The following is a 57,671-nucleotide window of genomic DNA, read 5'->3' on the forward strand; positions in this document are numbered from 1 at the left end:
CTTCAGCATGGCAAACTGGATAGTGCAGCTATCTTTACCCTTAATAATGTAGCCATTGTAATGCTTACCACACTTTTGGGCATTATTTTATTTAAGGAAAGAATGAGTCCAAAGAACTGGGGTGGAATAGCCCTAGCAGTTGTAAGCATCGTTCTTGTAGCTTTGTTTTAATGGAGGAAGATAGCTACAGAACCATAAAGGCACCTTCCGCAGAAATTCTATATAAGGATAGAAAAAGTAAATTCTACGGCTATGCTTTTCCCATTTCCTCGGAAGATGAAGTGAAACCCATTGTGGAAATATTGCGAAAGAAATACCATACCGCCAATCATGTATGCTATGCATGGCAATTGGGTGAAAAAAAATACACATACCGCGCCAATGATGATGGCGAGCCCAACAATTCGGCCGGCATGCCAATTTACGGGCAAATTCAATCTTTTAACGTTACCAATGTATTAGTGGCGGTTGTTCGAATCTTTGGAGGAACCAAGCTTGGCGTTGGAGGATTGATTCAAGCCTACAAAACAACGGCCCAAATGGCTCTGGAAAATTCAAACATTGTTGAAAGAATCATTGAGTCCCAGTTTCAATTATATTTTGGTTATCCAGAAATGGACAAGGTCATGAGAATCATCAAACAAAAAGGAATTTCCATAGTTTCACAGAAAATGGAGTTAAACTGTGAGCTGGTAATTTCGGTTCGTGAAAGTGAAGCAGAAAAAATTCTACAGCTGTTTAAAGAAATGCACGGGATTTCTATTCGGGAGCTTAACTAAAATCCAACCGCTCCAAAATACTATTGGGACATTTAATAGGCTTGTTGGTTTTCTTATCCATAAAAGCCAAAACTGTATTGGCCTCGACCAACAGTTCCTTTTCTTGGTTATAAATTTTGTAGTCAAACTCAATCTTTACCAGCGGAGGTTTTTTTATTTTGGTTTCAACTGTAAGTAGGTCATCGTACAAGGCGGATTTTTTATAATTTATCTGTAAGGAAATTACAGGGAGTATGATTCCATTTTCTTCCATGCTCTTATAGGTAATCCCCAAAGCCCTTAACCACTCTACTCTTCCCATCTCTAAGTATTGTGCGTAGTTGCCATGGTACACAATACCCATTTGGTCAGTTTCTCCATATCTGACCCTAAAAGAAAATGAATTTAATCGCATATATTAACTGAAAAATTATATATTTAAAGGCTTGGTTAACGTTAAGGAAACATGCGAAAAAAAAACAGAATATTCAACCACAAAATCATTTTTTTTTTCAAAGATTTGTTCACATATTTGTCGCATCCAATAGATGTCTAATTCCCCTTAGATATCTAGACCAAAAGCTTTAAAGCTAACCAACAAAAACTAAGGAGATTCTTTTATGAGTGTTACTGCAAATTCCGTATGGAACAACTGTTTGGCTTTTATCAAGGATAATATCCAACCGCAGGCATTCAAAACTTGGTTTGAACCTATTAAACCTATCAAGTTAACAGACAAAGCACTTAGCATTCAGGTTCCAAGTAAATTCTTTTACGAATGGTTGGAAGAGCATTATGTAAAGCTGTTAAAAGTAGCCCTCACCAAAGAATTGGGAACCAACGCAAAACTTATTTACATTATTAAGATGGAAAATAAGTATGGTAACAAGGAACCGTTTACGGAACAGATTCCAAGTGCTAATCGCACAGCGGTTGGACCACAGGAACTGGATGTACCTATTACCTCAAAAAGCCCGGAACTCAAGAATCCATTTGTGATTCCAGGCATTAGAAACATCAAGATTGAGTCACAACTCAATCCTAACTATAATTTTGAGAATTTCTTGGAAGGTGATTCCAACAGGTTGGCAAGGTCGGCGGGTATGGCCGTAGCCAATAAACCTGGTGGTACATCATTTAACCCATTATTGGTTTTTGGAGGTGTGGGTCTTGGTAAAACACATTTGGCTCATGCCATTGGTGTTGAGATCAAGGACAAGTACCCGGAAAAAACTGTGCTTTATATTTCAGCAGAGAAATTCACCCAACAGTATATTGAATCGGTTAAAAAGAATACGAGAAACGATTTCATTCATTTTTACCAATTAATTGATGTACTTATCATTGATGATGTACAATTTTTATCTGGTAAATCTGGAACGCAGGATGTATTCTTCCACATATTCAATCATTTGCACCAAAATGGAAAGCAAGTGATTCTCACATCGGACAAAGCGCCTGTAGATATGCAGGATATTGAACAACGTCTGCTGTCCCGTTTTAAATGGGGACTTTCCGCCGAGTTACAGAGTCCAGATTACGAGACCAGGGTTTCCATCCTAAAAAACAAATTGTACAGGGATGGGGTTGAAATGCCCGAGGACATTATTGACCACGTGGCCAAAAATATAAAAACCAACATCCGTGAGCTTGAGGGCGCTATAATATCATTGATTGCACAGTCCTCATTCAATAAACGTGAGGTGACTTTGGAATTGGCTCAACAGGTAGTTGAAAAGTTTGTAAAGAACACAAAACGAGAAGTTTCCATAGATTACATCCAAAAGGTTGTCTCCGACTATTTTGAAATGGATGTGGCCACCTTACAATCCAAAACCAGGAAAAGACACATTGTTCAGGCTAGGCAATTAGCTATGTTCTTTGCCAAAAAATTCACTAAAGCTTCACTTGCAAGCATTGGTTCGCAAATTGGCAAACGGGACCATGCTACGGTTTTACATGCCTGCAAAACTGTTGACAATCTTGCAGAAACGGATAAACAGTTCAGAAAATATATTGAGGACCTGAACAAAAAATTCTCCTAATTTCACCTCATGAAAACCAAAGTCTTGATGGTCTGCTTGGGCAACATTTGCAGATCACCTTTGGCCGAAGGTATTCTAACATCCAAAGTTGACCCCGCAAAAGTTTTTGTAGATTCAGCAGGGACAGCTGGTTATCATGTAGGTAATCCTCCGGATGAAAGGTCAATTGCCGTAGCCAAAAAATATGGCCTAGATATTAGCCATCAAAAATGCAGACGGTTTTCCGAGATTGACTTTGAAGCGTTTGATTATATCTATGCAATGGACGCCAGCAACTTTTCCAATATTATAAAACTTGCCAGAAGCAAGGAACAGGAACGGAAAGTAAAGCTTCTTTTGGATGAGGTAGATGTTGGTTTGAATGAAGTGCCCGATCCCTATTATGGTGGAGAAGATGGATTTGAAAAAGTATTTCAAATGGTCGATATTGCATGCGAAGCCATTGCTAAAAAATTGATGTGATTTAATGGAAGAAGCAAAACCAAGTCTAGTTTCAGGGAAAGTTTACCTCATTCCGACCACATTAGGAGATAATGCCCCTTTGGAAGTACTTCCCATTTCCATCAAAAGGGCCATTGAGAATATCGACCACTACATTGTGGAAAATGAAAAAACCGCACGGCGCTTTATCAAAAAAATAAGTCCAAGTAAGTCACAGCCTAATTTGCAGATTGAAACCTTGAACAAATTTACCGATTCAGCAGTTATTCCCTCCTATTTGGATCCTTGCATCTCTGGACATGATGTTGGAGTGCTTTCAGAAGCTGGCTGCCCCGGTATTGCCGATCCGGGTGCTGCTGTGGTCAAAGTTGCCCATGAAAAAAGAATTCAGGTGGTTCCATTGATAGGTCCCTCCTCCATTTTAATGGCAATGATGTCCAGTGGAATGAACGGGCAGAATTTTGCTTTCAATGGTTACTTACCTATTGATACTGCCGAAAGAAAGGCAATGATCAAAAGTTTGGAAAGACTTTCTAAAGAAAAGGGGCAATCCCAAATATTTATGGAAACCCCATATAGAAACGACAAACTTTTAAAGGAACTCACCAAAACCCTGCATAAAAGTACTCGGCTATGTATTGCTACGGATATTACACTGCCAACAGAGTTTATTCAAACAAAGAGTGTGCATGAGTGGAAGGAAATTGAAATAGACCTGAACAAACGGCCCACTATATTTATTCTGCAAGCATAAAAAAAGCCCAGAAAATATTCTGGGCCTCACAATCCAAATCGCGTAAATACTTATTTATACTTTTGCGTTTCTTTTCTGTTCAATTATGGAAATATCGAATCCGGCAAATTTTCGCATATAGTACGAGATATTGCTCCCATAAGCATCTGCCACATCATTCTTTCCATAAGAACGAAGATATTTTTTCACATTTCCGGCCCCTGCCAAATGCGCGGCGGCCAATATTCCTGATTCAGTAATCACAACTCCTCTAATCCGTTTTCCATTAAAACGTTTGATGTCTCTACGCAATATCCACTTGTTACGTGCAATATTGGTCTCAAAGGTTCTTTCTTGTAGAGCGGCATCATTCAGAAAATCTTTGGCATTATATACACCCATTAAATTCAAGGTGCCCAATCCAAACTGATACTTTCCAAGGTATCCCAAAGTATTCACTACATCATACCTTCCTTGCGACTCTTTAAAAGCCAAAGCCTCTTTAAAGCCGTTGTACGCATTCCCTAAAAAGGGAGGGTCAATTAACACATCTTTCAAGACATCAGCAGAGTCTTGTTTAACCAAAGCTTCAAAATTCAAATTTACCTTTAACGAATCAGGAACTTTAGAATCCACTTTTTTCGTCATGGTATATGAACCAAAACTTGTCAAAATTACAATCATGGCAAGATGTAAAATAAAACCTATCCATCTTTTCATAACTCTCATATTTAAGGTTCCAATACCTGATGGCATTGAAATTAAATTTGGCCGGCAAATATAGGGGGAGACTTTTTCTTTACAAGTATAAAGCTCATAAGATTTTCTTAAATGAGCCTTAAATTGCGTTAAACAGCTGAAAATTAACGGTAAAGTGTATTATCTGAGCACTTTTTTAGAATTAAGCCATCGGATATATTGCACCTTATTTCGGTTATGTTGTGCTAAGGTTTTGGCAAACATATGGTACCCAAAATTAGAAACATCGGCTACAAAATAGAGGTAATCGTGTTTTTCCGCATTCAAAACAGCTTCTATCGATGAAATATCTGGCATAGTAATCGGTCCAGGTGGAACACCCCTATATTTATAGGTATTATAAGGTGAATCCATTTCCAAATCCCTATACAATACTCGTTTAATTATAGTATCATAATTGCCTGTTTCCTTTTTGATGGCATAAATAACTGTAGGATCTGCCTGCAACAATATACCTTTTCTAATTCTATTTAAATAGACTCCAGCCACCCTAGGTTTCTCCTCTGCTTTTACCGTTTCTTTTTGTACTACAGCAGCCAAGGCTATGGTTTGAGCTGGTGAGAGGTTTAATTTTTTTGCTTTTTGCAAACGGTCTTCGTTCCAATATCTACTGTACTCCTTGAGCATGCGATCTCTAAAGCCTTGTGCACTGGTATTCCAAAAGAATTCATAGGTGTTGGGAAGATACATTCCCAGTTTTGTGTCGTCATCGAAGCCAGATTCCTTGAGAAATGCCGCATCATTGAACGTGCTTAATAGCGATACACTATCAGCTTCAATCTGTTGGGCTATTCTACCTGCCAACAGCGGCAAGGATTCTTGGTTATTGAATGAAACTTTGACCGGAATGTTATTGCTTCGTAGGGAATTAATGATCTCATTATTGTTCATCCCCTTCTTTATCCCAAATTTTCCTCCCTTTATATTGGTTATATAACCTTTCCGCTCAGCAACAGATTCAAAGGTGGACAAATTCTTTACCAAAGGCTCCAAACTGTTCTTTACATCAGAAAAAGTGGCATCCGAAGCTATATAAACAAATGCTTCATCATTGTTGAATTTTGTATTGGGACTAAAAATGGCACCATAAATTTGATAAGCAACAAAACCACAAATCAAAAGTCCTAAAACCGCGGTCGCCCAAAGTACTTTCTTAAGATGCATTGGAATTTATTTTTTGAAACATCAATTCATTTTTGAAACCACTATTGGTTCTTATCCATTCTTTTTTGACTCCTATTTTCTCAAAGCCCAATTTTTCGAACAAATGGATACTGGCCTTGTTCTCCTCCAAAATATTTGCGTACAATTGATGAAGATCCAAGGTAGAAAAAGCATAATCACATACTAGCGAAATAGCCTCTGCCCCTATTCCTTTATTCCTATCGTTGGTTTTGGCAACAACAATACCCATTCCAGCTCTTCTATGTTTAGGGTCAAAGTCAAAAAGGTCAATCAAACCTATGCAATTATCGTCTTTATTGCAGATACAAAGTCGTAACTGTTTTACATCATAAATATCGCGGTGCGCATTCTCTAGGTAAAGTCTGAGCACCTTTTTTGAGTAAGGTCTTAGGGTACCACTGATTTCCCAAATGGAAGTGTCATTCTCCAATTGGTACAAAAAATCCAAATCCTCCGGCTCCAGAGCTCGCAAATAAACTTGTTTCCCTTTTAAGTTCAGCATTCAATCTCTCCTTTATATACTTGTTTAGCAGGACCTTTTAAAAAAATGTTGGTGTATGTCCCATTTTGCTGTTCAAAACTGATGGTCAAATCACCTCCCACAGCATTGATTTTTACATTTTTGGATGTGGTCTTCCCTTCTTTGTGCATTGCAATGGCAACGGCCGTAACCCCGGTTCCACAGGATAATGTCTCATCTTCAACCCCTCGTTCATAGGTACGAACATTGAACGTATCACCATGAGATTGTTCTACAAAGTTGATGTTGCTCCCCGATTTTCCATAGAGCCCATACCTCAGTTTGGCACCTTCCGTCTTTACATCCAACCCGCCCAGATTTCCCACAAGCTGCACATGGTGGGGAGATCCTGTGTCCAAGAAACTATAGGCCGATTTTTCTTTGATTTCACTTACATCGCTCATTTTCAAATTCACTATGTCGCCTTCCAAAGTTGCATAATGCAATCCGTCAATCGCATTAAAGGTGGTTTCTCCATCAATTATACCCAAGTAATTCGCAAAAGCTACAGCGCATCTTCCTCCATTGCCACACATGCTCTGGCTTCCATCAGAATTAAAATACTCCATCTTAAAATCTGAAGCAAGGTCATTTTCCAAAAGAATAAGCCCATCGCCACCAATGCCAAAGCGTCTATCACAGAGTTTTGTAATCAACGTAATATCACTTTTTGGAAAAAACCCTTGGCGATTGTCAATCATCACAAAATCATTTCCCGTACCTTGATATTTATAAAATTGTAGTACCATAATTGCCTGCAAAGAAACAAAGATAGCGTATTCTTTAAGGATTTTTTTGTAGTTAAAAACGAGTTAAACCGACATAGGGAAAAATGAATTCATCTAATTTTGTTGAAGCTTAATGTTAAATTATTATTGAATTATGAAAAGAATAGCCAGTTTATTCCTAGTATCCTTGTTTACAGGAGCTATTACTTTGGGAGCTTATAAATTATTTTTTGAAAAAGACACTTATAAATTGGTTACTGCCAATCAAGAAACTCCATTCTTGAGCACTAGTGCGTTAACCACCTCTGCCAAAGGGGCCGGAATCAATGAGGTTGATTTCACCATAGCCGCCGAAAAAACAGTTAATGCCGTTGTGCACGTTAAAAACCTTACCATTAGTAAGGGTCCATCGAGTCTTTCAGATTTCTTTTATGGTTTTGAGCGTAAACAAGCCCCGCAGGTCGGGACTGGATCTGGAGTGATTATTTCACCAGATGGATTTATTGTCACCAATAACCATGTAATTTCCAATGCAAGTCAATTGGAGGTTACATTAAATAATAAAAAGACCTATAAGGCCGAGGTCATTGGAGCCGATAAAAGCTCAGACATTGCCCTTTTGAAAATAGATGTAGACAAACCCCTTCCTTATTTGGCTTTTGGAGACTCTGATAATTCCAAAATTGGAGAATGGGTGCTGGCAGTTGGCAATCCGTTTAGTTTAACTTCGACCGTAACGGCAGGTATTGTCAGTGCAAAGGCAAGATCTTTGGGAAGGAATCAATCCTTTATACAAACTGATGCCGCCGTAAACCCTGGAAACAGTGGTGGCGCCCTAGTCAACACCAATGGTGACCTCATTGGAATTAACACGGCAATTACTTCACAAACAGGTTCCTATGTTGGATATTCCTTTGCGGTACCCAGCAATATTGCGAAGAAAGTAGTGGAGGACATTATGGAATACGGGAACGTTCAGCGAGGTCTGTTAGGTATTAGAACGGCCAATATCAATACCAAGGAAGCCATAGAGCTTGGTCTGGATGAGATTGAAGGAGTTTATGTTTCGCAAGTCACTGAAGATTCGGGAGCGGAAGAAGCCGGTCTAAAAGAAGGGGATATCATAAAACAAGTAGATAATGTTTTGGTACGCAAGTTTTCAGAGCTTACGGGGTACCTTTCCTCAAAACGCCCTGGAGATGTTGTCGAGTTGGCCATAGAGCGTGACAGTAAAAAAATTATTAAAAATGTGACTTTGAAAAAGGAACAAACTGTTATCCTGCCAGCCACCGGTTTTATGGTAAAGAATCTATCCGATAAGGACAAGAAAACATTTGGGGTCAAGAAAGGAGTTAAAATAATAGATGTTCCTGAAGGTTATGGTAGATATGACTTAAAAAACAAAGTCATTGTTGAAGTTGATGATAAAGAAATTGAGAATATAGATGACGCCAAAGAATTTTTTGGCGAGATATCACGATATGGAAGAACAAGTTTCACCATGATCAACGAAAAAGGTGAAAAAGAACGACTGATACTTCAATAAAAACACCAAAGCGAAGAGCAAAAATGGCACCTAGGGTTAGGTGCCATTTTTTTATAACATTCTTTTACGAAAACGTTTGAAATATATACTTTTGCCGAAAACTTAGAACTACAACTCAACTAAACATCATGGGAGACAATAAGTCTTACGAAAAAGAACTTGCCTTTCAGGCAGACAGAAGGAAAGCTACCACAGAATTTATTAAGATCATAAGTGATCTTTGGTACGACAAAGCCATTGAAGTGGTCCTTTTCAAGAATCAAATTATAGATAAAAATGTCAGTGACATTATCAACTTGCATGAATATGCTGGTGAATTTGTCCAGAAACCTATTTCAATTTTTGATTCCGTAGAGATTCTTAGAGCCATTAACGACATCAGTTTACCGCCCGCAAAATTGGACATTGGCAAACTCACTTATGAGTATCACTCAGATGATAATAATCATCTAAACGTAAAGGCCTTTGTTTTGGAAAAACTCAAGGATGCCCATACGTCCAAGGAAATAAAACCAAAAGATGTTGTACTCTATGGTTTTGGTAGAATTGGGAGGTTGGTTGCTCGAGAGCTTATGGCCAAAACCGGTAGAGGTAGTCAACTAAGGCTTAGAGCCATCGTTGTTCGTGGGGAAACCAATCAAGAAATCCTGGAAAAAAGAGCCGCACTTTTAAAAACCGACTCGGTCCATGGCCAGTTTTTAGGAACCGTGGATGTAGATACCGAAAATCAAGCACTTATCATAAACGGTACAACGGTAAAGTTTATAAACGCAGATAAGCCAGAGTCCATTGATTATACCAAATATGGCATATATAATGCTTTGATCATTGATAATACCGGTGCTTTTAGGGATAAAAAAGAACTCTCCAGACATTTGGAAGCCAAAGGAGCCAGTAAAGTACTGTTGACCGCGCCAGGTAAGGAAGTCCCTAACATAGTCCATGGGGTCAATCAAACGGAATTTGATCCGGATAAAACCAAAATTTACTCAGCTGCTTCCTGCACCACCAATGCCATTACCCCTATTTTAAAGGTTATAGAGGATTCCCTCGGTGTGAAAAAAGGGCATTTGGAAACAATCCATGCTTACACCAATGATCAGAATTTGGTGGACAATATGCACAAGAAATATCGTAGAGGTCGTGCTGCAGCCTTAAACATGGTAATTACGGAGACTGGCGCTGGTGCAGCCGTTGCCAAGGCTTTACCTTCATTAAAAGGAAAGTTAACTTCCAATGCCATTCGCGTTCCTGTGCCCAATGGTTCCCTTGCCATCTTAAACCTTGAGGTAAAGAACAAAACTTCTAAAGAAAGCATCAATACCATTTTAAAGAAGTATGCCCTGGAAGGCGATTTGGTAGAGCAAATCAAATATTCACTTAGTAATGAACTGGTTTCTTCTGATATTGTTGGAGCTTCTGCCCCATCCATATATGATAGTAAGGCAACTTTGGTTTCCACAGATGGAAAAAGTATAGTGCTATACATTTGGTACGATAACGAATATGGTTATTCGCATCAAGTGATTAGGCTGGCCAAATACATTGCCAAAGTTAGGCGCTATACCTATTATTAGAATTAAATACGGTTTCTTGCCGGAGTAAGAAGGTTTTTCTTTTGATTTTTAGTTTATTGGTGTAATTTCGCCCTACCCTTAATCTAAATTTAATACGAATATTGACCATGAAATGTTTACGAGTTTTTTTCGCCCTGACCTTGCTCACCTCTTTTTCACCACTTTTTGCCCAAGAGCAAAACCCAGCACCCACCAATGATGAAACATTGGTTGGACAGTTTAGGGAACTGGAAAGGAAATCTGGTAATTATAGGGCCAATGGTATTCGTTATGAAGTGATAAAACTGGTAGAGCTGAACCGAATCAAAAGCAACATCTTTGATTCCATTAATACTGCCAATACATCCATCAAGGAATTATCTGCGACCATAGCCAGCAACAAGGCACAGATTGATGACTTGAATGCCAAACTTCAAGAGACCACCAACAACTTAAAAAATGTCACCTCAGAAAAGGACAGTATGTCCTTTTTCGGTGCCATGGTCAGCAAAGGAACCTATAAACTTATATTATGGTCAATAATCCTTGGTCTGCTGCTGTTCCTGTTGTTTTTCATTTACAAGTTTAGAAACAGCAATTTTCTTACCCATCAAGCCAAAACTGCTCTGGCTGATGTAGAAAAGGAATTTGAAGAACACCGAAGACGAGCCTTGGAGCGTGAGCAAAAAATTAGCCGTCAATTGCAAGATGAGCTGAACAAGCAAAAAAATAAATAGCCCCACAGAGCACTTCGTTGAACCTAAAATCTACTTTGGCATCATCAATTAAGGTGAACCAAATCACATAACCAATGGAAATACGAAATGCCACTTTATCCGATTTGGAACTTGTAGTACCATTATTTGATGCCTACAGGGTATTTTATGGGCAGACCTCTGATTTTAAAGCCGCTCGCTCCTTTCTGGAAGAACGTTTCAACAATGGTGAGACAGTCATTTTTCTTGCAGTGGAGAATGATAAACCCATTGGGTTTACCCAATTGTACACTACATTCTCATCCGTATCCATGAAACCCTTTTATATATTGAATGATTTGTTTGTGGTGCCTGAATTCAGAAAAAAGGGAATTGGAGAAACCCTATTGAATTATGCAAAAAAACATTGCCAGGAGTTCAATTATAAGGGATTGGCCTTAGAGACCGCCATAGACAATCCGGCTCAGAAATTATACGAGCGATTGGGGTGGGAAAAGGACAAAGAGTACTTTCATTACTTTTGGAAGAACCCCTCAGTAAATTAACCCTTATTTTTGTCCAATATCTTATAAGTTAATGAGGATAGATATTATCACCGTTTTGCCTGAATTGTTGTCAAGCCCTTTTGAGGCATCCATTTTGAAGCGGGCTATTGAAAAGGGACTGGTCGAAGTTCATTTTCATAATCTAAGGGATTACTCCATTGGCAACTACAAACAGGTTGACGACTATCAATTTGGTGGTGGAGCTGGAATGGTGTTGATGATAGAGCCTATCGACAAGTGTATTTCCAAGCTCAAAAGTGAGCGGGAGTATGACGAAGTAATTTATATGACCCCAGACGGAAATACACTAAATCAAGGAGTGGCCAACGAAATCTCCCTTAAAAAGAACATCATTATTCTTTGTGGTCATTACAAAGGCGTAGATCAAAGGGTAAGAGATCTGTTCATTACCCGTGAAATTTCTATTGGGGATTATGTACTTTCAGGAGGGGAACTAGCAGCGGCTGTCCTCTGTGATTCCATAATTCGTCTGCTTCCGGGTGTATTGAATGATGAAACCTCGGCTTTAACGGATACTTTTCAAGACAACTTATTGGCTCCACCCGTTTACACTAGGCCTTCAAACTATAAAGGAATGGAGGTTCCCCAAGTTTTATTGAGCGGCGATTTTCCAAAAATTGAAAAATGGCGAGAGGAAAAGGCTATGGAACGTACAACAGAAAGAAGACCCGATTTATTAAAATAACATGGGAAATATTGAACTTGTTCATTTGTTGGGAGGCATCTTGGGTTACATAGCCCAATTGGTCATAATTGTTGCTTGTATATTTTTGGTGTCAAAACAACGGAATTCAGGGACCGTTTTAATGCTTGTTGGTGCCATCCTTAACATTGTTTTTGCTGTCTCAGGCTTTATTTGGACAATGATTTCTGCTCGGGAAAGCGCTGAATCACTTGTTAGAGCTACGGGAATCATAAATGTTTTGACACACCTTCCAACGCTCCTATTTGGTTTGGGACTACTACTCTATGGGATTAAATACCTAAAAAAAAGCAATAGCATCTAAAAATCCTTTCAAAAAACAAGAAACATCTTGTCAATTCTAAATATTGCATTACTTTTGCAATCGCAAAATTAACCTCTGACGAAACTCGTGAAAGTTGATTCTGTTAAACATTAAAAAAACATAAAATGGAATCCTTAATAAAATTTGTTGAAGACGAATTTGTTCCAAAAAAAGATTTTCCAAAAATTTTCATCTGGTGATACCATTACAGTATACTATGAAATTAAGGAAGGTGAAAAAACACGTACACAGTTCTTTAAAGGAGTTGTAATCCAACGTAGGGGAACTGGAGCTACCGAAACTTTTACCATCAGAAAAATGTCAGGTACCGTTGGGGTGGAAAGAATTTTCCCAATCAACATGCCCGCACTTCAAAGAATTGAAGTTAACAAAAAAGGTAAAGTACGTAGATCAAGAATCTTCTACTTTAGGGAACTTACAGGTAAAAAGGCCCGTATTAAGGAGATTAGAGGATAATCCCCGTTCCATAACAATATTGAAAAGCACCTATCAAGGTGCTTTTTTTATGAACAATTGTTAATAACCATGGTTCATACATTGTTGATTTTTAATCCGTTACAAAATTTGGATATCTAAGACTTTATTATAATTTAGTCAAAGAAATCAAAAGGAGATTATATCAAGGTTTGATTTTTAAATTTAAAGTTGACGTTCTTTAAATACTGATGTTTCCCTTTTTAATTGGTAACACTACTGATCACAAAAGGAATTTCAAATTTTGGAAAGCTTTGGCCAACCTTAAAGAGAAAGTCATGAATCTTATGTGCGGACGGGAGAGCAATTTCTCGTTTTGATAGGATTTTAGGAAACTTTAGGACACTTTGCAGTATGCGGTTTAGTTGAAAAATTAAAAGCGTAATGTTGAGTAAACGTCAAAGGGGCAACAGATGCAATCAATGGTTGCGATTTTGTGGCAACACAAAATGATGTCTTTTAGCCCTTTTCAGAAAGCCATATCAATGTTTATACATAGATATGGCTTTTGTTTTTCATATTCCTTCAAAAAACCACCCCTTTTTTTAGCAATATCGCTTGGTATAGCAACAGCCATAAATTGTATATTTGCTCCGCCTTAATAAATACACTTAGATGGCTAAGATTTTTTACACAAAAACGGACGAAGCACCAGCCTTGGCAACACTATCTTTTTTGCCAATTGTAAAAGCATTTACAAACACAGCAAATGTCGAAATAGAGACCAAAGATATTTCTTTGGCAGGTAGAATTGCCGCTGTCTTTCCCGAGTTTTTGAACAAGGACCAACAAATCTCCGATGATTTGACCCTTTTGGGGGATTTGGCCAAAACTCCTGAAGCCAATATCATTAAACTTCCCAATATAAGCGCCTCTATTCCACAGTTAAAGGAAGCCATTGAGGAACTGCAACAAAAGGGCTATAATCTTCCAGATTATCCGGATGAGCCACAAAACGATGAGGAAAAAGCCATTAAGGCCAGATACGATAAGATAAAAGGTAGTGCTGTAAATCCGGTACTACGTGAAGGAAACTCGGACAGAAGAGCCCCAAAGGCCATAAAAAATTACGCCAAGAAAAATCCACATACCATGGGTAAATGGTCTTCGGACTCCAAAACCCATGTAGCCACTATGTCGGAAGGCGATTTTAGAAGCAATGAAAAATCCTTGACCCTTAAAAATGCAGACGATGTCCGTATTGAATTGGTGGATGAAGATGGAAAAGTGACTGTACTAAAGGAAAAAGTTGCTTTACAAAAAAATGAGATCATCGATGCTACGGTGATGAGCAAAAATGCTTTGGTCGATTTTCTGGCCAAAGAGATTGCCGAGGCTAAAAAAGATAATTTGTTGCTTTCCCTTCATTTTAAGGCAACCATGATGAAGGTTTCGGACCCTATCATTTTTGGCCATGCCTTGGAAACTTATTTTTCAGAGCTTTTTGAAAAATACGGAGATACTTTTGAAGAACTCGGGATTAATGCCAACAATGGTCTGGAAACACTTTACGACAAATTACAAGAGCTTCCGGAAAGCAAGCGCAATGAAATTGAAAGTGCCATTGCCAACAGCATAGAAAATGGCCCTGATTTGGCCATGGTGAATTCAGACAAAGGCATTACCAACTTACACGTACCAAGCGATGTAATCATTGATGCATCCATGCCGGCCATGATTAGAAACTCAGGTAAAATGTGGGACAAAAATGGCGCATTGCAAGATACAAAGGCCATAATCCCTGATAGCAGCTATGCTGGAATATATCAGGCCACTATAGATTTCTGTAAACAACATGGAGCATTTGACCCAACCACTATGGGAACTGTACCCAATGTAGGTCTTATGGCCCAAAAAGCTGAGGAATATGGTTCGCACGACAAAACCTTTGAAATTCCAGAAGCTGGAACTGTGCGTGTTGTGAGCACCTCAAATAATGAAACCTTGATTCAGCATGAGGTAGGTCAGGGAGATATTTGGAGAATGTGCCAGGTAAAAGATGCTCCCATCCAAGATTGGGTAAAACTTGCGGTTTCAAGAGCAAGAGCTACAGATACTCCAGCCGTTTTCTGGTTGAACGAAGAGCGTGCACATGACAGAGAATTGATTACAAAAGTCAAAGAATATCTTAAAGACCACAACACGGAAGGATTGGATATTCGTATCCTCTCCCCTATTGAAGCCACCAAATTCACTCTGGAACGCATTAAAGAAGGGAAAGATACTATTTCCGTTTCCGGAAATGTGTTGCGTGACTACCTAACCGATCTATTCCCTATTCTTGAAGTTGGGACCAGTGCAAAAATGCTTTCCATTGTTCCCTTGATGAACGGTGGAGGACTTTTTGAAACAGGAGCAGGAGGTTCCGCACCAAAACACGTGGAACAATTCTTGGAAGAAGGCCACTTACGATGGGATTCTTTGGGCGAGTTTTTGGCACTTGGTGTTTCCTTGGAACATTTTGGTGATAAAAACCAAAATAAAAAAGCATCTGTACTAGCAGAAGCTTTGGACAACGCAACAGAAAAATTCTTGGACGAGGATAAATCCCCTTCCAGAAAGGTTAATGAGCTGGATACAAGAGGAAGCCATTTCTATTTAGCCTTGTATTGGGCCGAGCAATTGGCAAATCAAACCGAGGATACCGAATTACAATCCACCTTCAAGCAAGTTTATGATGCCTTGTCCTCCAACGAGGATAAGATTGCCAACGAACTCATTGAAGCACAAGGTGCCACTGTGAATATTGGAGGCTATTATTTACCAGATGCAGATTTGGCCTCAAAAGCAATGCGTCCAAGTGAGACCTTAAATAATATCCTGAGTTCCATCACCTAGCAAAAGGGATAAAGAGTTTAAAGAAACTGTTAAATTTTGTGCTTTTTGAAATGATGATTGTCTATTTTAGACTATCATAGTTCAATTGTAACAGCTTGAGATACGGTCTACTTTTAATTCTTTCCCTATGGTTATCCGTTGGTTGCGAAGATGCAATTAATGTAGATTTACCAACCTCTGAGCCCAAATTGGTAATTGATGCCTTGCTCGGTTTTAATGAAAATAATGGTAATCCCATTACCGTTGGCCAAGTAAAATTGACGCTGACAGCTCCCTTTTTCCAGGAAGAAACTCCTCCTGCGGAAAATGCCTCTGTAACCATAACCGATAATCAAACCGGACAATCTTTTGGGTTGTTGGAAAGTGAGCCCGGTGTTTTCAACTTGGGTTTGCCAGATTTGCAATTTAACAGGGATTACACTTTAGAAATCAATTATAATAACGAAACCTATACGGCCACTCAGCAGTTAAAAGGTTCCACACTAATTGATAACCTTGAGCAAGGCGATAGTTTTCTGTTTGATGAAGATGAAGAAACCGAGGTCAAAGTTACTTTCACCGACATAGCTGGTGTACGTAATCATTATTTGTTTTCTTTTGGGTTTGGCAATTTTTTGGTAATAGAGGACGAATTTTTTGAAGGTAGTCAGTTGACATTTTCCTATTTCTATGAAGATGTTGAGCCAGGGGATTTGCTTGTGGTTACCCTCTTTGGCATTGACCAGGATTTTGCCAATTACGTCAATCTCACCCTGATACAATCTGGTGAAGATGGGGGTGGGCCATTTGCTACACCGCCGGCAACTGTAAGAGGGAATATAGTAAATACGACCAATCCCGATAATTTTCCATTTGGATATTTTGCCTTAGGTGAGTTTGATACCAAAACTATAACGATTGAGTAGAAAAAAGAGCTGGATTTGATTTTTTTGGTCATCAAGATTCTATAACTTTAAGAAAATCAATCAAATGCACAGAAAACATATTGCGCTCTCTTTTGCGTTGATTCTAAGCAGTTTTTTCGTTCAGGCTCAGAATAAATACACCCTTAGCGGTACCATTTCTGAAGCCAGTAGTAATGAGACATTGATTGGTGTTACGGTTGCCTTTCCGGACCTAAAAACTGGAGTGACCACAAATGAATATGGATTTTATTCCATTACACTTCCCGAAGGAGAATATGATATCACAGTGAGCTATTTGGGGTTTCAAGATATAAGGGAAACTGTAACCTTGAACACAAATATCAAAAAGGACTTTAGTCTTTCGGAAGAAACTGAACAGTTGGAAGAAGTCGTGGTCACGGATGATGCGGAGCGTCTGGACATCAGAAAACCTCAAATGAGTGTAAATACGCTTGCAGTTCAGACCATAAAACAGATTCCTGTTGTGCTCGGGGAGGCTGATGTCATAAAATCCCTCTTGTTATTGCCAGGGGTCACCAATGCGGGAGAGGCTTCCTCAGGTTTTAATGTAAGAGGGGGGGCAGCGGACCAAAACCTGATATTATTGGACGAAGCCACAGTATTCAACTCCTCCCATTTGTTTGGTTTTTTCTCCGTTTTTAACCCAGATGCCATTAAGGATGTGAAGCTTTTCAAAGGTGGTATTCCCGCCAGATATGGCGGAAGGGTTTCTTCCGTTCTCGAAATATTCCAAAAAGAAGGGAACAGTAAAGAACTCAAAGTAAATGGAGGTATTGGAGCGGCGGCTAGCAGATTATTGGTTGAAGGGCCTATAACAAAGGACAGGACTGCTTTTTTAGTTGGAGGCAGGGCATCATACGCCCACCTGTTCCTACCACTTTTTGATGTGGACAACAAAGCCTATTTCTTTGACTTGAATACCAAATTCAACCATAAGATCAATGAACGCAACAATATCTATCTCTCCGGATATTTTGGTCGCGATCTCTTCAGCATCAATGATAGTTTTGTGAACACCTATGGTAATGCTGTTGGCAATTTTAGGTGGAACCATTTGTTCTCGGACAAACTATTTTCAAACCTTTCACTTATCTATTCCGATTATTTCTATGGTTTAGAACTTGATTTTGTGGGATTTGAGTGGGATTCCGGAATTCAAAACTTCAACCTTAAATACGACCTCAAGAATTATGTGAGCGACAAACTTCAACTGAACTTTGGCATGCACAACATCTATTACGTATTCAATCCGGGAAAAATTAAACCCAATAGTCCTGACTCTGGAATTGTTGAAGATCAGCTTACTAAAAAATACGCCAACGAAAATGCGGTCTACATGGATGTGGAGCATAAGCTAACCGAAAATTTAAGCGTTAATTACGGTTTAAGGGTAAGTCAATTCAATAGATTTGGTCAAGACGAGTTCTTCGTATACGAAAATGATAATCCTGTGTTATTTGACCCGTTTACACTTGTATACAGAGAAGCGGAACCTATCGATACCATTAATCCGGGAAGAAGTGGAACCCTGAAAAAATTCGTTAACCTAGAACCAAGGGTTTCGCTTTCATACAATTTCAAAGGAAAAAGTTCCATAAAGGCAAGCTACACCCGATTGGCACAATATCTCCATCTTTTATCAAATACCAGCTCCCCCACCCCATTGGATGTTTGGACTCCCAGCGGACCTTTTATAGAACCCCAATTACTCAATCAATATGCAATTGGGTACTTTAAGAATATCCAAGGTGGTAAATTTTCTTTTGAAACCGAGGCTTTTTACAAGGATATTGAAAATAGAATAGATTATATTGATGGTGCCAACCTTATAGCAAACAATGCCATTGAGCAAGTCATTTTAAATGGTGAGGCAAGAGCCTACGGTATTGAGCTTCTACTCCGTAAAAATGAGGGACGTTTAAAAGGTTGGTTGGCTTATACATTGTCCAAATCGGAACAGAGAACTCCAGGTAGAACCCCAACTTTTGATAATGGTCGGTCAAATTTGGAAACAGGTATAAACCTTGGGGAGTGGTACAATACACCTTTTGACAAGACACACGATTTGGCCCTTTACGGAAGTTATGACCTCAACGAGCGTTGGAATTTTAATGCCAACTTTATCTTTCAGACCGGGCAGCCCACAAACTATCCTGTAGGGCAATTTGAATTTCAAGGGCTCGTAGTACCTTTTTATGGATTGCGGAACAAAGAGAGACTCCCTGATTATCACAGATTGGATATTTCTGCAACTTTAAAACCAAAAAGGAAGATCAGTAAAACATTCCAATCGGAATGGGTGTTCAGTATCTATAATGTCTACAACAGGAAAAATGCAGCTTCCATAAACTTTAGGCAAAATCAGGATACTGGCCGGAACGAAGCCATACGGACTTCCATATTTGGCATTATTCCGGCGATAACGTACAACTTTAAATTTTAATGGCGGTATGAAAAAGTTTTTGTCCACTTCATTTCTTCTTCTTATCCTATTTTCATGTGAAGATGTGGTCCAAGTTGATACTCCTGAAGAAGAACCCCGATTGATTGTAGAAGCTTTGATTCGACTTGACCCAGCTCAAGAACTGTACCGGCCAACCGTAAAGGTATCCCTCACAAGTTCATTTTTCGGGGCCATTCCCGTTACCGGCCTAAGAAATATTACCATAACAAATCTCGGACTTTCGGCCGTTGGTGGGGCCAATGCCATAATCCTTGAGGAAACCTCGGAAGGTTCTGGCCTGTATCAAGACCGTGATCCAGTAGGTCTTCGCTTTTTTGTAGGAGGTGAACTTTTACTGCAATTGGAACATGAAGGTCGTTTGTATTTTGCAAGAACCCGTTATGTGCCTACGGTTCCAATAGACGATTTGCGCCAAGGAGATGAAACCTTGTTTGATGAAGATGATATTGAGCTGGAAATTACCATTACGGACAATGGCGACAACAATGATTTTTACGTTATAGATTTTGGAGAAGGTGAGTTTCTGGCCATTGAAGATGAGTTTTTCAACGGACAGCGGTTTGATTTTTCATTTTTCCCAGAAAGAACCCTAAATCCAGGTGACGAAGTAACCGTAAGCCTAATGGGCGCTGATCGGGATTTTTTCAATTATATTGATTTATTGGTTGAGCAAACCTTGGATAATGCCGGTGTTTTTGAAACCCCCGTGGCCACAGTACGAGGTAATATTTTTGATGTTACCGATTTGGACAATATCGATTTGTTTGATAATGTGGAGCAACCCGATGTCTTTCCTTTGGGGTATTTTGCTGTGGTTCAGGAATACAAACAAACCGTTACTATTCAATAGTAGCCTGGCTAAGCAATCTGGTACAATAACAAAATCATTGTTATTCCAACAATTCCCTGCAAGAGAGTCCCCAAAGTATGTCCTCGTAAAGCAGTTTTTACATTGATGTTTGAAAACTGTGAAACCACCCAAAAATAACTATCATTGATATGGGAGACTGTCATTGCCCCCGCGCCAATGGCCAATACGGCAAATGCTTTGTCAGCAATCGATACCAATCCAAAAACATCCAGTAAAGGGGCTATTATGGCCGAGGTGGTTATAATCGCCACTGTTGAAGATCCCTGGGCCGTTTTTAAAACTGCCGCAATGGTAAAAGCAATCAACAGTCCCCCTATTCCTGAGGTTGATTGAAGGTCCAGAATCGAAGCGACGTCTATGGTTCGTAAAATGGCCCCAAATGCTCCACCCGATCCTGTTATCAAAACTATGGAACCTGCCTGCTTAAAAGCATCGGCTATCCAACCCTCTTTTTGTTTTGAAGGTGACTTTCTTCCTAAGAAAAAAGCAAAAAACACTCCAATCAACAAGGCAATAACCGGGTTCCCAACAAAATCAAAAATCGTGAACAAAAATTCCTGTCCCAAAGGAAGCGTTGGATAATTTGCAACGGATTTCATTGCAATCAAACAGATGGGAACCAAAAGCGGAAGAAAAGCATGAATGGGTTTTATACCGTTATCCACTTCTTTTTCTTCGGACGACATTTGTTGCTGCTCTTTTTTCTCCTTAAGGGATTTTCCAATGAATCTTGCCCAAAAGTAACCCGTTAAGGACACTGGAATGGATACCAAAAGTCCAAACACCAAGACCATTCCCAAATCTGCTTCTAAAATAGCAGCGGCGGCCAGGGGTCCAGGAGTTGGAGGCACAAATACATGTGCTGCATAAAGTCCGGTCGCCAAAGCAATGGCAAAAACCAAAACTGGGATTCCAGTTTTTTTGCTCAAGGCCTTGTTCAACGATGAAAGAATGATAAATCCAGAATCACAAAAAACAGGGATGGAAATAATGTATCCAGCAAGATTGATGGCCAAAGGAGAGCGTTTCAACCCCACAACCTTTAGCACCGAATTGGCCAAAACCTTGGTTGCTCCGGTCTTTTCCAAATAAATTCCAATTACGGTTCCAAATGCTATTACCAATCCGATACTCGACAACGTTTTTCCAAACCCTTCCCCTATCGTATTCATGACATCCTTGGGAGAAAGTCCTAAAAGAAACCCGGAAGCCACCGCGGCAATTGTCAAAGAAAAAATAGGGTGCATCTTAAATTGAACAGTGGCAAGAATTATAAATAAGACCACTAGAATCAATACCAGTATTTCCATGTTCAATTTTTAGGGAATAGCATTTAAATATAAGCTAATATTCCTACTTTTACCCTTGTATGCACACAGATAAGGAACTTTTGGTAAAAGGATTCAAATTCATCGGTTACACCGTTGCTTTGATGTTCTTGGCACCTTTTACAATCTATCAAGCTTTTAAGAATCAGGAGCATCCAGCTTACATTCCGGTACTCATCATTGGAATTATTTTGGCGATTGCTGCCATTGGTCTTGGGTTTTACACCATAAAAATATTTATGGATTCCCTGTTTGGGAAGAAATCGAAGTCTTAATTCTTTTTATCAGTATCCTTCTTCCATTTATTGCTCAACTGCGCATAGTCATAATCCAAAACAGATTTTTGCCGCTGTAACTTATTGGAAGCAAATGCCCGCTGTAAAATATCCTCAATCAAATAATCTTCGTGGATTCTTTCTGGATGAAACTCTTCCTTGATACTAATTTTAAATGCTTTTGCGGTGGTGTTGTACCAAAAGGCCCGCCATCCATTGCGAAGTTCCTTAACCAGATTGAATGCGGTTTTCCCAGTCTGTCTGTAAATCAATTTTATCAGAATCTGACCTTCTGTTCGGGTCAATTTCTTCAGTTCAGATGAAAACTCACCTTCGACATACTTCTGTACCGTTTTGGTGTATTTTTTTCGATGTCGTCTCTTCTTGATTTTTGCAAGACTGTCGTTCATCTCTTCCAACCGTTCCGCAGCCAACTTGGCGTACGGATAAACCTTTAGTGTCTTTCTTCTTAAAATATAGTATCTCAGTTTCTCCTTTCTATCGGCAAACTCCAATCTACCAAAAAGATACACTTCATCCAGAGCTATGGAACTATGTAGGATGGAATCCCCTTCAAACCGTACATAATAATCCTGAACGGAATCCTTTTCCGTTTCTTGCGAAAGTCCAAGGGCACCCATCAGCATAAAAAACAGCACGGTACAATATCTAAACATTCGGGACAGTCTAAAATTTAGCCAAAATTAAGGATAAACCCCTAATCCAGCTATTAAATAAAAGTGAATATTGTTATGTTTGTGGACTAAATTATATACATGGCAGCATCAAAAATCATTACCGCTAAGTCGCTCAAATTCTTTGAAAAATATCTAAACAATGCTTCTCCAACAGGTTACGAATGGGAAGGGCAAAAAATTTGGATGGACTATCTAAAACCGTATGTGGACGATTTTATCACGGACACCTATGGCACTGCAGTGGCGGTTGTAAACCCTGATGCTCCCTACAAAGTAGTTATTGAAGGACACTCCGATGAAATTTCATGGTACGTGAACTACATTACGGACAACGGATTACTTTATGTGATTAGAAATGGAGGTAGTGATCACCAGATTGCGCCATCAAAATGGGTGAATATTCATACCAAAAAAGGTGTTGTAAAGGGTGTTTTTGGATGGCCTGCCATCCATACCAGAAACAGAGCCAAGGAGGAACCACCAAAATTGGACAATATTTTTATTGATATAGGTGCAAAAGATAAAAAGGAAGTTGAAAAAATGGGTGTACATGTTGGATGTGTAATAACCTATCCAGATGAATTTCAGGTATTGAACAAAAATAAATTTGTTTGCCGTGCCTTGGACAACCGCGCCGGTGGATTTATGATTGCAGAGGTTGCCCGTTTGCTGCATGAGAATAAAAAGAAATTGCCGTTTGGATTGTACATTACCAACTCGGTTCAGGAAGAAATTGGGTTGCGCGGCGCCGAAATGATCACACAGACCATAAAACCCAATGTAGCCATTGTTACCGATGTGTGCCATGACACCACCACTCCAATGATCGATAAAAAGAAAGAAGGGGAAACATCCATTGGTTCCGGACCCGTTATTTCTTACGCACCGGCAGTACAGAACAAGCTTAGGGAACGTATTATTGAAACTGCGGAGGCTCAAAAAATACCGTTCCAGCGGTTGGCCTCATCCCGATACACTGGAACAGACACTGATGCCTTTGCCTATAGCAATGGCGGGGTCGCCTCAGCCTTGATTTCTTTACCACTCCGCTATATGCACACCACGGTGGAAACTGTGCATAAAGATGATGTGGAAAATGTAATCCGATTGATTTATGAGACGCTACTCACTATAAAAGCAGGTGAGACGTTTAGTTATTTTGACTGATATGTCATTCCTGCGTAGACAGGAATCCATTTTTTAGGTTTATTGATTCTCGCTTTCGGGTGAATGACAATGTAAATAATTCTGATGGACGAGTTAATCGACATTTTAGATGAAAACGGCAACCGTACCGGGCAGACCTGCCTAAAATCGGAAGCGCATTTAAAAGGTCTTTTCCACCCTACCATTCATGTTTGGTTGTATACTTTGGAAGGACAGGTGCTGTTTCAAAAAAGAGCCAAGGGCAAGGATACCTTTCCATCGCTCTGGGATGTTTCCGTGGCTGGACATATTGGTGCCGGTGAGGACATAAAAATAGCAGCGACCAGAGAAGTTGAAGAAGAAATAGGATTGACCATTACAACTTCAGATTTGGAAGCAAGCGGAATGTTCAAATCCATGCACAAACACTCAGAAATTCTTATCGACAACGAATTTCACCATAATTTTCTGTGTGCGTTGAAGGTTCCTTTATCGGAACTAAAAAGACAAGAAAGTGAAGTGGATGATCTAAAATTGTTTGCCTTGGAAGATTTCAAGAAAAAAGTGGAGCAAAACCAATTGGAGGGATTTGTTCCGCATGAAAAAACGTATTATTTGGAAATTTTAGATGCTATTTCCAAAAAGTTAAAGGCTTGACAAAAACGCTTCCGGCTTATCCAAAGTATAAGTCCGCTGTTCCCCGTTCACCATGTTCTTTACCACAAATTCTCCTTTGGAAAGCTCCTGGTCACCAATCATGACCACATAAGGGACATTTCGGTTATTGGCATACTTCATCTGCTTTTGCATTTTGGTCGCCGTTGGATAAACTTCTGCCTTAATACCGTGGCCACGTAATTGCCCGACCAATTTTAAGGAAGCCAAACTTTCTGCCTTGCCAAAATTAATGCACAGCACATCTATGGATTTATCCAAGGTCTCCGGGAAGAGTCCAAGCTCTTCCAGAACCAGGTAAATACGGTCCAATCCAAAGGAGATGCCCACGCCGCTCACACCTTTTAATCCAAAAATACCGGTGAGGTCATCATAGCGGCCACCGCCACCAATAGATCCCATTTTTACACCTTCCGGGGCGCTTACCTCATAAATAGCTCCGGTATAGTAGTTGAGACCACGTGCCAAGGTCACGTCCAATTGAAGCGTTGCAGATTGTAATCCAATCGCTTCCACCATATTTACAATTTCCTCTAGTTCAGAAACACCTTGCATGCCTATTTCGGATGTTGCCAACAGGGATTTCAATTGATTCAATTGTTCAGTAGCAGAACCCGACATGGCAAATAAAGGCGAAGCTTTTTCTACGGCCCCTTCAGAGATACCTTTGGCCATCATTTCTTCTTTCACCTTCTCCTCGCCAATCTTGTCCAGTTTGTCCAAAGCTACCGTAAAGTCGATAAGCAAGTGTTTGGCACCAATTACCTCTGCTATACCTGAAAGTACCTTTCTGTTGTTGAGTTTAATGGTGGTCCCCGTCAATCCCAACTCGGTAAAAACGGCATCGTACAGTTGCACAAACTCTACTTCCTGTAACAGGGAATTTGCCCCAACCACATCGGCATCGCACTGGTAAAACTCACGAAAACGACCTTTTTGGGGCCTATCTGCCCGCCAAACGGGCTGTACTTGGTATCGCTTAAATGGAAAGTCTATTTCATTTTGATGCATGACTACATAACGTGCAAAAGGTACGGTAAGATCGTAGCGCAATGCCTTTTCTGAAATCTTGGGTGTCAGCGAAGTGGAATTCTTGGAACTATACGTAACATCGTCCACTTTGGAGATAAAATCCCCTGAATTCAAAATCTTAAAAATCAAGCGGTCGCCTTCATCCCCATATTTTCCCATCAAGGTATCCGAATTTTCAAAAGATGGGGTTTCTATAGGCTGAAAACCATAGACCTCAAAGTGTTTTTTAATGGTGTTGATGATGTAATTGCGCTTGGCAACTTCATTGGGTGAAAAATCACGGGTCCCTTTAGGTATGGATGGTTTTTGTGGCATGCATTAAAATTCTGCTGCAAATATAAGTTGTTATCCCATTCTTTATGATTGAGGTTGATACGAATTTCATGGATTTTCTCTTATCAGACATCGGCCATCTAAAATTCCAATAATCCAAAAATCCAGTTATCCAATAACCCAAACTACCATCCATCAACCCAAAAGGGGCATTGGTCAATTGATAAGGAGTGGGGATGTCCTATGCCTTTACCTTTCGGCTTTAACTATAAAAATAAAGAGTATGAAAACAAGAAAACTTATACTATTGGGCTGTATGGCCATAATCGTTACCTCAAGCTTTATATCCTGCTCCGCAGAGGATGGCTCGGACGGAGAACAAGGAATACAGGGAATACAGGGAATACAAGGTGAACAAGGCATCCAAGGGGAGCAAGGCATTCAGGGCATCCAAGGAGAACAGGGAGAACAAGGAACACAGGGAGAACAGGGAGACGATGGCGCGGATGGCAATGCCAACGTAATACGTTATGATAAAGATATTTCAGATTTTGGGGGAGGTATTAGTTCATTTAATTTTGGATTAGCAGATGAGTTGGGTATTGAAGTTGAAAATCTTCCTAACTATGTTTATTTATTTTATGTTGTAAAAACATCAAACAGCTCCGAATATCCTGCACCAGGACATTTTACCATTGGTAACGCTTGGAAAATCATAAATGTGCATTATAATCCTATCACCGATAGTGGACGTTGTCTTTTCCTTAACTCTGATTACACCTTATTTGTCCCAGTAGAAGGATTTTTTTCAACGTTTAAAATTGTGGCCATTGAAGCTTCGTTAATCAACAAAAATGGTGCTGGCGATCCTATAAAAGCTTTAAAAGCCGCTGGGGTGAATACCAACGACTACAGTGCAGTAATGGAGTATTTTGGCATAGATGATTAGTTTTTTCATACCATTTTTAGGAGGAGAGCCCTTAAGGGCTCTTTTTTTTGCTATTGTCATGCTGAGCATCTCAAAACAGCTAAAACTTGGTTACGTGGGATTCTTCATTCGCTCTGCTCATTCAGAATGACATAAAAAAGGTTCGGAGATTTTTACAACTATTGCATTCCTTCCCTCAAACATCAGACATCGGACATCGGACATCAGACATCAGACATCAGACATCAGACATCAGACATCAGACATCAGACATCTAAAATTCCAACAATCCAAAAATCCAGTTATCCAATAACCCAAACTACCATCCATCAACCCAAAAGGGGCATTGGTCAATTAACAGATGGAGGCCATACCTCGGCTCGCTAACTTAGCGGTATTCACTTTTTTACTAAATACCATGAAACAGGCGATAGTTGCGCCATCGAGCGCCATCGAGCGCCATCGAGCGCCATCGAGCGCCATCGAGCGCCATCGAGCGCCATCGAGCGCCATCGAGCGTAAAATCCTAAACTTTATGGTTCTGTTCCTAATTGTTGGCTTTACTGCATGTTCTGGTAAGAGTGGCGTTCATGGTGTAAACGATCTTCCTTGTTGGAATTTAAATGCCAATCTGCAACGGTATGACATAGATATTTCAGGTTTCAACGGTTCTTTGTTACGGTACAATCTAATCGATGATACCCATTTGAACATAGCCAAGCCAGAATTGTCCAATTATAGTTTTTTCTTTTATCTAAGAAATGATCCAACCAATAATATTTCCCAAGTCCCCGGTAAAATAACTATCAACAATACTCAGATTTATACCAACTTCCTATACAGTGAAGATTCTGGGAATCTAGTAATATGTTTTTATAAAATTTCTGATGATTCCTTATTTCAAGTACCAGCTGGATTCTTTGAAACTCTTAGAATAGTCGCTATAGAAAGTACAACTAAAGTTTACAATATTAGCACTATTAGGGCCTTAGAGACTACCGGTGCAGATACCGACGACTACCAGCCGTAATGGAGTATTTTGGCATGGAAGATTAGTTTTTCAAACCATTTTTAGGAGGAGAGCCCTTAAGGGCTCTTTTTTTTGCTATTGTCATGCTGAGCATCTCAAAACAGCTAAAACTTGGTTATGCGGGATTCTTCATTCGCTTTGCTCATTCAGAATGACATAAAAAAGATTCAGACATCAGACATCAGACATCAGACATCAGACATCTAAAATTCCGATAATCAAAATATCCAAAAATCTAACCTCTACCTATTCCATGATCTTATCAAACCATTGGTAGAGTTCTCCTTTGGTAATGACCGCCCCTTGTTGAATCAAATCAAATTTGTCTTTGTTTTTATCTTCAGAATATGCCTTGGAAGCGGTAAGGTACTCCACAAAATCGGATTGAAAGTTGCGTTTAAACCAACCAAAGCCTTCCTGGGTGCGTAAATCAATCTCTGGGTTCATCACTTTTACCGAAAACAGCTTCATCTCCTTTTCCGTTAAATGGAACAAGTGCATTTGTAGTTCGGAAATGTTCTCCAAGTATTCCACCTTGGAAAGTACCCCTTCCCAAACCAAGTCACTGAACACGTCTATCTCTTCTTCGGCAACATGAGGTTTTTCTGCCTTAATACTAGCCCATTCATCTGCCGTAATGGACTGGGTGGCCAAAAAATTAATGAACTCCGGGTGCAATTCCTCCAATTGCTGCTGTGTCAATCGTGCATATTTCATCTAGCATCCATTTAATTCGGCAAAAATAAAAAAAGGCCACGCTTATGCGCAGCCTTTTCCACTATAAATTATATTCTTCTAATTGAATATATACCTCACTCCAAATTGGGCTTGCCATCTAGACAATAAGCTTGTATCTGAACTAAAGGTTTCGGTCAAGCTCTCATCAAAACTATAGGTTGGGTTATTGTTATCGTCAATGGTAACCCCCAATACCTGTTGGTTGGTCGGAATCTCAACAATTCCCCAATCAGAACTGATCAGATTACCCACATTCAATACATCCAAACTTAGTTGAATGGTATTTTTATTGGCAATTTTGATGTCTTGCAACACTTTCAAGTCCCAACGACCTCTCCATGGTGCCAAAGCGCCGTAGCGCTCTGCGTAGGAACCTCGGTTCTCACTTAAATAATCATCTTGTTGGATAAAAGCCTCAAAAGCAGCAGCATCACCGGCCTCAGCAAAATTCATTTGATTGACTTCCGCAGCGGTCGGAATATACAATAGGTCATTGATGCTAGACCCATCTCTATTGATATCTCCTCCGTAGATATAGTTGAATCGTCCCCCTTGAGCATACTCAAAGAAGGTAGAAACTGTTGTACCTGTTTTAAAAACTTTGGAAATCACACCAACAAATCGATGGGTATCGCCATATCTTGAATAAGATAATACATCAGCATTAGCGTCATTTACAATTGCATTGTTAGCGAAGGCATCACTGGTAATTTCCGCTTCAATAGAGTTTACATCCTTAGAGTTCAAATAGCTATAGGCCAAACTTGCATACAATCCGTTATCCCATGTTTTTTGCCCTTTAAGTACTGCATTCCAAATTCTTCCTTCATCAGAGTTCGAAAACATATAGGCATTGTTGATCAAGTCGCTAGCGGCATATACAGGTCTGTTATCAACCCCTTGTAAGGTTTGAGAAGGAGGTAACAAGCCCCAGTTTTGTACATGAGGCCCATTAATATCTTTGGAATAGGACAGGTCAGCGGTCAAAATCCAACCGTTTTCCAATCGCTTATCAGCTCCCAAGCTAGTTCTCCATACCTGCGGCCATTGGAAATCTGGATCTACCGCAGTAAGGAAAAACACGTTGGGGTTGGCTATTTGGTTACCTAACCAAACAAAAGGAAAACGACCGGTAAAAATACCCGAACCTCCACGAATTTGGAGATTATTTGAATTTTCCACATCCCAATTAAACCCAACTCGTGGTGAAATCAACCAATCATTCGTTGGTAACTGGGTGTTATCAATGAACACAGTTTCACCATTATTTGGATTGACATATGGGATATCGGCTACTACGGCTGGCGATCTTTCAATCACTTCTTGGGCTTTAGCCGCCGAATCGAAATATAACGGACGATCCACTCGAATTCCATAAGTCAATTTGAAGTTTTCGCTTGCATTCCATTCGTCCTGGGCATAAAACGCCATTTGACCTACATTGGTTTCAGCAAGGGCCCAGCCTCCGGCATTACCTTCGCCAGCTGCGTTCAGGGCATTGTTGGCCGCTATGGCCGCGTTAAACTGACCTTGATAAACTCCCACCAGAGCTGCTTCGCCAGCAGCATCCAAATTTCTGAAGTCGGCAATGGACCCAGATGGGAAAAATACTCCCTGCGCACCATAAACACCAAGATTAAAGGAATTATCGAATTGGAATTTCTCAAAAGAGAATCCAACTGTAAAGGTATGGTCTCCTTTAAAGAAATTGAGGTTGTTGGTCAACTGAAACACTTTTTGATCCAAACGGTTGTTGATGGAAAACGGCTCATGACCTGCAATGATGTAGTTTGATGCACCATTTTCATCCAACAAGGTAATGGTAGGTGCTGGTGTAGACAAAGGATTTCTAAAATCGTCAAAATGCGTGTATCCCACTTGCAATTTGTTGGTAGCTTCATCGGAAAGGGTCGAGTTCAATTCAATTTGTACCGACCGAATCTGATTGTTGATCTCGTATCCCGCATTCTCAAACTGCAAAGTGGACAAATTAGGTCCTCTAAAGCCCAAAGCCGTAGGGTGAGCTGGCAGTTCCTTGGAAGCATTCAAGAAATTATAAATAATGGCCAATCTGTTATTATCGTTGATGTTCCAGTCCAGTTTAAAAATACCCTTAGTGGATTCTTGATCATAATTAAATCCTTCGAACCTTCCAGGGTTATAAAACTCTCCATTCCCTATGGAAACTTGACTTAATATGTCAGACACCAATTGAAAATCCGAGGCCAATACCCGGGATTCATTTGCGGCCCCAGTATTTCTATTGGGTACGAAGCCAGAACCTAAATCGGTCCTGTCATCCTTTTCAAAATTGGCAAAGAAGAAAAGTTTATTCTTGATAATGGGACCGCCAATACTAATTCCATATTGGGATTGACTTAGGTCGGCCTTGAATACATCATCACCTTTAACTTTACCTCCGGTAAGGCTTTCATTTCTGAAAAACCCATAAACTGAAGCATAAAACTCGTTGGTACCACTTTTGGTAACGGCATTTACAGAAGCTCCAGTAAATCCAGATTGGGTAACATCATATGGAGCTGTGGTTACTTGAATCTGATCAATTGCATCGATTGAAATCGGATTTGAATTGGTCTGTCCTCCTGGTTGGGCAGCATCCAATCCAAAGGGGTTGTTAAAAATGGCCCCATCCAAGGAAAAGTTGTTGAACTGGTCGTTTCTACCTCCAAAAGATCCAGCGCTGGCGGTTGGTTCCAAACGGGTAAAATCGTTGGTTGACCTTGAAATTGTAGGAAGTCTTGTCAATTCGCGTCTTCCAACACTGGTCTCAGCTCCAGTCCGGTCACTACCGAAAGTTCCTGTTTGATCCGAAACAACAACAACTTCATCCAAAGCTTGGCTATCCGATAATAAGCTGACATTATGATTGAAGGTCTTACCCAATGAAAGGAAAATGTCGCTTTTGACATTACTTTTAAAACCTACAAAGGAAATAGTGACCTCATAGGGCCCACCAACCCTAAGGTTAAGCAGGTTAAACCTACCTTCTTCATTGGTAATTGCTCCATAACGAGTACCTGTAGGTGTATGTACAGCTACTACATTGGCTCCTAAAAGCGGTTCTTGTTGGTCATCGGCCACAGTTCCCCTAATATTAGAGGTGGTTACCTGGGAAAACGCCGAAGTAGATACTACTAAAAATAGTACCACAAATGGTAAAATTTTCTTCATAATATGTGAGTTAGTTTTTTGAGTATCTACAAACATAGACAAAAAAAAGAGCTATGCACGCATAGCTCTTTACAAGTTATTAACCGAAATTTAAACCCGTGGTTATTTCGTCTCGGCAATTACTTCAAAAGGGAAATCAACAATCACTTCTCTGTGAAGTCTGATTTGGGCATTGTACGGCCCAACTCTTTTAATTGATCCTCCTTTAATGCTAATAAATTTTCTGTCTATTTGATGACCAGCTTTGTCCAAAGCGGCAGCCAAATCGATATTGTTTACCGAACCGAACAATTTATCACCTGCTCCAACTTTTGCTGGAATACGGATTTCCAATTGTTTTAATGCTTCGGCCTTTTTATTGGCTTCATCAATAACCTTCTTTTCTTTATGGGCACGTTGCTTTAGGTTTTCTGCCAACACTTTCTTTGCGGAAGGGGTTGCTAAAGCTGCCAATCCTTTAGGAATAAGGTAGTTTCTTCCATAACCGTTCTTAACCGTTACGACATCGTCCTTAAAACCTAAATCCTGTATATCTTCTTTTAGAATAAGTTCCATTCTTCAGTGTTTTTTATTTCAACATATCGCCAACATACGGCATTAAGGCTAGGTGACGTGCACGTTTTACGGCTTGGGCCACTTTTCTCTGATACTTTAAAGAGGTACCTGTAAGTCTTCTGGGAAGCAATTTACCTTGCTCGTTTACCAACTTCATCAAAAAGTCTGGGTCTTTATAATCAATGTACTTGATTCCAGATTTCTTGAACCTACAATACTTCTTTTGCTTATTGGTCTCAATGTTCAATGGGGTCAAATACCTAATTTCCCCATCTTTTTTTGATTTTGCTTGTTGTTCTATAGATGCCATAACCCTATGCCTTTGCTTTTAATTTGGTTCTTCTTCTTTCTGCCCAAGAAATAGCGTGCTTGTCCAACTTAACAGTTAGAAAACGCATAATGCGCTCATCTCTTCTAAATTCCAGCTCGTAAGGTGCAATTACTTCACCGGGAACGGTGAATTCAAATAAGTGGTAAAAACCACTTTTCTTGTGTTGAATGGGATAGGCCAATTTCTTAAGTCCCCAGTTTTCTTTGGAGACCATTTTGCCACCATTCTTAATTAAGAAATCTTCAAATTTCTTAACTGTTTCCTCTATCTGCGTTTCAGACAGAACGGGATTCAAAATGAAAACAGTTTCGTAATGGTTCATATATTATATTTTTAAAGGAGCGCAAAATTAGTGATAATTACTTCTTTGCGCAAGAAAAGCTAAAAATCTTCGTTTAAAGCACAAGAGTTATTAACATTCATGAACCAATTAAACCTACGTAACGTATATGGTAATGTACACAACAAAATAGACCATGTTTACATCTTTTGTTGCAGTTAAACGTCATTTTTGTGTAATTTGCCGATGATTTAAAACCCTACAAATCACCCCATTCTATGAAATTAAAAAGTATAATTGTAGACGACTCCTCAATGCAACGGATGGCTGTTGCAAAATTGGTCAACAATCACCCTCATCTTGCCCTTGTAGCCGAATATAGTAATGCTATTGAAGCCAAGAACGGGCTTAAGAACCACGACATTGATCTTATCTTTTTAGATGTTGAAATGCCAATCATTAGTGGTTTTGACCTTTTAGAGGCCTTGGAGAACCCTCCACAAGTAATTTTAATCACTGGAAAGCCTGATTACGCGCTCAAGGCCTTTGATTATGATGTAACCGACTACCTTCACAAACCTATTACATTAGCACGTTTTGAATCCTCTGTAAAAAGAGCGGTTGCCAAATACGAGCAAATGAACAGGGTTGATGAAGATGAGGAGCATATTTTTGTAAAGAGCAACCTTAAAAAGCGTAAGGTTATCTTAAATGATATTAAATGGATAGAAGCCTTGGGAGATTACATTAAATTGGTGACCGACGAAGCCAATATTGTAATTCTTTCCACTATGAAAGCTTTTGAGAAGCAATTACCTGCTGAAAAGTTTTTGAGAATCCATAAATCTTATATTGTGAATCTGGAGAAGATAGAAAAGTTCAACAGTAAAAATGTTGAAGTAGGGGGAAGACAGATTCCATTAAGTAGAAATAAAAAGACAGAGTTGGCAGAAGCACTTGCCAATGTATAGTTATATGTGGTCCACGTTGTAGACCAGTCTTATACTCTTATACTTAGAAATAGCATTAAAAGATTTTTCTATTCTTTTAATGCTATTTTTTGTTTGGGCCATTGACTGACCTCTTGGAATTTTAATCAAGATATTTTTAAGGTATTCTCTCCGGATTCTAGCCACTGGCGGATATTCCGGACCAAGGATTTGCTGTCCCAATACATTTCGTAATGAACTCGCAAACCAGTCAGACGCATCATTAAGTTTATTGTAATCCCTATCTTTTAAGGTAAGCTTAATGATACGCACCAAAGGTGGATACTTAAACTGCTCGCGTTCATAGTATTGCTCTGCAAACATTTTGTCATAATTGTTGGTGGTCACTTGCTGCAGAATTTGATGGTATGGATTATAGGTTTGAATTAAGACCTTGCCCCTCTTCTTGGTTCTCCCCGCTCTACCCGCTACTTGGGTCAGCATTTGAAAACTTCGTTCATGGGCGCGATAATCCGGAAAATTCAATAGAGAATCAGCATTCATGATACCAACTAGGCTCACATTTCTAAAATCCAAGCCCTTTGTGACCATTTGAGTGCCCACAAGTACATCCATTTCTTGCTGTTCAAACGCGGTGATTATTTTTTCATAAGCGTACTTCCCCCTAGTAGTATCTAAATCCATCCTACCCACATTGATGTCTGGGAAAAGTTGCTGTAACTCCTGCTGAATCTGTTCGGTTCCAAATCCTTTTTTATCCAACGTATGACTCCCACATGCCAAACAACTCAATTGCGATGCAATATGATGGCCGCAATAATGGCATCGCAGTTGGTCTCTATGTTGATGATAGGTCAAACTAACATCACAATTGGGACATTGGGCCACATGTCCGCAAGTTGTACATTCTATTATGGGTGAAAAACCTCTTCGATTTTGGAAAAGTATAATCTGTTCTCCTTCTTCCAAGGTTTCCGTAATGGCATTGAACAAGGTTTCTGAAAAATGCCCTTTCATCCGCTTTTTACGGGTCGCCTCTTTAATATCGATTAAATTAATATCCGGCATTAATACATCGCCAAAACGATATTTAATGGATGCATAACCATATTTTCCTTTTTTGGCGTTGTCCATGCTCTCTATGCTAGGGGTGGCAGAGCCCAAAACACAACAAGACTTATGAAGCGATGCCAGAACAACCGCAGCATCCCTGGCATGATAACGAGGAGCAGGGTCAAATTGTTTAAAGGAACTCTCATGTTCTTCGTCCACAACCACTAATCCCAAATTTGAAAATGGTAAAAACAGGGACGACCTAGCACCTATTACAATTTGAGCTTTGTTCGCATTGGCAAGCACATTGTTCCATACCTCAACACGTTCATGGATGCTATATTTTGAATGATAAATCGCTACTTTATTTCCAAAGTACTGACGGAGCCTATTGATCAATTGCGAGGTCAACGCAATTTCAGGTAGTAAATAGAGGGCTTGTTTTCCTTGCTCCAAGCACTTTTCTATCAATTTGATATAAACTTCGGTTTTCCCCGAAGAGGTTACGCCGTGTAATAAAGCCGTTTTATTCAGCTCAAAACTTTTGTTGATAGCCTTAAACGCTTCTTGCTGATAAGAGTTTAAGGTAATTCCCTCTACATTATCGGTATCTTCATCATACTGAACCCTGTCGGTCTGAATATGGTATTCTTCAAGAATGGACTTATCAATAAGTGCTTTGATAACTGCTCTGGAACTTCCACTTTCCTTTTCCAAATCTGCAACGGGAATTGGTTTTTTGGTCTTGGCCTGAAGCTGAAAAAGGGACAACACCACCTGACTCTGTTTGGGAGCTCTGGTAAGGTTTTGCAGTAATTCTTCCAGTTTGGCTTCACTTTGATATGCTTCTCCAAGTTTTACATACCGAACCAATTTGGGTTTATATTGTTCGTAAAGCTCTTCTTTTTGAAGCACCACTCCCTTCTGCACCAATCTGTTTACCAAGGGCAGTACATTCTTTTTGTCCACAATGCCACTTATCTCGCCAATCTTTAGAGCGGTTTGGTGCTGTAGGGCTTCGTAGACCAAAAACTCATCGTCCCTAAGCTCCATTTCATCAACCACTGCCTCTTTGTTGGGCAAAACCAAAGTCTCACTTTCCAATAAAAATGCGCTGGGCAATGCACTGCGCAAGACCTCTCCCAAAGTACACATGTAATATTGAGCGATCCATTGCCAATGTTTTAATTGAAATTCATTCACCAAGGGAGCCTCATCCAGAATCTGGTAGATTTCCTTTGCTTCGTAAGCTTCCGGCTTATTTTGATGAATGTTATAAGCAAGCGCGGTATAAATTTTTGATTTTCCAAAGGGAACCGCAACCCGCATCCCAACTTTTAAAAAATGAGCTTCCTGCTCCGAAATTTTATAGGTAAAGAGCCTTTCCAGAGGAATAGGAAGTACAACATCTAAAAAAAAGTCCATATACTATTCCTCAATTACCCTGTGCCAGGTTTGGGTTCGGTATAAAAATGCCAAATACCCCCTAACCTTGAGCTTGTTCTTATTATCTGGATCCAACCATACTTTGCCCCTAAAAACCATGGCTTGTTCTGGGTCAAAAAGTCGTTTCCCTTTGTATTCCCCTTTACTGTTTCTTTCAAAATCATCCATGATTTTCATCCCAGTAATGGGTTTATCCTTCAACTCTCCCTTGCATTTAATACACACGGCATTTTCTTTTCCTTTTTCGAGTATCTTAAGGATTCTGGCCTGCAAAAGACCATTTTCTTTGTAAACCTCCACAATGGCCTTGGCGACTCCGTTACGGTCATCCACCGTTTTCCATTTTCCAAATACCGTTTGGGAGTATGTACATTGAAGCATAAAAAAGCAAACAATGGCTATAATTCTATGTGGTATCCTGTTGTTGCTTTTCATGCTTTTTCTTTAACGAATTAAGTGTTGCATTCAATTCAAACCCCAACAAAAGGATATTGGAGTTCAACCAAATGAACACCATTAAAATCAATAATCCCCCTAAAGCTCCGTACAACTCGTTGTAGCGAGCAAATTTTTCCACATACACCCCGAATAAATACGAAGTAAGCACAAACAGCAACGTGGTCATCAGTGCTCCGGCAGAAAAGAACCTAGCTTTTCTACCTTCAGCAGTTCCGAAATAATATAAAATGGCCGTAGTCAGGTATGACAACAGCATAAAGAACAAAATCTTGGTTACCTGAATCCCAATGGTATCCCCCTTTTGGACATCATAGCCCAAGGTCTTGCCCAAATATTCGCTGGTGTACTCCACAATGTAGAATTCAAAATAAACGAAAGCCACCGCGCCCAAAATCAACAGAATGGATAAAATGAGCCCTACCATTAAAGCATAAGCATATTGCCTGAAAAAATTCCGAGTCAATTCCACATGGTAGGAGTTTTCAAATCCGCCAAATATGGCATTTACCCCATTGGCAACAAGAAATATGGAAACCAAAAATGCAGATGATAGGATACCTCCGCTTCTTTGATCCTTAATTTGCTGGTAAATGTCTCCAAAATACTCCCCTGTTGCCGTAGGAAGGAACGATTCCAAAAAAAGCAAAAACTGCGCATCAAAATTTTCGTTGCCCACGCTTGCGTAAGGTATTATCCAAGGTACAAGTGTCACCAAAAATATCATTAATGGGAACAACGCCATAAAAAGGCTAAAGGCAATGGAGCTGGCCCTTGTTGATAGGGTACCCTTTACAATGCCAAGCACATACATCTCTATCAAATCATAAAAAGAAAGGCCTTCAAATGCTCTCAATTTAATGTTCTTGAGCAGACGTACCACCCAGTTGATCACCGGGATTTTCTCTAGCTGTTCTTCTATGGCAACAGACATCGTTATACGGCTTTTAAACTAAGGTCCATATTATGGACAGAATGTGTCAATGCCCCAGAGGAAATATAATTGACCCCGCATAGTGCATACTCACGAATAGTACTTTCATTTATCCCTCCGGAAGATTCTGTTAGACATTGATTTCCAATCAAGGCAACGGCCTTTTTGGTTTCCTCATAATCAAAGTTATCCAGCAAAATCCTGTATACCCCTTTAGTCTCCAATATTTCTTCTACTTCATTCAAATTTCTGGCTTCAACAATGATTTTTAAATCCCTTTTGGTATCCGAAAGGTATTGTTGTGTCTTAAGTATTGCCTTGGTAATACCTCCTGCAAAGTCAATATGGTTATCCTTTAGCATAATCATGTCATACAATGCAAACCTATGGTTTTCTCCTCCCCCAATTTTCACGGCCCATTTTTCCAAAGCTCGAATTCCAGGCGTGGTTTTACGGGTATCCAATATCTTAGTCTGCGTACCTTCCAACAATGTTACATATTGCTTGGTTTTTGTAGCTATGGCACTCATACGCTGCATGGCATTCAGTACTAGGCGTTCAGCTTTCAAGATGCTCTGGGAGCTTCCCTCTACATAAAAGGCAATATCGCCATGCTTCACTTCTTCCCCATCCAAAATGAGTGTCTCAATGGTTAAGTCCGAATCCACATATTCAAAAACCTGTTTGGCAAATGCAATACCAGCTATTACGCCTTCATCTTTTACCAATAATTTGGCTTTTCCTGTTGCGGTTTCAGGGATACAGGCCAAAGAACTATGGTCACCATCGCCAACATCTTCACGGATGGCATTGGCAATAATTAAATCGAGTTCTTTTTGAAATTGATCTTTGGTAATCATTTATAAATGGGGTTTTGACGAAAATAATAAAAACATTGTTCTCGATCTATGGACATTTACCTTTGTTTGGTTCGAAAAATTTACTTTTGAAAATGCAAATTACTTTAATCGCCATTGGGAAGACCGATAGTTCTGAACTCTCCAAACTTATTACCATTTATGAAAAGCGGCTAGGGCATTATATCAAATTTAATTTTGTCGTCATCCCAGATATCAAAAACAGCAAAAATCTTTCCGAAAAACTTCAAAAGGAAAAAGAGGGTGAGTCCATTCTTTCCCAAATACATCCTTCAGATACATTGATCTTATTGGATGAAAAGGGAAAACAGTTTTCATCCATGGAGTTTTCGCAGTTTTTACAGAAGAAAATGAACAGTGGCCTAAAAAAACTTGTATTGGTTATAGGCGGACCTTATGGTTTTGGTGAAAAGGTATATAAGCGTAGCAATGGACAGTTAAGTCTATCCAAAATGACCTTTTCCCATCAGATGGTACGTTTGTTTTTAATTGAACAATTGTACAGAGGTTTTACTATTTTACGGAATGAGCCGTACCATCATCAATAAGCACTTTTTCGGTTGCTAAGGGGTTATATTTTTCAAGGAAGTTCTCCACTTTTTGTATTACAATATGATGGGGTTTGGCTTCTTCTTCGGTTTTTTCAAGCGATTTTATCATATCTGCCGAAACCTTTTTTAAGTGCTCCAATTCCTCGCTTATGAACCCATATATTTCTTTTTGTCTCTCAGGTTTTTTTTCAACCTTTAAGACATATTGAAGATCTCCAATATTCTTCATGTGTGAATTGAATACCTGTGATTGGTGCCAAGCTATTTCGGAGAGTTTTTTCTTTTGGTTTACAATTCTGTTAATAATTGGGTTGACTATGAAAAAAATCTCAAACAATATGATGACAATGGAAAATATGGCGAGTTCCAATTCTATGATCATCATAGTTTTAATATCGTCGTCCGCCTTGGTCTGAAATTGACCTACAATTACATCCATAATGGTAGCAAAACGATCAACACGGTATTTTACATCATTAAAGGATACACTTTTAAATTTTTTAAAATGCTTTAGTTCACTGTGCAACCATTCCAAATGAGGTTCCAATCTTCTAAATTCCCTTAGAATTTCTGGACTGTCCAAGGGCTCAATCTTCAAATTTTCATTCCCATGTTGTAAGAATCCGTTCATTTGGTACAACTTGGTTAGAATGAGCCTCATTTCGGCATAATCGCAATTGTGGTACCGACATGAGTATAATTCATTCAGTAATTGCTGACTAAACATCCTTTGTTTCCCCGCAAGATTGACACTTAGTGCAGTAGCCCTTTGTTTGTTCAATGAGTATTGTGTCATGGACTGGATGGCAATGGTCAACAGCACAATGGAAATTACCAACAGGTAATATGCCCTAAAGCCTTTTTGAAAAATTTTTAGCTTCTTAATTTTCATGCAGGTAAATTCAAACAGTAAGAATACACCTACAATTTACTTCTTAAAAAGAGTCTTTTTCTAAAAATGTTGTGAAACAAGGATTTCAGAATGTGAAAGGAAGTATTCTGGAAATCTAACCCTAAAGTTTAGTAAAGCACCCTAAATTTAATCGTATTCTCCACATTTTTAAGTGCTTTCATCACTTCCTTGTTATAGTCTTTGTCCAAATCGGTAATTACATACCCCACTTCACTGTCCGTGGACAAATACTGACCTGTAATATTCATCTCATACTTGGCCAGCACCTTACTAATTTTGGCCATGACCCCAGGCACATTTTTATGGATATGTAAGAAACGATGCGCATTGGTCTGCTTTGGCAACCTAATGTCAGGGAAATTAACGGCATCCACGGTATTTCCGGAATTGATGTAATCCATGATTTTATTGGGCACAAAATCGGCTATATCCCGTTGTGCTTCCTCCGTACTACCTCCTACATGGGGAGTTAGGATAACATTGGACAAGCCTTGCAGTGCCGTTTGAAAATCACCATTGCTCCGCGGCTCCGAAGGATATACATCCACAGCAGCGCCACTTAATTTTCCACTTTTTAATGCTTCAGACAATGCTTCAATATCCACTACAAACCCTCTAGAGAGATTTATCAATATAGAACCATCCCTCATTTGGTTGATTTCTCGCTCACCAATAAAATTTTTGTTGGCCTTGTTATCATCTACATGCAATGACACCACATCCGAAACGGACAACAAATCTTCCAGGGTACTACATTTTATGGCATTCCCCAGCGCCAAACGGTCGGCAACATCATAATAATACACACGCATTCCAATGGCCTCTGCCAACACGGATAATTGCTTTCCAATATTTCCATAACCAACAATTCCAAGGTTTTTACCCCGGACCTCTTTGGAGTTGATGGCGGTTTTGTTCCATTCCCCATTATGGATTTCAGTACTTCGGGTAAACACATTGCGCATAAGCATAATAATCTGCCCAATCGCCAATTCCACCACAGATCTGGTATTGCTGTAGGGTGCATTGAAGACAATAACTCCCTTCTTTTTGGCTGCTTCAAGATCAATTTGGGTTGTTCCTATGCAGAACGCACCCACAACCAAAAGCTTATTGGCTGCATCCAGCACTTTTTGCGTTACTTGTGTTTTGGAACGTATACCCAAAACATGTACTCCTTTGATTTTTTCAATAAGTTCTTCCTCCGGCAAACTGTGTTTTACCAATTCCACGGAAAAACCATCTTCCGACAGATTATCAAAAGCTGCCGGATGTACATTCTCCAACAATAAGATTTTGATTCTGTTCTTCGGATACGATATATTTCTAGGTAAATCGTTTACATATAGAAACTCATCCAAGTTGGGAGTTACATGATCTGCATTGTTCGCAGCTTTTTCCCTATGTACATTCTCGGTATAGGCAAAAAATTTGTCCGCAATACCTGCCTCACGCATTACATAATCACTATATCCATCTCCAATCACCTGAACCTCTCCATCCAGGTCAAGATTCTTCAAGCACTCTATTTTTCCGTTGTGTGATGCAAGGACATTTGCTTCATCAAAACCAATAATACTTCCTTCTTCGTCAAATTTGAAGGTATTGGCATATACCCGTTCCGATGGGATGTTATATTCCTCAACAATAGGATCTATAAACTCCTTAAATCCACAAGAAATCACATAAATATCATCAGAGAATTTTTCAAAAAACTCTTTGTTGGACGCTATTGATTTGGAGATTTTCTGACGTAGTTCATCAACCAAGCCATCCAAATCGTTCTTATGGGCCTTTAAGAGTTTTATTCTTCGCTCCAAAGATTCGGTAAACGAAATATCCCCATCAATTCCAAGATTGGTAATGTCTTGAATTTCTTGGATAATCTCTTCTTTATTGGATTTACCCTGTAAGGTCATTTCTGCTAAAACATCCAATGCCTCTACCCTGGTAAGGGTGCTGTCAAAATCAAAAACGTACTTGCGTCCCACTTCTACCATGAATTTCTTCAAAAAATTAAGGAATAAAAATAAACATTAATTCCATCCACAAAATTGGAAGTCCTGAAAATCGATTCAGAAATATGGATATATCAAAAAACGCCCTTAAAATGTTTCAATATGAAGAAAAACAGGCCTCTAACTTGCTAAAACCATCTTCTAGTAGCCTTGCAATAAGCACTATATTCCTTGCCAAACAGCCCCAACAGAGCCTCCTCTTCTTTTTTGATTTGAAAATGGTTCATATAATACACAAAACCAGCGGCCAAAAGTGTATTAAATGCATTTCCCATTTTTAACCCAAAAGCAAGCAATAGTAACAACAGACCCAAATACATGGGATTCCGGGTAAATTTGTAGATACCATTTGTAACCAACGCACTGGTTTTTGATAAATTAAAAGGGTTGGAAGTGGTTTTTGCCCTTGCAAATTGGAACAGGGCCAGAAGAGTAACCAAAAGGGCCAGGGAAAATAAAAAGATGGCCAGCTCAATTCTTCCAAAAAAATCAAAATCGCCCACCGGCAGAAACTTGGCCAGAACATACATAAGACCAGCAAAAATCAGCATTACAAATGGTGGGAGTATCTTCATCTTGTTTTCAATTGGTTGTACACCGAAATTACTACTTTTAGACCTTCATTTAATCACGTTACAGCTTGAAAATTGTTTTTGCCACACATAATCCCAACAAATTAGAAGAAGTCAGACAGCTTTTGCCTTCTACAATTGAACTGCTATCGCTGAATGATATTGATTGCTTTGATGAAATTCCGGAGACAGGGAAAACCTTGGAGGAAAATGCCAAAATAAAGGCCGATTACGTTACAAAAAACTATGGTTATAATTGTTTTTCTGATGACACTGGCTTACTAATTGAAGCCTTAAATGGCGCCCCAGGAGTTTATTCAGCTCGATATGCAGGGGAACAAAAGAATGCCCAAGACAACATGGACAAGGTTTTATCGGAATTAAACGGGCATAGCAATAGGGTTGCCCATTTTAAGACCATCGTTCATTTAAATCTTGAAGGCAACAGCTATGTTTTTGAAGGCATCGTTAACGGTACCATTATTGAAAAACAAATAGGGGCTGGAGGTTTTGGCTATGACCCCATTTTTAAACCCGAAGGGTTTTCCCAGACTTTTGGAGAGCTTTCTGCTGAAACCAAAAATACCATAAGCCATCGTGGAAAAGCTGTGCGAAAATTGATTGAATTCCTCAAAACCCGGACACCATAGTTGCAAGTCTGTAAATAAGTGTACCTTTGCGCCTTTATTAACGCCGCCGGTATGGGCATGGTGTTGCGAGGAGCTTAAGTGCGTATTACAAAAAATCGCTCTATGCAACACAACATATTTGCGATTTAAGGTATATACCACAATGACAAAATTTGAAACCTTGGGGTTGGACAAACCCCTATTGGATGCTATTGCTGATCTCGGATTTGAAACTCCTTCCGAAGTACAGGAAAAATCAATCCCAATTTTATTACAACAAGAAACCGATCTGGTTGCTCTGGCACAAACCGGAACCGGTAAGACAGCTGCGTTCGGTTTTCCCATGATTCAAAAAATTCATGCGGAGAGCAGAACTACACAAGGACTTATCTTATCCCCTACCCGCGAGCTTTGTTTGCAGATTACCAACGAGCTAAAATTGTATTCAAAATACGTTAAGGGTTTGAATACTGTTGCCATTTATGGTGGTGCAAGTATCACAGAGCAAGCTAGGCAGATAAAACGTGGTGCCCAGATTGTGGTCGCCACTCCTGGTAGAATGAAGGATATGATCGGACGTGGAATGGTCGACATTTCCAAAATTGATTATTGCGTACTTGATGAAGCTGATGAAATGCTGAACATGGGCTTTTATGAAGATATCAAGGACATCCTGTCCAACACGCCCAAAGAAAAATTTACATGGTTGTTTTCCGCTACCATGCCCAAAGAAGTTTCCACCATTGCCAAAAAGTTCATGCACAAGCCCCAGGAAATTACTGTGGGCACCAAAAATGCAGGAGCTTCAACAGTACAGCATGAATATTATCAAGTAGGTGGCCGTGATCGTTATCCTGCGCTTAAGCGCCTCGCAGACGCCAACCCTGGTATTTTCTCCGTTATTTTCTGTAGAACCAAACGTGATACTCAAAAAGTTGCCGAAAAACTAATCGAAGATGGTTACAACGCAGGTGCTTTACACGGGGATTTGAGTCAAAACCAGCGGGATTTAGTCATGAATGCCTTTAGAAAGAAACAAGTCCAGATGCTTGTGGCCACGGATGTGGCTGCCCGTGGAATTGATGTGGATGACATAACGCACGTAATCAACTATCAGTTACCAGATGAAATCGAAACCTACACTCACCGTAGTGGTAGAACCGGTCGTGCTGGAAAGTCTGGAATCTCTATGGTCATTGTGACGCGGTCTGAAATTCGGAAGATAAAGGCCATTGAAAAGAAAATCAAACAAGATTTTATTTCTAAAAAGATTCCTACTGGAATTGAAATATGCGAAATTCAACTATACCATCTGGCCAATAAAATCAAGGAAACAGAAATAAACACTGAAATAGACAATTATTTACCTGCTATAAACGATGTTTTGGATGGTATTGACCGGGAAGAATTGGTAAAAAAAATCGTTTCGGTAGAGTTTACGCGTTTCTATAATTATTACAGCAAGACAAGAGATTTAAATTCTTCTGATAACAGCAGAGAGCGCGGTGAAAGAGGGGAACGTTCCAAAGGTGATGTTCCTTCAAGCGGTTCTGTGCGCTATTTTATAAATGTTGGTGAGCGTGATGGCTATGACTGGATGTCTTTGAAGGATTTCCTTCGAGATACCCTAAACCTTGAAAAAGAAGATGTTTTCAACGTGGACACCAAGGATAGTTTTTCCTTTTTCAATACCGACGCACAATTAACAGAACTAATTCTTCAAACTTTCACCGATTTTAAGGTGGATGGACGCTTTATCAACGTTGAAGTATCCAAAAACCCGGGCGGTGCAGCTAAGGGCGGCAGAAAACGTGATAGAAAACGCGGTCACAGAAAAGGTGGCGATGGCGGCTACCGTAAAGGAGGAGACAATAGGTCGTTCCGAGGAGGCAAAAAAGGAGGTTCTGGCCGAAGAGGTGGAAAAAAACGTCCAGGTTTTTATTAGTTAATTCTATATTAAATGATGGTGGACTCGTATTTATTTTTCTTTGTTTAGTACTTTTATGATTACAAAGATTGCATGAAAAGAGTTCTACTTACATTTTTTTCCTTCGTTTCATTTTTTTGTTTTGCTCAAAATGAGGATGGTAGTCTGGTTGAAGGAGAGCTGAAAGCTACCGTGATCAACGCGCAAACCAGCTTTCCCATGGTGAGTGTGCATGTCATTAATCTAAACAAGGTTGTTGGGACCATAACCGATCAGGAGGGGAAGTTCACCATTAGGGCAGCAGTTAATGACACTTTATACCTTTCCTTCTTGGGTTTTAAATCCCAAAAAGTTCGTGTCACCAATGACATGTTCAAATTTGAGGATACTGAAATTGCGTTGACGGAACTTGCATATGCACTGGAAGAGGTTATTGTAAGACCTTATCAGCTTACAGGGTATTTGGAAATTGATGTAAAGAATCTCCCTATCAATAATGCATATCAATATAGCATCTCCGGTCTTTCAAAAAGCTATGAAGCTGGCAGTAAAAACCCAAGCGCGGTAACCAAGGTTTTGGGAGCCATTTTGAACCCCGCTGATCTTTTGCGGAACTTATTTGGGAAAAAGCCACGGCAGATGCGTAAACTGAGGCAAATGAAAGAGGATGATGACATTAGAAATTTACTCGCTTCAAAATTTGATCGGGAAACGCTTACCGAACTACTTCAATTGGAAAAAGTGGATATTGAAGATATCTTGAACAACTGCAACTATTCCAAATCCTTTATCAACACGGCAAATGACCTTCAAATACTGGATGCCATTTCTAGTTGTTATGAAGAATACAAAGTGCTCAATAGACGCTAGAAAGAATTTTTCGGTTCAATTTTGGGGTTAAAATACTTCGGGGAAATAAATTTTCAATTTCCGCTTTCATTTTATAGTTTTAGCTAAAATCCCAAGAAATGAAAAAGCTACTTATCGTAATGATTGCCTTGGTGTGTCTTTCTGGCTGCAAAAGAGCTGAAAAGCCGGCTGAAAAAGATACCAAAGTAGTTGAAAAAACACCTCAGAAAAAAGAGGTTCCATTTGTTTGGGAAGGCGCCAATATCTATTTCCTGTTAACAGATCGCTTTAACAATGGAAATCCCGACAATGATATCAATTTTGAACGAACCGAAGAAACCGCTGTTTTAAGAGGTTTTGAAGGAGGAGATATCCAAGGGGTAACCCAAAAAATTGAAGAAGGGTACTTTACCGATCTGGGAATCAATGCCATTTGGTTTACTCCCGTTGTAGAACAGATTCATGGATCTACGGATGAAGGAACTGGAAACACTTATGGATACCATGGCTATTGGGTCAAGGATTGGACAGCTGTAGATCCCAATTTTGGCACAAAGAAAGATTTAGAAAAACTGGTAAAAACAGCCCACGCCAAAGGTATTCGTGTTTTGTTGGATGTAGTCCTTAACCATACCGGCCCTGTAACCCAAAAAGATCCTGTATGGCCCGAAGAATGGGTCAGAACGGCTCCCAAGTGCGAGTTTACCACTTATGAAAATACCACTGCATGTACTTTGGTTGAAAATCTTCCCGATATTTTGACTGAATCAGATGAGCCTGTGGAGTTGCCTGATGCCTTGCTCGCCAAATGGAAAGAAGAAGGCCGATTAAGCCAAGAACTGGATGAACTTCAGTTGTTTTTTGAACGTACAGGATACCCAAGGGCACCGCGATATTATGTTATTAAGTGGCTTACGGATTACATCAACGATTTTGGTGTAGACGGTTTTAGAGTGGATACTGTAAAACATGTAAACGAAAATGCATGGGCCGAACTTTACAAAGAAGCCACCTACGCATTTGAAACCTGGAAGAAAAAGAATCCCGATCAGGTTTTGGATAACAATCCTTTTTATATGGTAGGTGAAGTCTATAATTATGGCATTTCAGGAGGGCGTAAATTTGATTTTGGCGATATTGAGGTCGATTTCTTTAATTATGGGTTCAAAAGTCTTATCAATTTTGATTTGAAGACCGATGCGAACAAGAACTACCAGAGCATTTTCAAAAAGTACAATCGCCTATTAAATACCAAGTTAAATGGAAAGAGTGTTGTCAACTATTTAACCTCTCATGATGACGGAAGCCCTTTTGACAAAGAGCGAAAAAAGCCTTTTTATACGGCCAATGTGCTTTTATTAACACCAGGAGCCTCACAAGTGTATTATGGAGATGAAACTGCAAGAAGTCTGATCATTGATGGTACTGAGGGCGATGCCACTTTGCGTTCCCTTATGAACTGGGAGGAACTGGATAGTCTTCCGCGTACCCAAAAAATTCACAAACACTGGCAAAAGTTAGGGCAATTCCGTAGGGACCATCCAGCCATAGGAGCTGGGCGACATAAAAGATTGGCCAAATCCCCATATGTGTTCTCCAGGACGTATATGGATGGTGATTACAAAGACAAAGTAGTTGTTGGATTGGATTTGCCTAAAGGCAAAAAATCCCTTTGGGTAAAGGGATTTTTTGGTGACGGCACCAAACTGTACGACACCTATTCCGAAACAGAGGTTATGGTCAACAAAGGAAAGGTCATTTTGGATAACGAATTTGATATTGCCCTTTTGGAGTTAGTGGAATAGTTACGCTCTGGAATGTAGGGCGATTCGATTACCTTCAGAATCCAAAAAAACTCCCATGTAACCCACTTCTGGGCTGATTTGCGTTTTAGGTCTTAGGACTTTTCCTCCAGCCGCCTCTACCCTATCCAATTCCTTTTGCACGTCCGAGCTTGCAAAATAGATAAGCACTCCATCTGTATTGCTGGGCTTATAACTTTCATGTTGAATAAGGGATCCATTGGCTCCCGGTTTTCCTTCTGCCCATGGAAACCATCCCATCAACGTACCTCCAAAATCCTGTACCTGGATTTCAATCTGAAAAACTTTGTCGTAAAAAGCTTTGGCCCTATCCATATTCGTAACTGGAACCTCAAACCAGCTTACCATATTTTGTTCCATAGCTATTTTTCCAATAGTGTTTTTAAACTGGCCAATCCTTCCTCAAAATCACTACCAACGGCCTTGTCCATATTCATGAACAACATAAAAATACTGGTGGGAAATTTGTTTTTGCCAGAGAAACCCCAAGTAACCTTAGTGCTGCCCGCACCCGCATCCTCTGTCAGCAAATAAGCATCTGACGTGGACTTCCATGGTTTCAAGAATCGAAGTTCCGATTCAATACGTTCCCCATCCACAATTTTGGTAAGTTCCTGCTCTCCTTCGCCCACATCCTTGTTTCCATTCCAATAACTCGTGGCGCCCACCTCGCCATCGGTTCCTGTGAATTTCTTTTCCATGTTAGGGTCTTTTTTGTTCCATGGCGACCAAGCATCTTGGTTTTTTAAGAACCTTAAGTTTTCAAAAACCTCATTTTTTGGTTTTGCAATTTCTATGGATCTAGAAACGTTGTAGCTTTTTGGCGCAATCATCGCCAATATCAAAATCAGTAAAACAATTCCTGCTAAAATGTAGAGTAGTGTAGTCATTTGTTTTTAAAATTGGTTGTATCCTAAAATACAAAAAACTTCACTTTGAAAGGTATCTCTCGATAATCCCTTCCACATCTTTGATAGTTTTTTTGGTCCAATCCAATCGTTTTTCGAGGATTTCTTCTTCGGAAAGTTGCCAATCAATATCTGATGCTCTCAGTTTCTGGGTTAGTTGTTGGATAATGATGGCAACCGAAACAGAGATATTCAGGCTTTCAGAAAAACCTACCATCGGAATTTTTAAGTAGCCATCCGCCTTTTGCATCACCTCATTACTGAGTCCTTCTTTTTCTGTTCCAAAGAACAAGGCGGTCTTGGAATCAATTTGAAAGTCGAAAAGGTATTTTGAATCATTATGAGGCGTGGTAGCAACAATTTGATAACCTGTTTGCTTTAACCTGTCTAAACATTCGGTTGTGGTCTGATAACGGTTTACATCCACCCATTGCTCAGCTCCCATGGCAATGTTCTTGTCCAAACGCTGGCCAAATCGGTCTTCAACCACATGAACCTCTTGAATACCAAAAGCATCACAGCTGCGTATTACCGCACTCGTATTGTGCAGTTGAAACACATCTTCAATGGCTACCGTTAAATATTTGGTCCTGTTCTGGAGTACCTCTAAAAAACGTTGCTTCCGCTCTTCCGTTAGAAATCCTTCGAGGTATTTAAACAAATCATGGTCAAACATAAATACCAAAATAACGAAAATTGAATTTCTTATTTTTGAAATGTCCCCTTGAGGGGACTTTAGGGGTGTCAAAAAATTATACATGAGCAAACAAAAAGTAGTTGTACTTACAGGTGCGGGAATGAGTGCTGAAAGCGGCTTAAAAACCTTTAGGGATGCCAATGGACTTTGGGAAGGTCATGATGTAATGGAAGTTGCATCCCCTCAAGGATTTGCAAGGAACCCTGAACTGGTGCTGGAATTTTACAACCAACGACGCAGACAATTACTCGAAGTTTCGCCAAATGCCGGACATAGCGCATTGGTTGAATTAGAATCGCATTTTGATGTAAGCATCATCACCCAAAATGTGGACAATCTACACGAGCAAGCTGGTAGCTCTCACGTTGTGCACTTGCATGGAGAGTTGTTCAAGGTACGAAGTACAGTCAACGAAAATCATGTATTGGACTGGAAAAAAGACCTGGTTTTAGGGGATTTGGATGACAATGGACATCAATTGAGACCTCATATTGTTTGGTTTGGCGAAATGGTCCCTATGTTGGAAACCGCAGCGTACATCACACAACAAGCTGATGTTTTAATCATTATTGGCACATCAATGCAAGTGTATCCCGCTGCCAGTCTGATCAATTATTCACCACAAGAAACACCTATCTATTTTGTAGATCCAAGACCAAATATCAACGCTTCAGACTATAGGAATTTAGAAGTTATCGCCAAAACTGCAACCGAAGGTGTTCCTAATCTTGTTGCACAGCTAACTGATAGTTTGATCTAGCCTCTTTGGCCCAGTCCATCAGTAATTTTTTCTGATCTTCGGTGAGCTTAGCGTCTTTATGCGTCCATGTATACGAATTCAATGGCATTTCTCCTTCCTCAACCTCTTCAATCAGTTCTTCCAACTTGTGGTCTTTCTTTTTGTCTGAATAATTTTCCCATCCAGAGAAGTCCAAATGTTCTCGGCCTTCTTCAATATGTCCGTCCAACCAATAGGAAACTGGAGCAATGTTATTATACCAAGGATAACGAGTATTAGCGCTGTGACAATCATAGCAAGCTGTTTTTAGCAGCATTTTCACATCCTCTGAAGGTTTTGTTTCGGCCTCAAAAGCTGCTACATAAGTTTCTAAATCAGCTTCATTTTTTTCTGGTCTATAAAATTGCATTCCAATTAAAATTATCAAAAGGAATATGGCCACTTTTTTTGCTATTTTCATCACTCGAATTTTAGTAAAAATAAGTTTTTGTGACAGAACAGCAATTGCATGCAACGTTAAATTCAGGTCGTCTTTCCAAAGCGGAAATAACCCAACTTGTGGATCAATTGGCCACACAACCAGAATTGATCGGACATTTACTTGATGAAGTGTTTGCTCAGGACAAAACGGATTCCTTCAACGCGAGCTGGACATTTGACCATTTAATGCGCAAAAAATTGGTTTACCTCTTGCCCCATTTTGAAAAATTCACCAAAGGTTTGGAAGGATTAAAGTCCGAATCCATCATTCGTTCAATGGCCCATGTATGCGAATTTTCCATGGAAGCGTATTTTAAAGCAAAAGACCCGGTATTTACGCAAAACATATCCCCGGAACAATTGGAGCGGATACTGACCGTATGTTTTGATTGGCTCATTGGCGAACATAAAGTAGCGGCTAAGGTCTTTGCCATGAGCAGTTTGTATTATTTGGGATTAAAATACGATTGGGTGCATCCAGAATTAAAAATGGTTTTGGAGCAGCAGAATCACAGAGATAGTGCCGGGTACAAATCCAGAGCTGCAAAAACCTTGGCAAAGTTGCGCAAACTTGGCTTTTAAACTCCTTAACTAATAAGTATCTTTGCGCTTTCAAAAAAATCGGTCAATGTCTTTAAACCAACTTAACGCCATCTCTCCCATTGATGGTAGATATCGAAACAAAACTGAAGCTTTAGGGAATTATTTTTCAGAGGAGGCACTTATAAAATATCGTGTACAGGTAGAAATTGAATATTTTATTGCCCTCTGCGAAATTCCGCTTCCGCAACTGGCCGATTTTGATACGACCCAATTTTCCAATCTGCAGAAAATCTACCAAGATTTTTCTGCCGAGGATGCAACTGCCATCAAGGAGATTGAAAAGACCACCAACCATGATGTAAAGGCCGTCGAATATTTCATCAAGCAACAATTTGATGAGTTAGGACTGGAAAAATACAAGGAGTTCATCCATTTTGGGTTGACTTCCCAAGATATCAACAATACCGCCATTCCCTTGTCCATAAAAGAGGCCATGAACGATGTTTATGTACCCCTTTATTTTGAGGTTTTTGAAAAATTAAAGGCCCTGGCAACTGAATGGGCAGATATTCCCATGTTGGCACGAACCCATGGGCAACCGGCCTCCCCTACCCGATTGGGAAAAGAAATCGATGTTTTTGTAGAGCGTTTGAAGGAACAGTTCAATTTATTGAATGATATTCCAAGTGCAGCCAAATTTGGAGGGGCAACCGGGAATTACAATGCGCATAAAGTAGCTTATCCAGCTATTGACTGGAAAGCTTTTGGACAACAATTTGTTCAAGAAAAATTAGGGCTTTATCACTCCTTCCCCACCACACAGATTGAGCATTATGACCATATGGCCGCTTTGTTCGATTGTTTAAAACGCATCAATACCATCTATATTGATTTGAACCGGGACATCTGGACTTATATCTCTATGGATTATTTTAAACAGAAAATCAAAAAAGGGGAAGTTGGTTCCTCAGCTATGCCCCATAAGGTGAATCCTATTGATTTTGAGAACTCCGAAGGGAATTTGGGTTTAGCCAATGCCATTTTTGAGCATTTATCGGCAAAACTACCAGTTTCTAGACTACAGCGCGACCTAACGGACAGTACCGTGCTCAGAAATGCAGGAGTGCCCTTTGCACATACTCAAGTAGCCTTTTTGTCGACCCTTAAAGGATTGAACAAATTGGTGTTGAATGCGGAAAAATTTGAGCAAGACTTGGAGGACAATTGGGCTGTTGTGGCCGAGGCCATCCAGACCATATTACGACGTGAAGGTTATCCAAATCCATACGAAGCCCTAAAGGGCTTAACTCGAACCAATGAAAAAATCACCCAAAAATCCATTGCTGGTTTTATAGACACATTAGATGTTTCTGATGCCATTAAAGGGGAGCTCAAACAAATAACCCCAGCAAATTATACTGGGATTTAATACGCAGTTTTTACATACGAGGAATTGTGAAATTTGAGGTTGCACTTATTGGTTTGTGAACGAAAAGTAGCGGATTTTTATACACCGTTTTTTCGGTTTAAATTTGCTTTTAAATTTCACAAAACCAATGTTGTTTTAATTTTTTGAAATGGTTTTGTTGCAACAATATTTATACCCTTTAAAAGGGAATACTACTTGTTTAATATAATTTGTCTCTTCTGGATATTTGTAAAAGGCCTTATTGACACCAACCTTTTCTACATAACCATTCCTGTTGTAGAATGTACCAAAAACCAAATCCCAAAAAGGAATTATATTTCCATAATTCTTTGCCTCATCCATTTTTTTACTGTGATGAAAATGGTGGATTTTCGGTGTAACGATGATGTAATCTAAAAAGCCGGTTTTCACCAATATATTGGAATGAGATAAATAAGCGACCATTATATGAAAAATGCCTACAAGAAATATGATGGACTCGCTAAAACCAAGTAATAAGAGTGGCGCAATTTTTAAAAAAGTGTTCAGTAACATATTTAACGGGTGCATCCAATTTGTTTTAAACCAATTTAGCTGTTCTGAAATGTGGTGAATTGAATGTACTTGCCAAAGAAAAAGACTGAAAAAAGAATTTGTATTTCCTTTATGGCTAATACGATGATATAAGTATGGCAAGAATTCTCCAACAATATTTGCAATTATAAAGATTAACCAAAATGGTAACAGGTTCCAAGTAGGGCTTACTTCAAAAAAGTTATTTTGAATCAATAGAACAAACCATAGAGCCACTGTTTTACCAATAGCATCAAAAAATCCAATAGATATGCTAAAATGAAGAACTTCGGTTAGAATTGTTCCCTTATGGATCCTCCAACTTTCATTTAAAGGAATAATCCTCTCTAAAAAATAAATAGAGGCAAAAGAAAAAAATAAGATAATAAATGAGCATAAGAGCAAATTCCAATCTTCTAAAATTGCAACATATCCAAACACCATACTAATAGTTAATAATGCTGGAACAGCTATTAATGACAATATTTTTTTTGAGTTCATTTGACTACTTTTTTACTGTAGTCGTTAGAAGTACTGAAAAAGATGCAAATTAGAGCACCAAATTCAGTCTTTGCATTTCTTCTTTGATGTCATTTGGTAAGCTGCAAGAGTTTTTTAACTCAAAATCAATTACCTGTCCTTTTTTATTATAAGAAACATTAAGACAATCTTCGATTAGTTCTTTAAACATTTTTCTTCCGCGCAGAATTCTAGATTTAGTTGCCGCTAGTGAAATCCCTAAATTTTTGGCTACTTCCTTTTGCGGCAATTGTTCTATTTCACTTAAGAAAAGTGTGTCCGCGTATTTTTTCGGCAAGTAGTTTTTAATCACAAAATCCGATAAGTCGCAAATACAAGTCTGTTCTGATAACTCGCTTGATGTTTCGTAAGTATTCTTCTGAAGATATTTTTTTCTGTAAAAGTCAGAGATTGTATTACGAGATACTTGAAATAACCAATTTTTTGGATTTCTTATCTCTTTCTCCTCCAACAATGATACGTATAGCTTCACACTTACCTCCTGCAAAATATCATTTACATCTTCAACATCATCAACTTTTGAAGTGATGAAATTACGCAACCAATCTTTATATATATTCCAAACATTTTCGTATTTCATTTGCCTTTGTTCAGCTTACACACTACGTTTAAGATATAATCTAGTTTTAATGAGTTATATCGACCGATACTGAAACAAGTTCAGCACAGGTAAGTGAAGTTCGGGAAAATCCGCTTAAAAATCTAATGTAAATTGAAGGAAAGGGCACCAGATTATTTGTTGCAATACCTATCTTTTCCAATTTTGAATGCGGTCCAAGAACAAATAGCTTTCCACAAATTCCTTGTGTGCCGTGCTCGTCATTTTTTCCAATAGATTTAAAGCAGAAATATAGCTCGTCAAGTTTCCATTGGATGAACTAAATTTCCCATCCTCCACAAAGGTGACCAAACTATCATCCTGGACTTTTAAATTGGGGTAATCTTTCTGTAACTGTTTTCCACCCCCAACATAGGTGACAATTTTACGCCCATCCGCTATTCCAGAGGCACCAATAAGCTGCGCTCCGGCACAATTACTGACCGTATATTGGGTTTCCTCGTTTTTCTTTCTGATAAAATCCACCATTTTTTTATTGCGCACATGGGCGAACATATCATAGCCACTGGGAACAAATAGGGCCGTTAACTTTGGACAATTCTCAAACGTATAATCGGGAACAAAATGCATCCCCTCCTCTGTAGTTATTGGATTTAGGGTTTCTGCTATGGTAACTACATTGAAAAGTTGTTCCATTTTTTGATTGGGTTTCGCAAAAACATCTGAAGTGGCGATCACCTCTCCCTGTAAAACCCCATGGAACATCAATAATCCTATCGTCGGTAATTCCGGATTGAACGGTTTTAAGTGTTTTGTCAGGGTATCCGATGGTACCTCAACTTTGCCGATATCCATATTCTCGACGTTGTTTTTCGATTTCTCCGTATTGCAGCCAATAATTAGGATTGTAAATATTGCTATCGCCATTATGCTATATGTTTTCATGCTATGCTATTGTTTATTGATTCTATCTGTAGGTTTAATGATCATTCTAAAATATTGGTCCTTGTAGATGTAGTAACCAAGCCAGTTATACAAGGTTCTAATTTTGTTCTTAAAGTTGACGAGCCCCATGATGTGTACAAAAATCCATACCAGCCAAGCTCCAAAACCTTTAAAGAATTGTTTCTGTCCTGGAAAATCCAACACCGCCTTGTTTCTTCCTATAATGGCCAAGGAGCCTTTGTCTTGGTATTGAAAAGGCCTCCAGTATTTGTTTTTTCCATTCAGGTTAATTGCTAAATTCTTTGCTTGCTGTAAGGCGGGTTGCGCCAGTTGTGGATGTCCGTTTGGATAATTTTCATCCCCAAAGAGCAAAGCGCAGTCTCCCAATGCGTAAATGTTGTTGTACGAATAAACCTTATTAAACTGATCGGTTCTTAATCTTCTTCCCGCTCCAAAACAGTCTTCCGAAAACCCCGGAAACGTTTTGGCCGATACCCCGGCCGCCCAAATAAGGTTTTTGGAATGAATCTCCTTTCCGTTTGACAAAAACACCGTCTCCCCGTCAAAATCTTTGACCAGGGTATCCATAATCAAGTTGACGCCCAGTTCAGACAGCTTTTTACCTGTATAATCTTGTGCATTTTTTGACATAGCAGCCAAAACCGATGCTTGTCCATCAATCAAACTTATTTCCCCCAGGTCATCTGCCTTTAGTTCGGGATAATCTTTTATAATAATCGAGCTTTTCATTTCCGCCAATATGCCCGAAAGCTCAACTCCGGTTGGCCCTGCACCTGCAATGACAAAGGTTAGGTGTCTTTTTCTTTCTTCCGTATCCTGAATTCTTGTAGCACGATCCAATCGGGTGAGGATAATATTTCGAAGGGATAGCGCATCACTTATGGTTTTCATGGGCAAACTTTTTTCAGCAATGCTTTCATTCCCAAAAAAGTTGGTCTCTGTCCCCGTGGCCATCACCAAAATATCATAATCCAGTTCACCATTGCTCAATATGATTTTGTTTTCTTCTGGAACAACCCTTTCAAGAGAAGCCAATCGAAAACGAACATTTTTGAATTCTCGCAATATTTTCCGAAACGGATAACTTATTGCCGATGGCTCCATAAAACCAGTGGATACCTGATAAATTAAAGGTGGAAAGAAATTATAGTTATTGCTGTCAACTAAAACAATTTGGTAATCGGTAGAATTTCCTAATCTCTTGATCAGTTCCAAACCTGCAAAACCACCTCCTACAACTACCATTTTTTTCATATTCCAATAATGCTTTATCCAATGAAAAACAAAGGTACGAAGCGTGATTATCGAAAAAATTAAGCTGGTTTAAGAAAGTTGCTTTTTTTTGATTTCGCTCAAATATTCAGGGGTCAAACCGAGGAAGCTCGCCAAAAGATATTGCGGAACACGTTGCACGAATTCTGGAAAGTTATCCCGGAACATAAAGTACATTTCTTCCTTGGAAAGACTGTTGATGAATTTTATGCGCATTAAAGCTGCTCCGTAGGCTTTTTCATAAATGGACCTGAAATATTTTTCCATTTTGGGATATTTCTCCAGCAGTTCCTGATGTTTGGAAAAGGAAATGGACAAAACTTTGGATTTTTCAACGGTTTCAATATAAAAATTGGAGGGGGTTTGGTTTTGAAACGCCAAAAAATCGGTCAACCACCAGTTTTCCATAGCAAACTGGGTGGTCTTCTGGTTTCCCAAGTCATCAATAAAATACAATTGCAAACAGCCTTTTTCAACAAAAAAAAGCTTGTCGCACAATTTGCCAGCAGAAAGCAAAGTTTCCTTTTTCTTGAGTTTATGAAAATCAAAATAGCTCAGGATTTCGGCCGCCTCACCTTCGGAAAGCACAAAACTTGTTTCTATGTGATCTATTAAAGCGCTTTTATGCATATGCTACATATAAACAAAAAGAAATATTTCCATTATGAGTAGTCCGCGGTCCTATGGTACCTGAATGGCAACACCAGCATGTGAAGTTCGGAAGTTTTGATGTAAAAACCTACGCCAAAATATTCATGCCTTTTTGGAATCGCACTTATCGATTCAATACAAAAAAGTATCTGGTCTATATTCGACAGTAACTGTTATATTTCCTCCTTTTCTCCATTATGAAAAACTCTATAGTACTTATTTCCTTGAATAAGCAGACCCTCAGATTTCGCATTGGGCCAGTTTTTATGATAATCTTTGGGGTGCTTTACATCGATTCCTATTACTTTTCCCTTGTATTGTCTATTTACCTTTGATTGAAGAGTGTGACCGACCACAATTGTCTTTGCATTAAATGTATTGATTCCGCTTTCTACCTGCTGCTGGGTTAAATCATCTTTGAAATAACCTCGATACCAGCAAATTCCTTTTGCAGTTGAGATTAATAAATTATCAACCGATTCTTCCGTTTTTGGATAATATGGTCTGTAGTAGTTGCGTCGTATAATTTGATTGACTTCTTCCAAACTTAAGTTTGAATTGGCAACTTCAGGATGAATTCCTCCATGTGCAAACAGGTTTCCATTAATGAGTTCTATGGCATTTTTGCTTGACATCCATTTACCTAAAAAGGAATTTTGATTGTACAATTCGCTTCTTACCCTTCCCAAAATGTTGGCCGC

59 protein-coding genes and 1 pseudogene (2 of these 60 cut by a window edge) are annotated in these 57,671 nt (G+C 39.4%); 30 read left to right on the forward strand and 30 right to left on the reverse strand.

From position 1 onward, the window contains the following. Positions 1-171, forward strand: partial view of an EamA family transporter gene (locus ACOQO1_RS06520; RefSeq protein WP_420602059.1) — the 3' end only. 693 nt of this gene lie to the left of the window's left edge; only the last 171 of its 864 coding nucleotides appear in the window; its start codon lies off the left edge, out of view; the stop codon is at positions 169-171. Next, positions 171-779 (forward strand): IMPACT family protein, encoded by a 609-nt coding sequence (locus tag ACOQO1_RS06525; protein WP_420602060.1) that lies wholly within the window; start codon positions 171-173, stop codon positions 777-779. The genes ACOQO1_RS06520 and ACOQO1_RS06525 overlap by 1 nt, the downstream gene beginning before the upstream one ends. Here ACOQO1_RS06525 and ACOQO1_RS06530 read toward each other — a convergent pair. Continuing rightward, on the reverse strand, positions 772-1,173 hold the full coding sequence (locus ACOQO1_RS06530; protein ID WP_420602061.1) for an acyl-CoA thioesterase: 402 nt from the start codon (positions 1,171-1,173) through the stop codon (positions 772-774). The genes ACOQO1_RS06525 and ACOQO1_RS06530 overlap by 8 nt on opposite strands. Positions 1,174-1,378: 205 nt before the next feature. Here ACOQO1_RS06530 and dnaA point away from each other — a divergent pair, with 205 nt between their 5' ends. The 3 genes from dnaA to ACOQO1_RS06545 are packed head-to-tail and all read left to right on the forward strand — an operon-like array spanning position 1,379 to position 3,998. Continuing rightward, positions 1,379-2,803 carry a chromosomal replication initiator protein DnaA gene (gene dnaA / locus ACOQO1_RS06535; RefSeq protein WP_420602062.1) on the forward strand — a complete coding sequence of 475 codons (1,425 nt, stop codon included), beginning with the start codon at positions 1,379-1,381 and terminating at the stop codon, positions 2,801-2,803. A 9-nt stretch (positions 2,804-2,812) separates the two neighbouring features. Next, positions 2,813-3,265 (forward strand): low molecular weight protein-tyrosine-phosphatase, encoded by a 453-nt coding sequence (locus ACOQO1_RS06540; RefSeq protein WP_420602063.1) that lies wholly within the window; start codon positions 2,813-2,815, stop codon positions 3,263-3,265. 4 nt (positions 3,266-3,269) lie between these two features. Next, positions 3,270-3,998 (forward strand): SAM-dependent methyltransferase, encoded by a 729-nt coding sequence (locus ACOQO1_RS06545; RefSeq protein ID WP_420602064.1) that lies wholly within the window; start codon positions 3,270-3,272, stop codon positions 3,996-3,998. Positions 3,999-4,052: 54 nt separating this feature from the next. On the opposite strand, the gene ACOQO1_RS06550 is transcribed toward ACOQO1_RS06545, so the two are convergent. The 4 genes from ACOQO1_RS06550 to dapF form a co-directional block, all read right to left on the reverse strand. Then, on the reverse strand, positions 4,053-4,697 hold the full coding sequence (locus ACOQO1_RS06550) for a hypothetical protein (RefSeq protein WP_420602065.1): 645 nt from the start codon (positions 4,695-4,697) through the stop codon (positions 4,053-4,055). Between the two features lie 159 nt (positions 4,698-4,856). Further along, entirely contained in the window at positions 4,857-5,900 is a 1,044-nt protein-coding gene (gene mltG / locus ACOQO1_RS06555; protein WP_420602066.1) for an endolytic transglycosylase MltG, read from the reverse strand. Next, positions 5,890-6,423 (reverse strand): GNAT family N-acetyltransferase, encoded by a 534-nt coding sequence (locus ACOQO1_RS06560; RefSeq protein ID WP_420602067.1) that lies wholly within the window; start codon positions 6,421-6,423, stop codon positions 5,890-5,892. The genes mltG and ACOQO1_RS06560 overlap by 11 nt, the downstream gene beginning before the upstream one ends. Then, on the reverse strand, positions 6,417-7,190 hold the full coding sequence (gene dapF, locus ACOQO1_RS06565; protein WP_420602068.1) for a diaminopimelate epimerase: 774 nt from the start codon (positions 7,188-7,190) through the stop codon (positions 6,417-6,419). Before dapF ends, ACOQO1_RS06560 begins: the two co-directional genes overlap by 7 nt. Before the next feature lie 133 nt (positions 7,191-7,323). Here dapF and ACOQO1_RS06570 point away from each other — a divergent pair, with 133 nt between their 5' ends. The 11 genes and pseudogenes from ACOQO1_RS06570 to ACOQO1_RS06620 all read left to right on the forward strand — a co-directional run bounded on the left by ACOQO1_RS06570 (position 7,324) and on the right by ACOQO1_RS06620 (position 20,133). After that, positions 7,324-8,715, forward strand: coding sequence for a S1C family serine protease (locus tag ACOQO1_RS06570; RefSeq protein WP_420602069.1), 1,392 nt, complete (start codon positions 7,324-7,326; stop codon positions 8,713-8,715). Between the two features lie 128 nt (positions 8,716-8,843). Further along, on the forward strand, positions 8,844-10,292 hold the full coding sequence (locus ACOQO1_RS06575; protein ID WP_420602070.1) for a glyceraldehyde-3-phosphate dehydrogenase: 1,449 nt from the start codon (positions 8,844-8,846) through the stop codon (positions 10,290-10,292). A gap of 107 nt (positions 10,293-10,399) precedes the next feature. Then, a complete protein-coding gene (locus ACOQO1_RS06580; protein ID WP_420602071.1) occupies positions 10,400-11,008 on the forward strand; it encodes a tRNA (guanine-N1)-methyltransferase in 609 nt (202 codons plus the stop codon). A gap of 74 nt (positions 11,009-11,082) precedes the next feature. After that, positions 11,083-11,532: a GNAT family N-acetyltransferase gene (locus ACOQO1_RS06585; RefSeq protein ID WP_420602072.1), complete on the forward strand. Its 450-nt coding sequence runs from the start codon at positions 11,083-11,085 to the stop codon at positions 11,530-11,532. 31 nt (positions 11,533-11,563) lie between these two features. Further along, positions 11,564-12,238 carry a tRNA (guanosine(37)-N1)-methyltransferase TrmD gene (trmD, locus tag ACOQO1_RS06590; RefSeq protein WP_420602073.1) on the forward strand — a complete coding sequence of 225 codons (675 nt, stop codon included), beginning with the start codon at positions 11,564-11,566 and terminating at the stop codon, positions 12,236-12,238. A 1-nt stretch (position 12,239) separates the two neighbouring features. Continuing rightward, a complete protein-coding gene (locus tag ACOQO1_RS06595) occupies positions 12,240-12,560 on the forward strand; it encodes a hypothetical protein (protein WP_420602074.1) in 321 nt (106 codons plus the stop codon). A gap of 125 nt (positions 12,561-12,685) precedes the next feature. Then, positions 12,686-13,037, forward strand: a pseudogene (gene rplS / locus ACOQO1_RS06600) (50S ribosomal protein L19). Positions 13,038-13,670: 633 nt separating this feature from the next. Continuing rightward, entirely contained in the window at positions 13,671-15,893 is a 2,223-nt protein-coding gene (locus ACOQO1_RS06605; protein ID WP_420602075.1) for an NADP-dependent isocitrate dehydrogenase, read from the forward strand. Between the two features lie 95 nt (positions 15,894-15,988). After that, complete coding sequence (locus tag ACOQO1_RS06610; RefSeq protein ID WP_420602076.1) at positions 15,989-16,798, forward strand: hypothetical protein; 810 nt, start codon at positions 15,989-15,991, stop codon at positions 16,796-16,798. A gap of 64 nt (positions 16,799-16,862) precedes the next feature. Then, positions 16,863-19,262 carry a TonB-dependent receptor gene (locus ACOQO1_RS06615; RefSeq protein ID WP_420602077.1) on the forward strand — a complete coding sequence of 800 codons (2,400 nt, stop codon included), beginning with the start codon at positions 16,863-16,865 and terminating at the stop codon, positions 19,260-19,262. A gap of 7 nt (positions 19,263-19,269) precedes the next feature. Continuing rightward, positions 19,270-20,133 (forward strand): DUF4249 family protein, encoded by an 864-nt coding sequence (locus ACOQO1_RS06620; protein WP_420602078.1) that lies wholly within the window; start codon positions 19,270-19,272, stop codon positions 20,131-20,133. Between the two features lie 8 nt (positions 20,134-20,141). Here ACOQO1_RS06620 and ACOQO1_RS06625 read toward each other — a convergent pair whose 3' ends face one another. Next, positions 20,142-21,464: a GntP family permease gene (locus ACOQO1_RS06625; protein WP_420602079.1), complete on the reverse strand. Its 1,323-nt coding sequence runs from the start codon at positions 21,462-21,464 to the stop codon at positions 20,142-20,144. 59 nt (positions 21,465-21,523) lie between these two features. Between ACOQO1_RS06625 and ACOQO1_RS06630 the strand changes: the two genes are divergently transcribed. Continuing rightward, positions 21,524-21,757: a DUF6095 family protein gene (locus tag ACOQO1_RS06630; protein ID WP_420602080.1), complete on the forward strand. Its 234-nt coding sequence runs from the start codon at positions 21,524-21,526 to the stop codon at positions 21,755-21,757. Here ACOQO1_RS06630 and ACOQO1_RS06635 read toward each other — a convergent pair. Beyond that, on the reverse strand, positions 21,754-22,434 hold the full coding sequence (locus ACOQO1_RS06635) for a DUF4294 domain-containing protein (protein ID WP_420602081.1): 681 nt from the start codon (positions 22,432-22,434) through the stop codon (positions 21,754-21,756). The genes ACOQO1_RS06630 and ACOQO1_RS06635 overlap by 4 nt on opposite strands. Before the next feature lie 99 nt (positions 22,435-22,533). Between ACOQO1_RS06635 and ACOQO1_RS06640 the strand changes: the two genes are divergently transcribed. Both ACOQO1_RS06640 and ACOQO1_RS06645 read left to right on the forward strand, forming a co-directional pair. Further along, on the forward strand, positions 22,534-23,622 hold the full coding sequence (locus ACOQO1_RS06640; protein WP_420602082.1) for a M42 family metallopeptidase: 1,089 nt from the start codon (positions 22,534-22,536) through the stop codon (positions 23,620-23,622). Between the two features lie 84 nt (positions 23,623-23,706). Further along, on the forward strand, positions 23,707-24,258 hold the full coding sequence (locus tag ACOQO1_RS06645; protein ID WP_420602083.1) for an NUDIX hydrolase: 552 nt from the start codon (positions 23,707-23,709) through the stop codon (positions 24,256-24,258). On the opposite strand, the gene hisS is transcribed toward ACOQO1_RS06645, so the two are convergent. Then, complete coding sequence (hisS, locus tag ACOQO1_RS06650) at positions 24,247-25,623, reverse strand: histidine--tRNA ligase (protein WP_420602084.1); 1,377 nt, start codon at positions 25,621-25,623, stop codon at positions 24,247-24,249. The genes ACOQO1_RS06645 and hisS overlap by 12 nt on opposite strands. Positions 25,624-25,864: 241 nt before the next feature. Between hisS and ACOQO1_RS06655 the strand changes: the two genes are divergently transcribed. Together ACOQO1_RS06655 and ACOQO1_RS06660 are read left to right on the forward strand one after the other, a co-directional pair. After that, positions 25,865-26,530, forward strand: coding sequence for a hypothetical protein (locus tag ACOQO1_RS06655; protein ID WP_420602085.1), 666 nt, complete (start codon positions 25,865-25,867; stop codon positions 26,528-26,530). A 514-nt stretch (positions 26,531-27,044) separates the two neighbouring features. Beyond that, complete coding sequence (locus tag ACOQO1_RS06660; RefSeq protein ID WP_420602086.1) at positions 27,045-27,539, forward strand: hypothetical protein; 495 nt, start codon at positions 27,045-27,047, stop codon at positions 27,537-27,539. A 246-nt stretch (positions 27,540-27,785) separates the two neighbouring features. On the opposite strand, the gene ACOQO1_RS06665 is transcribed toward ACOQO1_RS06660, so the two are convergent. The 5 genes from ACOQO1_RS06665 to rpsF form a co-directional block, all read right to left on the reverse strand. Then, positions 27,786-28,256, reverse strand: coding sequence for a DUF6495 family protein (locus ACOQO1_RS06665; protein WP_420602087.1), 471 nt, complete (start codon positions 28,254-28,256; stop codon positions 27,786-27,788). Between the two features lie 78 nt (positions 28,257-28,334). Continuing rightward, positions 28,335-31,469 (reverse strand): TonB-dependent receptor, encoded by a 3,135-nt coding sequence (locus tag ACOQO1_RS06670; RefSeq protein WP_420602088.1) that lies wholly within the window; start codon positions 31,467-31,469, stop codon positions 28,335-28,337. A 102-nt stretch (positions 31,470-31,571) separates the two neighbouring features. Then, positions 31,572-32,024, reverse strand: a complete 453-nt coding sequence (rplI, locus tag ACOQO1_RS06675) for a 50S ribosomal protein L9 (RefSeq protein ID WP_420602089.1) — start codon at positions 32,022-32,024, stop codon at positions 31,572-31,574. Between the two features lie 13 nt (positions 32,025-32,037). Beyond that, complete coding sequence (rpsR, locus tag ACOQO1_RS06680; RefSeq protein ID WP_055392375.1) at positions 32,038-32,334, reverse strand: 30S ribosomal protein S18; 297 nt, start codon at positions 32,332-32,334, stop codon at positions 32,038-32,040. A gap of 4 nt (positions 32,335-32,338) precedes the next feature. Beyond that, complete coding sequence (rpsF, locus tag ACOQO1_RS06685; protein ID WP_163418594.1) at positions 32,339-32,677, reverse strand: 30S ribosomal protein S6; 339 nt, start codon at positions 32,675-32,677, stop codon at positions 32,339-32,341. Positions 32,678-32,913: 236 nt separating this feature from the next. On the opposite strand from rpsF, the gene ACOQO1_RS06690 reads away from it, so the two are divergent. Continuing rightward, entirely contained in the window at positions 32,914-33,606 is a 693-nt protein-coding gene (locus tag ACOQO1_RS06690; RefSeq protein WP_073176311.1) for a LytR/AlgR family response regulator transcription factor, read from the forward strand. Here ACOQO1_RS06690 and priA read toward each other — a convergent pair whose 3' ends face one another. The 4 genes from priA to nadC are packed head-to-tail and all read right to left on the reverse strand — an operon-like array spanning position 33,607 to position 38,334. Beyond that, positions 33,607-36,063, reverse strand: a complete 2,457-nt coding sequence (priA, locus tag ACOQO1_RS06695; protein ID WP_420602090.1) for a replication restart helicase PriA — start codon at positions 36,061-36,063, stop codon at positions 33,607-33,609. Between the two features lie 3 nt (positions 36,064-36,066). Further along, positions 36,067-36,519: a DUF2147 domain-containing protein gene (locus tag ACOQO1_RS06700; RefSeq protein WP_420602091.1), complete on the reverse strand. Its 453-nt coding sequence runs from the start codon at positions 36,517-36,519 to the stop codon at positions 36,067-36,069. Further along, entirely contained in the window at positions 36,491-37,474 is a 984-nt protein-coding gene (locus ACOQO1_RS06705) for a YihY/virulence factor BrkB family protein (protein WP_420602092.1), read from the reverse strand. Before ACOQO1_RS06705 ends, ACOQO1_RS06700 begins: the two co-directional genes overlap by 29 nt. A 2-nt stretch (positions 37,475-37,476) precedes the next feature. Further along, on the reverse strand, positions 37,477-38,334 hold the full coding sequence (gene nadC, locus ACOQO1_RS06710; RefSeq protein ID WP_420602093.1) for a carboxylating nicotinate-nucleotide diphosphorylase: 858 nt from the start codon (positions 38,332-38,334) through the stop codon (positions 37,477-37,479). Between the two features lie 92 nt (positions 38,335-38,426). Here nadC and rlmH point away from each other — a divergent pair, with 92 nt between their 5' ends. Further along, complete coding sequence (rlmH, locus tag ACOQO1_RS06715) at positions 38,427-38,900, forward strand: 23S rRNA (pseudouridine(1915)-N(3))-methyltransferase RlmH (protein ID WP_420602094.1); 474 nt, start codon at positions 38,427-38,429, stop codon at positions 38,898-38,900. Here rlmH and ACOQO1_RS06720 read toward each other — a convergent pair. The 3 genes from ACOQO1_RS06720 to ACOQO1_RS06730 all read right to left on the reverse strand — a co-directional run bounded on the left by ACOQO1_RS06720 (position 38,866) and on the right by ACOQO1_RS06730 (position 42,409). Next, positions 38,866-39,795, reverse strand: coding sequence for a hypothetical protein (locus ACOQO1_RS06720; protein ID WP_420602095.1), 930 nt, complete (start codon positions 39,793-39,795; stop codon positions 38,866-38,868). The two genes, rlmH and ACOQO1_RS06720, sit on opposite strands and share 35 nt — an antisense overlap. Before the next feature lie 128 nt (positions 39,796-39,923). Next, the gene (serA, locus tag ACOQO1_RS06725; protein ID WP_420602096.1) at positions 39,924-41,816 is read right to left on the reverse strand and encodes a phosphoglycerate dehydrogenase; all 1,893 of its coding nucleotides are present in this window, start codon (positions 41,814-41,816) and stop codon (positions 39,924-39,926) included. A gap of 146 nt (positions 41,817-41,962) precedes the next feature. Next, positions 41,963-42,409: a methyltransferase family protein gene (locus ACOQO1_RS06730; protein ID WP_420602097.1), complete on the reverse strand. Its 447-nt coding sequence runs from the start codon at positions 42,407-42,409 to the stop codon at positions 41,963-41,965. Positions 42,410-42,474: 65 nt separating this feature from the next. Here ACOQO1_RS06730 and ACOQO1_RS06735 point away from each other — a divergent pair, with 65 nt between their 5' ends. From ACOQO1_RS06735 to ACOQO1_RS06750, 4 genes are all read left to right on the forward strand, one after another. Then, a complete protein-coding gene (locus tag ACOQO1_RS06735; RefSeq protein WP_420602098.1) occupies positions 42,475-43,056 on the forward strand; it encodes a non-canonical purine NTP diphosphatase in 582 nt (193 codons plus the stop codon). 142 nt (positions 43,057-43,198) lie between these two features. After that, positions 43,199-44,980, forward strand: a complete 1,782-nt coding sequence (locus tag ACOQO1_RS06740; RefSeq protein ID WP_420602099.1) for a DEAD/DEAH box helicase — start codon at positions 43,199-43,201, stop codon at positions 44,978-44,980. A 75-nt stretch (positions 44,981-45,055) separates the two neighbouring features. After that, the gene (locus ACOQO1_RS06745) at positions 45,056-45,832 is read left to right on the forward strand and encodes a carboxypeptidase-like regulatory domain-containing protein (RefSeq protein WP_420602100.1); all 777 of its coding nucleotides are present in this window, start codon (positions 45,056-45,058) and stop codon (positions 45,830-45,832) included. A gap of 98 nt (positions 45,833-45,930) precedes the next feature. Continuing rightward, the gene (locus ACOQO1_RS06750; RefSeq protein WP_420602101.1) at positions 45,931-47,616 is read left to right on the forward strand and encodes an alpha-amylase family glycosyl hydrolase; all 1,686 of its coding nucleotides are present in this window, start codon (positions 45,931-45,933) and stop codon (positions 47,614-47,616) included. On the opposite strand, the gene ACOQO1_RS06755 is transcribed toward ACOQO1_RS06750, so the two are convergent. The 3 genes from ACOQO1_RS06755 to ACOQO1_RS06765 are packed head-to-tail and all read right to left on the reverse strand — an operon-like array spanning position 47,617 to position 49,218. Further along, complete coding sequence (locus ACOQO1_RS06755; protein WP_420602102.1) at positions 47,617-47,994, reverse strand: VOC family protein; 378 nt, start codon at positions 47,992-47,994, stop codon at positions 47,617-47,619. A 2-nt stretch (positions 47,995-47,996) separates the two neighbouring features. Continuing rightward, positions 47,997-48,524, reverse strand: coding sequence for an SRPBCC family protein (locus ACOQO1_RS06760; RefSeq protein ID WP_420602103.1), 528 nt, complete (start codon positions 48,522-48,524; stop codon positions 47,997-47,999). Between the two features lie 40 nt (positions 48,525-48,564). Continuing rightward, positions 48,565-49,218, reverse strand: a complete 654-nt coding sequence (locus ACOQO1_RS06765) for a TrmH family RNA methyltransferase (RefSeq protein WP_420602104.1) — start codon at positions 49,216-49,218, stop codon at positions 48,565-48,567. Between the two features lie 82 nt (positions 49,219-49,300). Here ACOQO1_RS06765 and ACOQO1_RS06770 point away from each other — a divergent pair, with 82 nt between their 5' ends. Then, the gene (locus tag ACOQO1_RS06770; protein WP_420602105.1) at positions 49,301-49,999 is read left to right on the forward strand and encodes an SIR2 family NAD-dependent protein deacylase; all 699 of its coding nucleotides are present in this window, start codon (positions 49,301-49,303) and stop codon (positions 49,997-49,999) included. On the opposite strand, the gene ACOQO1_RS06775 is transcribed toward ACOQO1_RS06770, so the two are convergent. Then, on the reverse strand, positions 49,962-50,438 hold the full coding sequence (locus ACOQO1_RS06775; RefSeq protein WP_420602106.1) for a heme-binding domain-containing protein: 477 nt from the start codon (positions 50,436-50,438) through the stop codon (positions 49,962-49,964). The genes ACOQO1_RS06770 and ACOQO1_RS06775 overlap by 38 nt on opposite strands. Positions 50,439-50,467: 29 nt before the next feature. On the opposite strand from ACOQO1_RS06775, the gene ACOQO1_RS06780 reads away from it, so the two are divergent. Beyond that, positions 50,468-51,040, forward strand: a complete 573-nt coding sequence (locus ACOQO1_RS06780; protein ID WP_420602107.1) for a hypothetical protein — start codon at positions 50,468-50,470, stop codon at positions 51,038-51,040. 46 nt (positions 51,041-51,086) lie between these two features. Next, positions 51,087-52,430, forward strand: a complete 1,344-nt coding sequence (gene purB, locus ACOQO1_RS06785) for an adenylosuccinate lyase (protein WP_420602108.1) — start codon at positions 51,087-51,089, stop codon at positions 52,428-52,430. Between the two features lie 135 nt (positions 52,431-52,565). On the opposite strand, the gene ACOQO1_RS06790 is transcribed toward purB, so the two are convergent. From ACOQO1_RS06790 to ACOQO1_RS06815, 6 genes are all read right to left on the reverse strand, one after another. Next, on the reverse strand, positions 52,566-53,483 hold the full coding sequence (locus ACOQO1_RS06790; protein ID WP_420602109.1) for a sterol desaturase family protein: 918 nt from the start codon (positions 53,481-53,483) through the stop codon (positions 52,566-52,568). Positions 53,484-53,532: 49 nt separating this feature from the next. Further along, positions 53,533-54,102 carry a sigma-70 family RNA polymerase sigma factor gene (locus ACOQO1_RS06795; protein ID WP_420602110.1) on the reverse strand — a complete coding sequence of 190 codons (570 nt, stop codon included), beginning with the start codon at positions 54,100-54,102 and terminating at the stop codon, positions 53,533-53,535. 168 nt (positions 54,103-54,270) lie between these two features. Continuing rightward, on the reverse strand, positions 54,271-55,026 hold the full coding sequence (locus ACOQO1_RS06800; RefSeq protein WP_420602111.1) for a DJ-1/PfpI family protein: 756 nt from the start codon (positions 55,024-55,026) through the stop codon (positions 54,271-54,273). 6 nt (positions 55,027-55,032) lie between these two features. Continuing rightward, positions 55,033-56,301, reverse strand: a complete 1,269-nt coding sequence (locus tag ACOQO1_RS06805; RefSeq protein ID WP_420602112.1) for an NAD(P)/FAD-dependent oxidoreductase — start codon at positions 56,299-56,301, stop codon at positions 55,033-55,035. A gap of 69 nt (positions 56,302-56,370) precedes the next feature. Beyond that, entirely contained in the window at positions 56,371-56,949 is a 579-nt protein-coding gene (locus ACOQO1_RS06810) for a Crp/Fnr family transcriptional regulator (protein ID WP_420602113.1), read from the reverse strand. Between the two features lie 194 nt (positions 56,950-57,143). Continuing rightward, on the reverse strand, positions 57,144-57,671 hold the 3' portion of the coding sequence (locus ACOQO1_RS06815; protein ID WP_420602114.1) for a metallophosphoesterase. The gene runs 645 nt beyond the window's last position; only the last 528 of its 1,173 coding nucleotides appear in the window; its start codon lies off the right edge, out of view — the gene reads right to left on this strand; the stop codon is at positions 57,144-57,146.

It is taken from the genome of Flagellimonas sp., from assembly GCF_965222555.1.
GTDB lineage: Bacteria > Bacteroidota > Bacteroidia > Flavobacteriales > Flavobacteriaceae > Flagellimonas.

Bases quoted from the DNA above. Each gene is read 5' to 3' on its own strand.
- priA (WP_420602090.1), bottom strand. From the start codon at position 36,063: ATGGACTTTTTTTTAGATGTTGTACTTCCTATTCCTCTGGAAAGGCTC.
- ACOQO1_RS06660 (WP_420602086.1), top strand. From the start codon at position 27,045: ATGGTTCTGTTCCTAATTGTTGGCTTTACTGCATGTTCTGGTAAGAGT.
- ACOQO1_RS06730 (WP_420602097.1), bottom strand. From the start codon at position 42,409: ATGAAGATACTCCCACCATTTGTAATGCTGATTTTTGCTGGTCTTATG.
- mltG (WP_420602066.1), bottom strand. From the start codon at position 5,900: ATGCATCTTAAGAAAGTACTTTGGGCGACCGCGGTTTTAGGACTTTTG.
- ACOQO1_RS06540 (WP_420602063.1), top strand. From the start codon at position 2,813: ATGAAAACCAAAGTCTTGATGGTCTGCTTGGGCAACATTTGCAGATCA.
- trmD (WP_420602073.1), top strand. From the start codon at position 11,564: ATGAGGATAGATATTATCACCGTTTTGCCTGAATTGTTGTCAAGCCCT.
- ACOQO1_RS06585 (WP_420602072.1), top strand. From the start codon at position 11,083: ATGGAAATACGAAATGCCACTTTATCCGATTTGGAACTTGTAGTACCA.
- nadC (WP_420602093.1), bottom strand. From the start codon at position 38,334: ATGATTACCAAAGATCAATTTCAAAAAGAACTCGATTTAATTATTGCC.
- ACOQO1_RS06700 (WP_420602091.1), bottom strand. From the start codon at position 36,519: ATGAAAAGCAACAACAGGATACCACATAGAATTATAGCCATTGTTTGC.
- ACOQO1_RS06775 (WP_420602106.1), bottom strand. From the start codon at position 50,438: ATGAAAATAGCAAAAAAAGTGGCCATATTCCTTTTGATAATTTTAATT.
- ACOQO1_RS06690 (WP_073176311.1), top strand. From the start codon at position 32,914: ATGAAATTAAAAAGTATAATTGTAGACGACTCCTCAATGCAACGGATG.
- ACOQO1_RS06750 (WP_420602101.1), top strand. From the start codon at position 45,931: ATGAAAAAGCTACTTATCGTAATGATTGCCTTGGTGTGTCTTTCTGGC.
- ACOQO1_RS06630 (WP_420602080.1), top strand. From the start codon at position 21,524: ATGCACACAGATAAGGAACTTTTGGTAAAAGGATTCAAATTCATCGGT.
- ACOQO1_RS06580 (WP_420602071.1), top strand. From the start codon at position 10,400: ATGAAATGTTTACGAGTTTTTTTCGCCCTGACCTTGCTCACCTCTTTT.
- ACOQO1_RS06575 (WP_420602070.1), top strand. From the start codon at position 8,844: ATGGGAGACAATAAGTCTTACGAAAAAGAACTTGCCTTTCAGGCAGAC.
- ACOQO1_RS06705 (WP_420602092.1), bottom strand. From the start codon at position 37,474: ATGTCTGTTGCCATAGAAGAACAGCTAGAGAAAATCCCGGTGATCAAC.
- ACOQO1_RS06615 (WP_420602077.1), top strand. From the start codon at position 16,863: ATGCACAGAAAACATATTGCGCTCTCTTTTGCGTTGATTCTAAGCAGT.
- ACOQO1_RS06560 (WP_420602067.1), bottom strand. From the start codon at position 6,423: ATGCTGAACTTAAAAGGGAAACAAGTTTATTTGCGAGCTCTGGAGCCG.
- ACOQO1_RS06790 (WP_420602109.1), bottom strand. From the start codon at position 53,483: ATGAACTCAAAAAAAATATTGTCATTAATAGCTGTTCCAGCATTATTA.
- dnaA (WP_420602062.1), top strand. From the start codon at position 1,379: ATGAGTGTTACTGCAAATTCCGTATGGAACAACTGTTTGGCTTTTATC.
- ACOQO1_RS06570 (WP_420602069.1), top strand. From the start codon at position 7,324: ATGAAAAGAATAGCCAGTTTATTCCTAGTATCCTTGTTTACAGGAGCT.
- ACOQO1_RS06755 (WP_420602102.1), bottom strand. From the start codon at position 47,994: ATGGAACAAAATATGGTAAGCTGGTTTGAGGTTCCAGTTACGAATATG.
- ACOQO1_RS06770 (WP_420602105.1), top strand. From the start codon at position 49,301: ATGAGCAAACAAAAAGTAGTTGTACTTACAGGTGCGGGAATGAGTGCT.
- ACOQO1_RS06810 (WP_420602113.1), bottom strand. From the start codon at position 56,949: ATGCATAAAAGCGCTTTAATAGATCACATAGAAACAAGTTTTGTGCTT.
- ACOQO1_RS06635 (WP_420602081.1), bottom strand. From the start codon at position 22,434: ATGTTTAGATATTGTACCGTGCTGTTTTTTATGCTGATGGGTGCCCTT.
- ACOQO1_RS06640 (WP_420602082.1), top strand. From the start codon at position 22,534: ATGGCAGCATCAAAAATCATTACCGCTAAGTCGCTCAAATTCTTTGAA.
- ACOQO1_RS06795 (WP_420602110.1), bottom strand. From the start codon at position 54,102: ATGAAATACGAAAATGTTTGGAATATATATAAAGATTGGTTGCGTAAT.
- rlmH (WP_420602094.1), top strand. From the start codon at position 38,427: ATGCAAATTACTTTAATCGCCATTGGGAAGACCGATAGTTCTGAACTC.
- ACOQO1_RS06625 (WP_420602079.1), bottom strand. From the start codon at position 21,464: ATGGAAATACTGGTATTGATTCTAGTGGTCTTATTTATAATTCTTGCC.
- rpsF (WP_163418594.1), bottom strand. From the start codon at position 32,677: ATGAACCATTACGAAACTGTTTTCATTTTGAATCCCGTTCTGTCTGAA.
- ACOQO1_RS06550 (WP_420602065.1), bottom strand. From the start codon at position 4,697: ATGAAAAGATGGATAGGTTTTATTTTACATCTTGCCATGATTGTAATT.
- ACOQO1_RS06760 (WP_420602103.1), bottom strand. From the start codon at position 48,524: ATGACTACACTACTCTACATTTTAGCAGGAATTGTTTTACTGATTTTG.
- ACOQO1_RS06720 (WP_420602095.1), bottom strand. From the start codon at position 39,795: ATGAAAATTAAGAAGCTAAAAATTTTTCAAAAAGGCTTTAGGGCATAT.
- ACOQO1_RS06525 (WP_420602060.1), top strand. From the start codon at position 171: ATGGAGGAAGATAGCTACAGAACCATAAAGGCACCTTCCGCAGAAATT.
- ACOQO1_RS06655 (WP_420602085.1), top strand. From the start codon at position 25,865: ATGAAAACAAGAAAACTTATACTATTGGGCTGTATGGCCATAATCGTT.
- ACOQO1_RS06595 (WP_420602074.1), top strand. From the start codon at position 12,240: ATGGGAAATATTGAACTTGTTCATTTGTTGGGAGGCATCTTGGGTTAC.
- ACOQO1_RS06645 (WP_420602083.1), top strand. From the start codon at position 23,707: ATGGACGAGTTAATCGACATTTTAGATGAAAACGGCAACCGTACCGGG.
- hisS (WP_420602084.1), bottom strand. From the start codon at position 25,623: ATGCCACAAAAACCATCCATACCTAAAGGGACCCGTGATTTTTCACCC.
- ACOQO1_RS06745 (WP_420602100.1), top strand. From the start codon at position 45,056: ATGAAAAGAGTTCTACTTACATTTTTTTCCTTCGTTTCATTTTTTTGT.
- ACOQO1_RS06620 (WP_420602078.1), top strand. From the start codon at position 19,270: ATGAAAAAGTTTTTGTCCACTTCATTTCTTCTTCTTATCCTATTTTCA.
- rpsR (WP_055392375.1), bottom strand. From the start codon at position 32,334: ATGGCATCTATAGAACAACAAGCAAAATCAAAAAAAGATGGGGAAATT.
- ACOQO1_RS06665 (WP_420602087.1), bottom strand. From the start codon at position 28,256: ATGAAATATGCACGATTGACACAGCAGCAATTGGAGGAATTGCACCCG.
- ACOQO1_RS06765 (WP_420602104.1), bottom strand. From the start codon at position 49,218: ATGTTTGACCATGATTTGTTTAAATACCTCGAAGGATTTCTAACGGAA.
- ACOQO1_RS06805 (WP_420602112.1), bottom strand. From the start codon at position 56,301: ATGAAAAAAATGGTAGTTGTAGGAGGTGGTTTTGCAGGTTTGGAACTG.
- rplI (WP_420602089.1), bottom strand. From the start codon at position 32,024: ATGGAACTTATTCTAAAAGAAGATATACAGGATTTAGGTTTTAAGGAC.
- purB (WP_420602108.1), top strand. From the start codon at position 51,087: ATGTCTTTAAACCAACTTAACGCCATCTCTCCCATTGATGGTAGATAT.
- ACOQO1_RS06800 (WP_420602111.1), bottom strand. From the start codon at position 55,026: ATGAAAACATATAGCATAATGGCGATAGCAATATTTACAATCCTAATT.
- ACOQO1_RS06545 (WP_420602064.1), top strand. From the start codon at position 3,270: ATGGAAGAAGCAAAACCAAGTCTAGTTTCAGGGAAAGTTTACCTCATT.
- dapF (WP_420602068.1), bottom strand. From the start codon at position 7,190: ATGGTACTACAATTTTATAAATATCAAGGTACGGGAAATGATTTTGTG.
- ACOQO1_RS06530 (WP_420602061.1), bottom strand. From the start codon at position 1,173: ATGCGATTAAATTCATTTTCTTTTAGGGTCAGATATGGAGAAACTGAC.
- ACOQO1_RS06670 (WP_420602088.1), bottom strand. From the start codon at position 31,469: ATGAAGAAAATTTTACCATTTGTGGTACTATTTTTAGTAGTATCTACT.
- ACOQO1_RS06605 (WP_420602075.1), top strand. From the start codon at position 13,671: ATGGCTAAGATTTTTTACACAAAAACGGACGAAGCACCAGCCTTGGCA.
- ACOQO1_RS06740 (WP_420602099.1), top strand. From the start codon at position 43,199: ATGACAAAATTTGAAACCTTGGGGTTGGACAAACCCCTATTGGATGCT.
- serA (WP_420602096.1), bottom strand. From the start codon at position 41,816: ATGGTAGAAGTGGGACGCAAGTACGTTTTTGATTTTGACAGCACCCTT.